This is a genomic window from Epilithonimonas sp. 33E (assembly GCF_059372615.1).
Map to the genome: position 1 here is coordinate 3,632,071 of NZ_CM182009.1, position 57,671 is coordinate 3,689,741.

Sequence of the window (57,671 nt, forward strand, 5' to 3'; positions counted from 1 at the left end):
CCCTGCAAATATGGTAAATGGAACTGTACTGAGATAGATTTTGAAACTATTTCTGAAACCCTGTTTAAAAGATTCTGATCTTGATAAAGTTCTGGGAAACAAAATGGAAGCTCCCAAAACAAGTCCGGCCATCGCTTCTACAACCATACCGAAAATCTCGAACGCACCGTGAAGCCAAATTCCTTTTGCACTTTCTAACAGAACATTCTGTGTTTTGAAAAAAAACTGAAATGCTCCTAACATAATGCTGTTCTGCATCAATGCATACAAAGTTCCGATTCCTCCGAAAATCCCGTAGATATACAGCTTTGTGCCAACCACAAGGTTATTAATGATAATCATGAGAGAGGTGCTCCAGTTAGCTCCTGTTCCATAGATAGCTGTCGGATCTCCTTTTTTGATATTTTCCAACGTCTGATTCACATAACCTTCACCCAATATAAGCGTAGCAAAATCCTTATCATAAACAGACGAAATAACACCAATTCCTACGAATAAAATAAAGAAAACAAATGCATAATACAGATAACGTCTATATTGGTAAACTGTCAGTGGCACTTCTGTAGTAAAAAAGTATTTGATCCGGTTCTCCTCTATCCTTTTAGTTTTATAGATCTTCTGAAAAATCTGCGAGGAGAGAAAATTGAGGTAAACCGTTGTTTTACTTTTCGGATAATAGGTTTGTGAGAATGAGAGATCATTAATCAGATTGATGTAAAGCGACGAAAGATCATCCGGATTTTTTTTCATTTTTCCGTTGATCACCTGCTCGATTTCCAACCATTTTGCTTTATTTTGCTTTATAAAAGCCACTTCTCTCATAATGCTAAAATAATAAAAATATGAATCAGATTGCCATTAATACTTCGCAAAATGTGAATGTTAATTTCACATTGGCCGGTGTTGGAGAAAGGATCTTAGCTTTTTTTATTGATTTGCTGATCAAGGGACTTTATGTATTTATTATATTTTGGCTGATTCGTAATCTTTTTGATTTCGCAGGTTTTGTTAATGGTATGGATGGATGGTCTATCGGCGCCATCATATTTATTATCACATTACCGGTTCACATTTATACTTTAGTTTTAGAAAGCATAATGGAAGGTCAAACCGTCGGAAAAAAATTAATGAAGATCAAGGTGGTGAAGATTGATGGTTATCAGGCTGGATTTGGTGATTACCTGATGAGATGGATTTTCCGGTTAGTTGACATCTATACCAATTCCGGAATTGTTGCCATCTTAAGTATGATTATTTCTAAAAATCATCAACGTCTTGGCGATATCGCAACAGGAACGGCAGTTATTTCCCTTAAAAACAATGTGAATATTTCGCACACTATTCTGGAGCAATTGAAAGAAGATTATGTCCCGACTTTCCCACAGGTTATTTTGTTAAGTGATAATGATGTAAGAATCATCAAAGAAAATTTCCAAAAAGCAGTCAGGGCAGATGACCGTCAAATAATTAATCGATTAACTCTTAAAATTGTAGAAATCCTCAAACTAGATCCCGATTCTATCAAGCTTACCCAAAGACAATTCATCAGCATTATCATCAAAGATTACAATTTCTATACAGGGAAAGATTTTTAGTAGATTTTGAATCCAATAAGTATATTTGCAGTAATAACCAACTTAAATTGAATCACGTGAAGAAATATCTTTTTCTCATTTTTTGCTTATGTTCCGGATTTCATTTTTCCCAGACTAAAGAACAGACTGAAACTGCACAACTAAATCAACAGGCGGAATTTCCAGGTGGTGAAAAGGCTTTCCGAGATGAGTTCATGAAAATGGTTCATGCTTATTTTGATATTACAGCTTACGCCGTCAATGGAAAATTTTCATTTATCATAACTATTGACGAAAAAGGAAAACCGAGTGATCTGCAAATCTACCCGAAAGTAAAATACGACGAAGAGTTCCGTCAGGATATGACTTTTGCAATGAAGCGAATCAAGAAAAAATGGAAACCAGCAATGAAAGATGGTGTTCCTATCAGTTCCAACCGAATTATCGAAATCAACTTTTCATCTGACCATGCAGATCATGGAGATTAATCTCATAATATGAAAAACATCTATTTATTACTATTTTTTACCAGTATACTTTCCAAAGCACAATATGAAAACTTCCCAAAAGACCAATCCCCTTACGATGGAGGAATGGAAAAATACTATGAAGATTTTCACAGGATCATCGCAGAGAAAAATCTGCAACCATGTATAAATCCGGACGAACTGTATAATTTCAAAGTTTTGATTATGCCGGATTCGTCTATAAAATTTGTAAAGGATGCGGATGAAAAAGATGTTGCTGAAAATCAATGTGCCTACAATCTAGCACGTGACGTGGCAAAATTCCAAACAGGATGGAAGTCTGCAATAATCAATGGACAAAGGACAGCTTCTATTGCGGAATTTCTTATTTATCCTGATGACCTTTTTGAAAAATACCAATCAGGGTATGACTCCTCCAGCGTCTATACTTTACCAATGTACAGTGGTGGAATTAATAAATTTAGAGAGCAAGTATCTAAAAACATTGACCTATCAAAGTTTAATTGGAACGGAAAATTTCGTGTGGTGACAAGATTTATTGTAGAAACTGACGGTTCAATTTCTGATATTACTCTGGAAGAGTCTTCTGGTCTAAGAGAGTTTGACGAGATGGTGATAAAATCAATTAAAAAGATCAAAGGTCAATGGACTCCGGGAAAAATCCATTCAAGACCTGTGAGATCTCGCATGAAATTTCCTTTGACATTTTCAATGGAATAACTCTGCCATTCTGTCACAATATTTTGTATCTTTGCAAATTAAACTCAGAAGCTTTTCTGAAAATTAAGTTTACAAAAGTGCAGGAAAAATATATAGACGAAACGAAACAAGGAGAGGCATTTGCCATTGCAGAAAAACCCGAAAACAGCAAAAAATTGTTTTTGGAAAGTTATGGTTGTCAGATGAACTTCTCCGATTCCGAAATCGTTGCATCCATTCTTAACGAACAAGGCTACAATACGACCTTGAATCAGGAAGAAGCTGATTTGATTTTGCTAAACACTTGTTCCATCCGTGAAAAAGCAGAGCAAACAGTTCGTATGCGTTTGTCTCAGTTCAAAAGTCTTAAAAAAGAAAAACCAAATCTTACCGTTGGTGTTCTTGGCTGTATGGCTGAACGTCTTAAAACCAAATTCCTGGAAGAGGAACAATTGGTTGATTTGGTTGTTGGTCCGGATGCTTACAGAGATCTTCCAAATCTCCTTAAAGAAACCGAAGACGGCAGAGACGCCATCAACGTTATTCTCTCAAAAGAAGAAACTTATGCTGACATCAATCCGGTTCGTTTAGGCGGAAATGGCGTTACAGCTTTCGTAACGATCACAAGAGGCTGTGATAACATGTGTACTTTTTGCGTGGTTCCTTTTACAAGAGGCCGTGAAAGAAGTCGCGATCCGCATTCTATTATTGATGAATGTAAAGATCTTTGGAATAACGGTTATAAAGAAATCACATTACTTGGACAGAATGTTGACTCTTACCTTTGGTATGGCGGCGGCCCGAAAAAGGATTTTGCCAAAGCTTCAGAAATGCAAAAAGCAACCGCTGTTGACTTTGCGCAATTACTAGAGCTAGTTGCCAATGCAGTTCCGGAAATGAGAATCAGATTCTCGACTTCCAATCCTCAAGATATGAACATCAATGTTTTTGAGGTGATGGCAAAGCACAAGAACATCTGTAAATATGTTCACTTGCCTGTTCAAAGCGGAAGCGACAGAATTCTTCAATTAATGAATCGTCAGCACACGCGCCAGGAATATCTGGATCTGATTAAAAAAGCTAAAGAAATTGTTCCGGACATTTCTTTTTCACAAGATATGATCATCGGATTCTGTACAGAAACGGAAGAAGATCACCAGGATACGCTTTCATTGATGAGAGAAGTGGAATATGACTACGGCTATATGTTTGCTTATTCCGAAAGACCGGGAACGCCTGCTCACAAAAAAATGGAAGACGACATACCTGCGGATGTCAAACAAAGACGTCTGGCAGAAGTCATTGCTTTACAAGGTGAACTATCCAGAAAAAGAATGGCTTCTTATGTTGGCAGAGTTCACGAAATACTAATTGAAGGGGTTTCCAAAAAGAATAAAAACCAATGGAAAGGCAGAAATTCTCAAAATGCTGTTTGCGTTTTTGATATGCTGGAAGGACAAAAAATTGGTGACATTGTTTCCGTTTTCGTTCATGGGAACACACAAGGAACGCTTTTGGGGGAAACGGTTTAATCATTCATAACCTAGAATTTTTAAACTCAAATTTCAAAAACATCAATTAAACAATGGCAGACTTACAATCTATAAAAAACCGCTTCGGAATCATCGGGAACTTTCCTGCGCTTAACCGTGCTCTGGAAAAAGCTATTCAGGTAGCGCCAACCGATATTTCCGTTCTTGTAATTGGAGAAAGTGGTGTCGGGAAAGAATTCATCCCGAAAATCATTCATTCAGAATCAAGAAGAAAACATCAGCCTTATATTGTTGTCAACTGTGGTGCAATCCCGGAAGGAACCATTGACTCCGAGTTATTTGGTCACGAAAAAGGAGCATTTACAGGCGCAACTTCTACCAGAAAAGGTTATTTTGAAGTCGCTGACGGCGGAACGATTTTCCTTGATGAAGTCGGAGAATTGCCTTTGCAGACTCAGGTTCGGCTTTTGAGAGTTTTGGAAAGCGGCGAATTTATGAAAGTTGGTTCTTCGCAGGTTCAGAAAACCAATGTAAGAATCGTAGCGGCTACCAACGTTAATATGATGAAAGCCATTCAGGATGGGCGTTTTCGTGAAGATCTGTATTACCGTTTAAACACGGTACAAATTGATATGCCTGCTTTGCGAGAAAGAAAAGGAGATATCCATTTGCTATTCAGAAAGTTTGCGATTGATTTTGCTGAGAAATACAGAATGCCTGAACTGAGACTGACTGATGATGCGGTTTCTTATCTGGAAAATTATTCATTCCCCGGAAATGTTCGTCAGTTGAGAAATCTCGTAGAACAAATGACTGTTGTTGAGCAGAATCGTGAAATCAATTCTGTGAAATTAGCAGAATATATCCCGATGAACGCCAACTTACCTGCTGTTGTCCAGAAAAATTCTGGCGGAAACTCCGGGTCAGACTTCAGTTCGGAAAGAGAGATTATGTATAAGATCCTTTTCGATATGAGGAGCGATATTAATGATTTAAAATCCTTAACTTCGGAACTAATTAAAAACAGAGGAAACAGCGATCTGAGTTCTCAGGAAAAAAATCTGATCAACAGAATCTACACACCGGAAACTCAAACGGCTAATCCTAATTCTTTGTTATATTTCGAAAATAATAACCAGAATGAAGTCCATCATCCGACAATCATTTCGGACAACGATGATCATCATTACAATGATGTAGAAGATATCGAAATTGAAGAAGCTAAACCAGAGTCCTTGTCACTTCAGAATAATGAAAAAGATTTGATTATCAAGGCCTTGGAAAAACACAAAGGCAGAAGAAATAGAGCAGCGGATGAGTTGGGAATTTCGCAAAGAACACTTTACAGAAAAATTAAACAATATAATCTTGAGGATTAATGATTCCAATATATCATCGTAATTTATTATTAAGGGCATTCAAAACTTGTATACTGTTATTTGTCTCGTCTTTCTTGATTTCCTGTTACAGTTTCTCAGGTTCTTCTTTGCGGGAAGATATGAAGACGATAAAAATCAATCCGTTTCCAAATAACGCTGCGAACAACTTGCCAAGTCTGAGCCAAGATTTTACGGTGGCTTTACAGAACCGTTTTCTACAAAGATCAGGCTTGAAAGGCGCAATAGAAAATCCGGATCTTTTGATAGAAGGAGAAATTACGGATTACAACATTACACCTACGAGTGTTGGAGCTTCTACAACCACGACAACAGGAAATATCATCCAGGCACAACAGAATAAACTGACCATTACGATAAAAGTTCATTATGAGAATATCAAAGATCCGACTTTAAATTTTGACCGAACTTACAGTGATGAAGCAGTTTTCAACAGTGATCTCGACCTGAATGCAATTGAAACGGCACAGGTTAAAATTGTAAATGAAAGAATCATCAACAAGATTTTCAATGATATTGTAGCCAACTGGTAAAATATGAATACAAGAGTTTTAGAATTAATCAAAAATCCGAAAATAATTACCGAAAACGACCTCCGGATTTTGGAATCGGAGTCGGCAAAAATGCCTTATGCACAAAGTTTAAGAGCGCTTTACCTCTACGGAATCAATCTTTATCAATCAGAAAATTATAAAGAAAATCTTTCTAAAACCGCTGCTTACACAACTGATAAAAAAATACTTTATCACTTCATTAATTCGGAAAAGAATTCGAAAAAAGAGGAAATTCCAGCTCTAATTACTCCAGAAGAAAGCACTGAAAATCCAACAGTTAATAATACGATCCCGGAAGAAATAAAACCCGCAGAGCCTGAATTAATTGCTGAAATTGAAAATGAAGAAAAGCCAGTTCTGAACAAGTTCGATGTTGAGAAAATCATTGAAGTTGAAGAAAAGAAGCAGAGTCCGGAATTTGTAGTAGTTGACGGCGAAAAGAATCGTCTTCTGTATGAAGGTGAAGAAAATTTCCTGGAAGAAAAAGCGCCAGAAGTCGATCTTGATGCAAGCAAGGAGTCGGGTCAATTAATTCTTAAGCAAGAAATTAAGGACATCAACGCTCAGATCGAAGTTGATGAAAACCGGTCAGAAGAATCGATTGCTGTACAAGAAGAACCAATTGTTGAAATCAAAACAGAACAATCTGTTGAGGAAGCTGAGTTGGAAACTTCTAACGATATCAGTTTTGGCGGCATTCAGGATTTTCTTCCAGATGTCAAATTCTCGGTCCCAAAAAACCATTTGGATTATCTCAATCCTCCTAAAAAAGAGAAAAAAGAAGAGAAACCGTTTGAAGTAAAAATCAATTCTGAATCTGAAAATAAGGAAGTTTTCGTTGATAAAATTCCGGAAAAAGAATTAGAAATTGATGATGCTAATGGAATCAGTTTTGAAAACACTCAGGCTTTTGAAATCGAAGCAAATAAAAATCAAAACATTGAGTCTGAAATTTTAGAAAAAACTCAGGAAATCAGTTTCGAAAACACACCAACTTTTGAGACAGAAGAAGCTAAAATTGAAGAAACGGAGCAACCTGAACCGGAAATAATTTCTCAAACTCAAAAAGTTAAAATTGAGGAAACAATTGAAGAACCTGTTTCTGAATGGAAACCGATGCAATTTTCCAATAATATTCCGGATGCTTTAATCGGAAAAACAGAAGAAAGAGAAATCCCGAAAATTATAGAAAAGATCGAAGTTACTGCATCAATTGAAGAGATAAAACCTCAAATTGTATCAAAGCCAATTGTTGAAGAAGAAATAGAATCAATCGTAGAACATAAAAACGAAACAGATTCGGAAAGACCTGTTTTCAATGTTTCATTTTTTGGAAACGAAGTTTCTAAAATCGAAGAGAAAAAAGAAGCTCCGGCAATAGAGGAAAAAACCGAGGAAACCACATCAAAAGAAAGTAATGTGGGAACTTTCATCAACACCTGGCAAAGCTGGCTGAAAATCGAAAGACCTGCTGAAGACACTTCAAAAGTAAAAGAAAAAATCATTGATAATTTCATCGAGAATAATCCTAAGATCTCTCAGTTAAAAGAAGAAAGCAACTATGTTGTAAAAGAGAAAAAAGACGATATTTCTCACCTGATGACAGAGACTTTGGCGAAGTTATACACAGAACAAAAACTGTATTCCAAAGCCATAAAAGCTTACGAAACACTTTCTGAGAAACATCCCGACAAGAAAAATTATTTCGAAGAAAAAATTGAAGAGATTAAAGAAATTAGAAAATCTTAAAACAAAAAGTCCCAAATTTGGGACTTTTTTATTTCAATTCGATTGGATTATTTCTGCTTTTGATTTCAGCTTCCATTTGTTTTTGTCTTTCCTGCTGCTGCTTCGGGTCAAAAGAAGGTCCACCGCCACCGCCAGCCGGCCCTCTTCCACCTCCGCCTTGGGCATTAAAAAAGCTCACAGGATCTTTCTGGAATTTTTTCTCCATATCCGCATACTTATTTTTCGGAATGTTAATAAACTGACCTCTGGTTTGTGGCTGCTGAACTTCCGCAATTTTTTTAGTCTGCATCAAGTCAAAGGAATAATCACCTTTTGCATCCTGAACTTTTACGATCAGACCTGGTAATCCGGAAAATTTATACGGTCCATCCTGCAAAGGAACTTGTTGAGTAAACCAGGCATACCAAGTCCTTCCTCCGAATTTAGTCTCGGCTTTTTGGGTTTGATAATCTCCGATTTTCACCGTTTCCGGCAAGATTTTCCAGTCAAAAGCAGGCGATTCGTTATAAGAATATTGATCTCTTCCGATTCTTGATTTATAAACCAGACTTTGATTGGTCAGGTCCTTTTCAATCGTGAATTGCATATTACTCCGCAAATTCTGCATCTGGGTTCTGTCAAAATTTTTGGTTGCTCTCATTCTTTCCATCAGAGAGTCTCTCTTCAAAGTGTTTTCTGCGTAGAAAAAAGATTTTTTTCCGTCCGTATCCAGATAGGCCTGTTCGGTTTTCTTTTCTGTGTTGGTAGAATCCGGCGTTAATGTTACCTGATAAACAAAGCGTGTGCTTTGCTGGGCCATCAGCATTGGCATTGCTAAAACACTTAGTATTTTTAATAATTTCATATCTTATTTATTACTTAATTCTATTGGGTTTGTATTTCCAAAACTCATCATATTACTATTTCCTGTAGAACTTCTTGGCATATTTCCCATTTGCATATCGGAAGTTCGCATTTCTCCATTAGGCATTCCCCCATTCATCCCCTGTCCGGGTTGGCCGCCGAATCTGCCGTTCATTTCATTTCTTTGATGCATACCCCTTCCACCGCCTGGACTGAAATTATCCAAATCGATTTCAGCATCTTTATTCTTTGCCATTTCCATTTTTACAGAAGCTTTATCACCTTGAAAATTAATTCTTGTCGATTTTCTCGCATCCGGTTTTATATCTTCAGTAAAAGAATTTGGAATTGATAATTTTTTGACGAAATTAAATTTGTAATCGCCTTTATCATCTTCCAATTTCAAAATAAGGCCTGGCAATCCTGATAATTTGTAAGGTCCGTCAGAGATTTTGATTTCCGGCGCAAACCAAGCTGTCCAGATTCTTCCTCCAAAATTGACCGTTGCCTTCTGAACTTTGTAACCATTATAATCCGAGGTTTGCGGAGAAATATTCCAATTCAATTTCCTGTCTTCCTGATAATAAATCTGCTTAGAACCAATATTTTCAACAAAATTTATCGTTTTATCAGCGTAATCTTTTGTAATAAAGTATTCAAAAAAAGTCGGCTGAATTGATTTTCCATTTGCTAGTTTTGGAAATTCCGGTTTATCCTTTTTTGATTTTTTGATTTCCGGCTTTTCCTGCTGCCTCAAAACTGTTTTCAAAGAATCCCGCAACAATTTGCTTTCACTAATGAATAATGATCGATTATTTCTCACATCAAGAAAAGTGGTTTCAACCTTCATATCGACAAGATTGATCGTATCCGGATTCACTTCCGTACGATAAACATATCTTTCGGTCTGACTCATCATTTTTCCCAAAAAGGAAAACAGCATCATCAAAATAAAAATCTTCTTCATAAACTAATGGTTTGATTAACAAATCTCAGCAAAGTTAATTATAAGAACAATCAGAATTAATAATTGTTTCTTTTTTGACAACGATTTAACATTAACAAACTGTGATTCATTATAAAACGAAATGATAAAGTCTATTTAAAAATCGTTAAAATAGATGCCGTCGATTTGAGATTGCGGAAATTAGTTCGTACTTTTGTAGACTAAAATCAGTCTAAATAAAAACAATGATACAAGTAAGCGATCAGGCAAAATCAAAAGCAGCTCAGTTGATGACTGAAGAAGGCTTCAACCCTGAGACTGACTATATAAGAGTGGGCGTAAAAAGCGGCGGTTGTTCCGGGCTGGAATACGTTCTGAAGTTTGATAATGTAAAAGGCGAAACCGACCAGATTTTTGAAGACAATGGTGTAAAGATCGTTGTTGACAAAAAGTCAATCCTTTATCTTGCAGGAACCACGCTGGAATATTCCGGAGGATTGAACGGGAAAGGTTTTGTTTTTAATAATCCAAATGCGGCAAGAACTTGCGGCTGTGGAGAATCTTTTAGTTTATAAAATATGTCTAAATACACCGAAGACGACCTGAGAGTCGATCTCGAAAATCAAAAGTATGAATTCGGATTCGAAACGGATATCGAATATGAAGATTTCCCGATAGGTCTGAATGAAGATATCATCCGTGCGATTTCTGCTAAAAAAGAAGAACCGGAATGGATGACCGACTGGCGTTTGGAATCTTTCCGAATCTGGCAAAAAATGGAAGAGCCGAATTGGGCCAACATCAAATATCAAAAACCTGATTTCCAAGCTATCCGATATTATGCTGCGCCAAAGGCAAAACCAGAATTGGCAAGTCTTGATGAAGTGGATCCGGAATTACTGAAAACTTTCGCAAAATTGGGAATCAATATTGAGGAACAAAAAAGATTAGCGAATGTTGCGGTTGATATTGTTGTAGATTCAGTGTCTGTAAAAACAACGTTTCAGGAAACTTTGAAGGAGAAAGGTATTATCTTTTGTTCTATTTCCGAAGCTATCAAAGAACATCCGGAATTGGTAAAACAATACATCGGGAAAGTCGTTCCAAGAGGCGATAATTTCTACGCCGCTTTGAACTCCGCAGTTTTCTCTGACGGAAGTTTCTGCTACATTCCAAAAGGTGTAAGATGTCCAATGGAACTGTCAACTTATTTCCGTATCAATCAGTCTGGAACAGGACAATTCGAAAGAACTTTGGTCATTGCTGACGAAGGAAGTTATGTTTCATATCTTGAAGGTTGTACAGCGCCATCGAGAGACGAGAATCAGCTACACGCTGCGGTTGTTGAATTGATTGCTCTTGACAATGCTGAAATTAAATATTCTACCGTTCAAAACTGGTATCCCGGAGATGAAGATGGAAAAGGAGGTGTTTTCAATTTCGTGACGAAAAGAGGGCTTTGTGAGAGAAATGCAAAAATCTCCTGGACTCAGGTTGAAACAGGTTCTGCTGTAACCTGGAAATATCCGAGCTGTATTTTGAAAGGTGATAATTCGGTTGGTGAATTTTATTCCATTGCGGTTACCAATATGCATCAATATGCAGATACAGGAACGAAGATGATTCATATTGGAAAGAATACCAAATCAACCATTATTTCCAAAGGTATCTCCGCAGGGAAATCCAATAACTCTTATCGTGGATTGGTAAAAGTAATGCCGACCGCAAAAGGAGCGAGAAACTTTTCTCAATGTGATTCTTTGCTAATGGGTAATGAATGTGGTGCACACACTTTCCCTTACATAGAAATCAAAGACCCGACTGCACAACTGGAACACGAGGCAACGACTTCGAAAATTGGAGAAGATCAGATTTTCTACTGCAACCAAAGAGGAATTGATACAGAAAAAGCAATTGCACTGATTGTGAATGGATTCAGTAAAGAAGTTTTGAATAAACTTCCTATGGAATTTGCCATTGAAGCTCAGAAGTTGTTGGAGATTTCTCTGGAAGGTTCAGTTGGATAGATTTTTATCGCAAGGTTAAACAAAGATTTTCTTTGATTGTTTGAAAAAATTTTAAAGAAATACAAAGCCGCTAAAGCTTAGGAAAGTAATACAAGTTTTAAATTTCTACAATTAACTTGTTTATCTTTGCGAAAAATGACACAAATGACAGAGAATGAAATTTCAAAGATTGTCTTTGAAAGTGGGTTAAAGATTCATAGAAAATTGGGCATAGGCTTATATGAAAGTATTTACGAAGAATGTCTTTTCTATGAATTGAAAAAAGCAGAAGTAAAAGTCGAAAGACAAAAACCTCTGAATATCCAATATGAAGAATTGTTGCTGGAAAATGCTTTTAGAATGGATTTATTAATTGAAAACAAGGTTGTTTTAGAAATTAAATCTGTTGAAAGTTTAAATAATTTTCACGCATCACAATTAAAAAATTATTTAAGACTAGGAAATTATAAGTTAGGAATGCTTATTAATTTTAATTCTCAACTATTTAAAAATGGTGTAATGAGAATTGCAAATGGTCTTGATTATAATACAAAATAAGAAACAATAGTATTTCATTGATAAGCGTTAGCGCCTTTGTTTCACTTAAAAAAGCAAAGGAAGATAAAAAAATCTTTGTCTAGCCTTGCGATAAATTTAAAAGTATGTTAGAGATAAAAAACTTACACGCCAAAATTGAAGACGGCGACAAAGAAATTTTAAAAGGAATCAATCTTGAAATAAAACCGGGCGAAGTTCACGCGATTATGGGACCGAACGGAGCTGGAAAATCGACTCTTTCTTCTGTGATTGCAGGAAAAGAAGATTATGAAGTAACGGATGGCGAAATTCTTTTCGAAGGAGAAGAAATCGGTGAAGATGCGCCAGAGGAAAGAGCACACAAAGGAATTTTCCTTTCGTTCCAATATCCGGTAGAAATACCTGGCGTTACTGTTACCAATTTTATCAAAGCTGCTCTTAATGAGACAAGAAAAGCCAACGGATTGGAAGAAATGGGCGCTAAAGAGATGTTGGGATTAATTCGTGAAAACTCTGAGAAATTAGGAATCAGAAAAGATTTTCTTTCCCGTTCTTTGAACGAAGGTTTCTCCGGAGGTGAAAAGAAAAGAAACGAGATTTTCCAAATGATGATGCTGAACCCGAAACTCGCAATTCTTGACGAAACCGATTCAGGATTGGATATCGATGCTTTGAGAATCGTTGCAGATGGTGTAAACCAATTCAAAAATGAGGGCAACGCTGTTTTATTAATCACGCATTATCAAAGATTGTTGAATTATATTCAGCCAGATTTCGTTCACGTTTTGGCGGATGGAAAAATCATAAAAACAGGCGATAAATCTTTAGCACTTGAATTGGAAGAAAAAGGTTACGATTGGCTTTTGAACTAATTTGAATATTAAATATAATTGTCATTTTGAATGCAGTGCAACGGAATGAAGAATCTAGATTCCTCGTTCTTCGGAATGACAAAAACCACTCAACCGATGCAAAATCAAACCATTACAATGGCTTTATTTGAACAAACAATAAATCAACATTCAGATTTTTTGGAATCGCTTCGTCATACTTTTTTGAATGAAGAGAGAAAAAATGCTCTTCAGAAATTTGAAGCAAAAGGTTTTCCGACCAAAAAAGATGAAGAATACAAATACACGAATCTGAAAGAAATCACGGAGAAAGATTACAATTTTTTCCCTTCAGAAGCGCATCACATTACCAAAGATCAATTGGACGAATTGCATTTGGGAGAAGAACATTTTGACTGGATTGTCTTCATCAACGGAAAACTTCACAAAGAATATTCTAATATTTCTATTGAAAATGCAGAATTCCTGACGCTGAATGAAGCTCTTAATGACTCAGCAAAAAGAGAAACGTTCAATCAATATTTCAATACGATTGCGAGCAAAGAATTAGCATTTACAAACTTGAATCTGGCTTATTTCAATGAAGGATTTTTCCTGAAAGTTCCGAAGAACATCGTCATCGAAAAACCGATTCACGTTTTTTATATCTCTGACAGTCAAGAAGAAAATACATTCTACAACACAAGAAATCTTCTGATTGTAGAAGCCGGCGCAAAAGTAGAAGTGATTGAAAGCCATCACAATTTTGACGATTCTTTCGTTTTCACTAATTCTGTGACGGAGATTTTCACTTACCAAAATGCAAAAGCAGACTGGCACAAATTACAGAATGACAGTGATACATCTTACCTTGTAGATCACACATTTGCGAAGCAGGAAAGAGACAGCTTAACGACTGTGAACACATTCTCTTTCGGAGGGAAATTGGTTCGTAACAATCTGGATTTTATCCACAACGGAGAAAATATCAATTCCTTTATGAACGGTATCACGATTATCGGGAAAGACCAATTGGTAGACCACCACACCGCTGTTCATCACAATACGCCAAACTGCAAATCTTACCAGAATTACAAAGGGATTTTCAAGGACAAATCGCACGGTGTTTTCAATGGAAAAGTGTTTGTGAATAAGATTGCTCAGAAAACCAACGCTTATCAGCAGAACAACAACATTTTGCTGGACGAAGGCGCAACGATTGATACAAAGCCTCAGCTAGAGATTTTCGCAGATGATGTCAAATGTTCACACGGCTGTACCGTTGGTCAGTTGAACGAAGATGCGATGTTCTACCTTAGAGCTCGTGGAATTTCCAAGAAAGAAGCAAGAGCATTATTGCTTTATGCTTTCGCCAACGATGCGATGCAGAATATTGACATTGAGCCACTCAAAGTAAAAGTTTCCAAACTTCTGGCAGAAAAACTGGAAGTACAAATGGAATTCTAAATAAAGTAAATCGCATCTCAATCAGGTGCGATTTTTTATGGGCGGACATTTCGCGCTATCCACTCATACTCCTCACTCGGCGGCTCCACTGCGTTCCGCCGCCTCGCTGCAGGGTAACCGTTACTATCACGGCCGCAGATACAACTTCTTTTGAAATATTTGTCCAAAAACAACAAATTTACTGATATTTAAGACCGCTACTTATCACGAAACAAATCAGGAATTTTATTAACTTTGAAACTATCAAATCCAAAACAAAATGGACGCAAGTGTAAAACTCAGAAAAAAAATACACGATTTCATAGACGAAGCCGATGATAGAATGTTACAGATTTTTAATGCAATTATTTCCAAGGAAAACTCTGAAGAAAAAGGTCTTACAAAAGAACATCAAGAAATATTAGATAAGCGTTTGCAAGAACATCTATCCAGTCCGGAATCAGGAAAACCTTGGACTGATTTTGTCAACGAGCTTAAAACGGAATATGGTTTATAAGCTGATAATCAAACCAAAATCGCAACAAGACATTAGAGAAGCGATGGAATGGTATAGAAATCAGAATATTAGCCTCCCTGAAAAATTTCCAGAAAAAATTGATGAGTCATTACTTAAGATTCAGAAAAGTCCACAGCATTATCAGAAACGATATAAAGAAATAAGGATTGTCTTTACGAAAATTCCCATACGGGATTTATTATACTGTTGAAGATAACACGGTTTATGTTCACGCAGTCCTACATACGAAACAAAATTCTGATATTGTTGAAAATCGTATCAAATAAAAAACACAAATGAACTACGAACAATTACACTTCAACCTAAAAGCTTACAAAGAAACAGGCGAAATCCTGGACGCCGCCAGATTTCTAATTCACGAATTCGAATTGGATGATGAAAATTTTTTAGGATTTGGTTTTCGAGAGGAATTAGAAAAAAACTCAATTCTGTTAACTGCCAATGGCGAAATCGGGGAAATGCAGGAAGTTTTGATTCCAAGAAACTTATTCGATTTTGATTTGACGTTGGTTCTTAATCTATTGGCGCACGAGATGCTGCACGTCCGCCAGAAATCACCAAAAATGATGATTATGGACAAAAACGAACGCGAGTGGCAGGCTTACTACGAAATGTTATTTCACATCAATTTTCCGCAGATTCCGGAGCTTTCCGATTATTACAAAAACTTCTTTGGCGAAAAAGCTTTGATCTATTATGAAAGAATGGGCGAAGGAAGTGAACTTCAATCAAAATATTTGGAGCAAAAACTTGAAGTTGAAAAGCTTTTGCAAGACATTAAAATAAAACCAATCAACGATGACAAAACCTGAAATATCCTGGAGTGATTTTGAGAAAATCGACATTAGAGTCGGAACCATTATTTCTGTGAATGATTTTGAAAAAGCCAGAAATCCTTCTTATCAATTGGAAATCGATTTTGGAGATTTGGGAATCAAAAAATCTTCTGCACAAATCACTGCTTTATATCAAAAAGATGATCTGATTGGAAAACAAATTCTCGCCGTGGTTAATTTCCCAAAGAAACAAATCGCCAACTTTTTTAGCGAATGTCTTATTCTGGGAGTTTATGGCGACAATAAAAGTGAAGTGACTTTGTTGAGTCCAAGTTTACCCGTGAAAAATGGGCTGGAAGTTGGATAAAATTTATTTGATATAAGTTTTTACCTCATCAAGAATTCTGAAAATCAATTCCATTGGTAAATCATCATCCATATTAAGAAGCAAGATTTTAAACTTTTTTCTGCCTTCGGATAAAAGCTCGGGACAATCTAATCTATCACCGTGATAAAAACTTAAGTAATGTTTCTGATGCTGTTTGCTGTAATAGAAATAGCAGAGCATTTTCTTTTTATATTTCAAAAAAGGAAGTCCAAAACTGAAAGTCTCGGTAATCAGTTCATCTGAATTGAGAATTTTTTCCCGGATAAACAAAAGCGTACTTCTCGCAGGTTCATCAATCCGGTAAAAATATTCCTGAATGGGATTCATTAATCAAAATTCTGCAGCTCGACAAGCTTTCTGTATGTCCCGTCTTTTTCCATCAATTCTTGGTGAGAACCTTGCTCTATGATATCGCCTTTTTCCATTACAACAATATGATCCGCTTTCTGAATGGTTGATAATCTGTGCGCAATTACCAAAGATGTTCTGTTCTCCATCATCTTTTCTAATGCATCCTGAACATATCTTTCAGATTCTGTATCCAATGCAGAAGTTGCTTCGTCCAGAATCATAATTGGTGGATTTTTGAGAACCGCTCTCGCAATAGAAACACGTTGTTTCTGTCCTCCCGAAAGCTTGTTTCCATCGTCTCCAATATTGGTATCATACCCTTCAGGAAGGCTTTCTATGAATTGATGGGCATTAGCTATTTTAGCAGCTTCGATGATTTCTTCTCTCGTTGCATTCTCTTTACCCATTGCAATGTTGTTGTAAACGGTATCATTGAAAAGAACGGATTCTTGTGTTACCATTCCCAAAAGAGAACGATAGTCCTTCAGGTTTAAGTTCTTAACATTTTCTCCATCAATCTCAATACTTCCTTCGGTTACGTCATAGAAACGTGCCAGAAGATTGGCAATGGTTGTTTTTCCACTTCCGCTTTGCCCAACCAGTGCTACAGTTTTTCCTTTTTCAATTTTTAATTCGAAATTTTTAATGATCGTTCTATCCTGATTATAATAGAATCCAACATCTTTGAAATGAATATCAGACTTCAGATCGTGGATCGGAACTGGATTTGCGATTTCATCCACACGAACATCTGCATCCAGAATCTCCATAACTCTTACCAAAGAAGCTTCGGCTTTCTGTACATTTGAAATGGAGGAAGACAAACTCTTAATTGGAGGAAGAATCTGGAAGAATACCCCTAAGAAAACCAAGAAATCTTCCGGTCTGATACTTTGATTCACAATAATTTCTTTTCCTCCATACCAAGTGATAATCAGGAAAGTAACAGCTCCAAGAAACTCACTCATTGGTGAAGCTAATTCTTTTTTTCGGCCAAGATTTATAGAGTTACTAATCCATTTTGACATAGAATTGGAAAACCTATTACTCAGTAATTTCTCTGCATTGAATATCTTGATGATTTTAGAAGACTTCAAAGTTTCATCAACAATAGAAAAAATATTTCCCAACTCGTGCTGAGCTTCATGAGAGTCTTTTTTAAGGCTTTTTCCAATTAATGAAATCATTGTTCCCATCACCGGCAAAACAATTAAACTGAATAAAGTCAATTGAGGACTGAGATAAAATAATGTGACCAATGTACTGATCAGCATAAACGGAGAATTGATAAGATCTACCAAACTTCCCAGGATATTACCTTCAACTTCTCCAACGTCATTTGACATTCTCGACATCATATCACCTTTTCTCTGTTCCGTGAAAAAAGAAACAGGCAAAGCCAAAACCTTATTATACATTGCGCTTCTCAAATCTTTGGTAACACCAACTCTGTAAAAAATCAAAAGATAAGCGCCAAAATACCGGAAGACATTCCTCAAGAAAAATGTAAATGCCGTAATGACACAAAGCCATGCCAAAACTGTTAATGCTCCTCTTTGATTAACCTCTGACTGGATAAAATAATAAGAATATTCTTTAATATACCCGAAAAAATTAGTGATATCGCCGTCATAAACAGGTTTCACCAGGTTGGCATCCATTTTTACACTTCCGAACAACATTCCCAAAACCGGCAAAATAGTTCCTAATGATGCTATTTGGAATATTGAATACAGAATATTAAAAAATAAACTGGCGTAGATATATTTTTGATGCGGTCTGGCAAATTTTAGAATTCGTCGATATAAATTCATTGAAAAAAATTGAAATGCAAAAATACGTAAAATAAATAGCTTACTTTATCAGGACGTTAGAAATCGTATTTTACCTTATTGTTATACTTTGGCTGGAAATTTTTGGTATTGAATTTCTCAATGGTCTTTGCAAAGTTGTTGATAATATTTGTCAAATTATCGGCATCAACAATATTAATATCATCATTCACAGCGTGATAATGAAACGCTTTATTCATATCAACTGTTGAAATAGAATGTGCAATGATTTTCTTTTTCACAAAATTGACATTATCAGATCTATAGAATAATTGCTGCCCTTGATATGGATCGGGATAAACTTTCAATCCATTAACTGCATTAGCATTAATCAATTCATCGAAGTCAGAAAACTCATCGCCTGTCATAAATACAGCATTTTTCCCAAATTGAGATTCGGTCGCCAGCATTTCAAAATTGAAAAGTGCTTTGATATTATTGAAAACAGGATTAAGATTTTGATTTTCGGACAAAGCTTTTGAACCCACCAATCCGATTTCTTCCGCATTGAATGCCATAAAAACCATCGAGAAATCAGTTTTTTTATCTTTAAAATAATCCGCAAGACCAATTACCGTAGAAACGCCGCTTGCATCGTCATCTGCACCGTTATAGATGTTATCACCTTCTTTATTATTGGTTCCGATATGGTCAAAATGTGCAGAAAAAGCTAAACTCTGTTCTGATTTTCCTTTCTTGATGCCACAAACATTATAACCTTTTTGTCCTTTGTATTCGAAAGGAATTAAGTAAGAATCTCCGAAGCAGTAATCCAGGTTATTTTGTTTAAATTCTTTAGCAATATACTCCGCCGCTTTATCATTTTCAGGCGTTCCGAACTTTCTGCCTTTCATCTCATCGGAAGCTAAAGTTGAAACGACAGCCACAACTTTTTCTTTGGAAATATCCTGAGCAAAAGAAAATAAAGAATTTGCCGCTAAAACAAAAAAGATTACTTTTTTCATATGTAGATTTTGTTGATTAAAGAATTATAAGTAGATTTTTTATTCTATTTGTTACGATAATCAAGCATAAAGGTAATATCGCTTATAAATAAAGAAAATCTCAAATAAAATAAAAAAGATCAAAACACCTGCATAATAGATATTCTTTTTAGATTTAATAAAAACCAAAGCCAAGCTCAACGGAATATGTGTTATTACCCGAATGCCATACAACGGCATCAATGATTCCAAATAATCCTTACCTTTATAAAGCGTATCGACCAGATCCAGGCAAAACATCACGGCGAGAAATCCGAAAAGCCATTTTCTTCGTGAGAAAAAGTAAGTTTTGTAATCGTTGTTATGGTCTTTCAAATCGGCAGGATAGAGCAGTGTACACAATACAAAAAATAAAATAATATAACCAATAATGAAAATGTACTGAGTAAAAGTCCATGATGTAATAGCACGCAATCGGTATTCCCACCACCAAAAATGAATCATCAAAATAAAAATATAAAGTACAAATAGCAGATGGATCCAGAATGGCTTGTTCCTGCTCGGATGTTGTATAAATTTGACACTGCCATTCAGCAAAGTTCCAATTCCTAAACTTAGGATAATACTGATGATTGTTTTTAAGTGATTGAATGTGTCCACGTTATAAGCTTTTAACAAATCTATTAAAATAAAAAACAGCCTCCAAAAAGGAAGCTGTTCTCACTCAAAAAAATCGTCGTAAGTCTAACGAAGTCTGTCTACAGATTTTACGAGCCTCTCATCTTTCTTGATGTAAACATTTGCCAAAAGCAAACATACTACCGAGATTAACGGGAAAATCGGCTCAATACCCTTCTCAGGAATTTGCATTCCTCCGGATAAGTTTAATAGCCAGTAAGCCAAAAGACCAATCAACAAAGCGTTTATAAAAATGCTGATACTGTTCAGCAAGATTTGTCTTTTACGGTTTTTGAAACTAAAAATACTCAGCACTCCGAATAATATTAAAATCACTGTGGAAGCATTAATTGTCAGATATTTGCCAAGGATATCAAAATCCTGCGCGGTGATGTTCAGGAAAACACTTCCTAAAACGGCTAAAAATATCCAGACTGTCTGTATTCTTTGTAACATCTTTGTTATAAATTCTTTATAAAAAAGCTTAAAATCGTCTGCAAAAATAAAATAATTTTTGCGTAATTCAAAAATTAATGTAGATTTGCACTATAATCACCTATTTAGAAATGGTAACCTCCTGGTTTTCATTCTTACATACACAAATAAAAAAATTACCCTTTACGTATTTATATGTTTAACATTGAAACGCTACGGTCAAAATCCGATGAGGAATTGGCTCAACTTTCTAAAGATTTAGGCGTTAAATTGGCAAAGAAAAGCTCTCCGGAAGATACAGTTTTTGCAATTCTGGATTATCAGGCTTCTAATCCAAAAATCATTAAAGATTATTTAAACGCCACTCAAAAGAATATGACGAAAAAAACAGAAGAGAATTCTACTGAAAAAACTTCTCCTGCCAAAAAAAGAGGCAGAAAACCTGCAGAAAAACCGCAGGAACAGATTGAAGTGTCTCCAGTTGCAGAAGTACCTGTAAAAGAAGAAACACCAGCTGAAGAAAAAAAGACACAAAGTCCTCCCAAGAAAAAGCCAAGAGCAAGAATCAATCAAAACCAGTCAGAGGAAACAACAGCTTCTGAAACCGCTCCTAAAGCTGAGGAAGTAACAGAGGAAGTCAAAGCACAACAGCAGCAACCTCAACAACAAAATAATCAGCAGCAAAAGGCAAATCACAACAAAGGCCAGCAAAAAACACAAAGACCTCAACAGCAGCAGACGAATCATCCTCAACAAAATAATTCGCAGCAAAATAATCAACCTACAGAAACACAACAACCACAGGAAGCACCGAAAAAAGAATTCAACTTTGACGGAATTGTAACCATTGAAGGTGTTTTGGAAATTCTTCCTGATAATTACGGATTCCTTCGTTCTTCAGATTTTAGTTATATCTCTTCTCCGGACGACGTTTATGTTTCTACCAATCAAATCAGAAATTATGGTTTGAAAACGGGAGACACTGTAAAAGGAATCGTAAGATTGCCGAAAGAAGGTGAAAAATATTTCTCTCTTCAGAAACCTACAGAAGTTAATGGAAGAGATTTGGCTTTTATCAAAGACAGAGTTGCTTTTGAATATCTGACACCGCTTTTCCCTCAGGAAAAATTCAATTTGGCAGGTAAAAACTCAACACTTTCTACAAGAATCGTTGACCTGTTTGCGCCAATCGGAAAAGGGCAAAGAGCAATGATTGTTGCACAACCTAAAACCGGTAAAACTATTTTACTAAAAGATATTGCTAATGCTATTTCTGCTAATCATCCGGAAGCTTATATGATGGTTCTTCTCATTGATGAAAGACCGGAAGAGGTGACGGATATGCAAAGAAGCGTGAATGCGGAAGTGATTGCTTCAACTTTTGATGAAGCAGCTGACAAACATGTAAAAGTAGCGAATCTGGTTTTATCAAAAGCACAAAGAATGGTAGAATGTGGTCACGATGTTGTGATTCTTTTGGATTCCATTACACGTCTGGCAAGAGCTTATAACACGGTAACGCCTGCTTCCGGGAAAATACTTTCCGGTGGTGTGGATGCTAATGCGCTTCACAGACCGAAACGTTTCTTTGGTGCAGCGAGAAAAATTGAAAATGGCGGTTCTTTAACCATTATCGCAACAGCTTTGATTGATACAGGTTCTAAAATGGATGAAGTGATCTTTGAAGAATTCAAAGGAACCGGAAATATGGAATTGCAATTGGATAGAAAAATCGCTAACAAGAGAATTTATCCGGCTGTAGATCTGGTTGCATCCAGTACAAGACGAGATGATCTTTTACAGGATGAGGCAACTCAGCAGCGTATGTGGATTATGAGAAAATATCTGGCTGATATGAATCCTCTGGAAGCTATGGAATTTGTTCAGAAACAAATGAAGGTGACCAGAAACAATGAAGAGTTTCTGATGTCAATGAACAAATAATCACAATATTTACAAAAAAGCTCGGCTCGCATATGCGAGCCGTAACTTTTTTACTACCAAGGTAATAAAATTTATTTTTTAAGCAACGAAAACATCTTCTACATCTGTTTTCCTGCTAAGAACTGCATGAGCATAAGAACAGTGCGCTTTGATTGACCATCCATTTTTTCTTGCAAAATCTACAGATTTCTCAACAAGCATTTTACCAAGACCTTTCCCTTCGAATTTTGGAAAAACCATAACATAGCTTACAATCAGTTTCTTGAGTTCAGGAACGATCGTGTAAGTCAGCCTGCCAATTTCTTCCTGTTGATTCTTCATTGAGATAAAACCGCCATTTCCGGACTTTTTATTTTCGAAGAGAAGCTCCATAAAATTTATTTTCAAAATTATTAGCTAAAATTATTCCAAAAAACCAGATTATTAGCAATGAATTACAAATTAAATTATAATTCTATCAAATAATCATCTCACCGGTGTCCTAAACTCTCCATAGCCAATCAATCCATCGAAATTTCTTCCAAAAGGTGTGTAGTATAAAAATGCCTGATAAAGATTCTCTGTCTGCCAAAAGTTTCCATTAACTTCACCATAATTTAGTTTGCCATCAGAATCTTTTGTAGCAATGATATAATTATAAAATCCTTGTTTCAGGTAGATTTTGGCGATATACTTCTGGGCTTTCTCATCATATTGCATTTGGCTGATTTTATCGGCTTTATAATCATTGAACATCCCAAGAACATAGAATTCGTTATCTGATTTTTGACTGTCTAGTGCAAAATAAACCCAGGAATAATCGCCCTCTCTGTCTGCGTTTCTTTCGATTCCAAGATCATTCCTTCGGAAATAGAAGGCTCCATTCACGTCCGGCTGATATTGGTAATCACCAGGATAAGCCCACACCGGATAGAGGTAAGTATAGTTTCTCCCATCAATGTTTTCTGTATTGGCGACCATGTCCATCGGCTGATTCATAATCTTGTTGTCAAAATAATAGAACTCATTATTTCCGGGAAAAGCTAAACTTAACTGCTGAAATAAAATCTGATTGCCGATCGTTGTACTTGGGCGGATATTATTGAGCGAAATTCCCCAGTTATTATTCTGAATCACACTCAAAGTCAAAGAAGAAAGATTATTGGTAATACCTGCGCCATTTCCGGTGCCTTGAATTTCAATCCTTTGTTTTGCAGCGGGATTTTTAGCATCAATAAATCTTGTTACATTAATCCCAAGATTAGCGCCGTCCTCATAGATTGAAAATCTTTTAGTAAAGAGAGGTTTTTCCTGAGAATCTTTATAAACAATGATTTCATAATTCCCGGAAATCTTTGGCTGAATTTTCTCATTAGGAAACACCAATTCGTAATGCGTGTATTTTTGATACGTGTTGAATGAATATTGAAAATTCTCAATCAAAGCGTTCATGCTTCCATTGGCATATTCGGTGAAAAACAAACCGTCTTCTTCCCAGTTTCTATTATAATGTTTATATGTGTAACGATATAATTGACTACTATTGGAAAGGTCATCGAACCTCAAAATCAACTGCTCATCCTTCCCAATCACAGGCGTTTCGTCATTGGTCTTAGGATTGAAAACCTGAATACTTCTGATCTCCTGAGCAAAAGAAATAATACTTAAAAAAACGAAAAGTAGTCTAGTTAGCTTCATCTGCTGATGTTGATTTTTATATTGGTGAGACGGAACGTTCAGAACATTTCTAGTTTTACCGAAAATTTGTCAAAAACGTTTCATAATGCTAAGTTAATGTTTTATATTTTTACATCTAAATTAAAAAGAATGTTGCACGTAAAATCCTTTGCATTTAATCCATTTTCTGAGAATACATACATCATTTATAACGATGAAAAGGAGGCTTTTCTTATAGACCCCGGAAATATGCCCGAAGCCGAGACCGAAACTTTGCATAATTTCATCAAAACCAATGAGCTTAGTATCAAAAATATTCTGCTGACGCACGCACACATCGACCATATTCTTGGTTTGCAATGGGCTTTTGACACGTTTGCCATTCCCGTTCTGATGCATTCTGATGAAAAGGAAATCCTTGACAGCGCTTCTTTCACGGCGAAGAATTACGGCTTTTTCTTTCCTGCATTCAAAGGAGAAATCCAATATATCAAAGAAGGCGATAAATTAAATTTAGGCACTGAAATCTTTGAGATATATGATGTTCCGGGACATTCGCCGGGAAGCGTAGCTTTTTATAATGAAAATAATGGATTTGTGATTTCCGGCGATGCATTGTTTATGATGAGTATTGGAAGAACCGACCTTTACAAAGGTGATTACGAACAATTGATTTCAAGCATTAAAAATAAATTATTGACTTTACCAGAAAATACAAAAGTCTACAGCGGACACGGAGAACCAACATCGATTGGTTTTGAAAAAGAGTATAATCCTTTTCTTAAATAAAATTGATTCGTAATGAAATACAAGATTTTATTTTTCTTTTTACTGATTTCTAACAGTATATTTTCTCAAAACGAAAAGCTGGATAAAACTAAGACTGAAAATATTCAAAAAGTAATTAAGTTATTTCAGACTAAAAATATTGACGGAATTACTAATATCGTTAATTATCCTCTAAGAAGAGAATATCCAATTCCTGATGTCAAAAACGAGGCTGAATTCAAGAAGAGATTTAATCAGATTTTTGATGCGAAAATCATTAATAAAATTTCAAATTCCAAAATTGAGCAATGGTCAGAAGTCGGCTGGCGAGGAATAATGCTTGATAATGGAGATTTGTGGATTGATACAGATGGAAGAATTATAGCACTGAATTATCAAAGTCCATTTGAAACAAATCAAAAAAACATCATTATTGTTAACGAAAAGAAAAATCTATTTTCCACTTTGAGACAATATAAATCGCCAGTTTATAAATTGACAACTAAAAGTTATTTGATTAGAATTGATGAACTGAGCAATGGAAAATACCGTTATGCTTCTTGGAAATCAGGCAAAAAAGAATCTACAAAACCCGATTTGATTTTGACTAATGGCGAAATCAGAATGGAAGGAAGCGGCGGTAATCATACCATCACTTTCAAAAAAGGCGAGTTCAGTTACATTATTTACAGAGGAATTATTGGCGAAAAAGATGCACCGGAAATCGATTTGACCGTTGAACAAAACAATAAAGTTATCCTACAACAAGACGGAAAATTAATACAATAAAAAAACGCTTCCAAAATTGGAAGCGTTTCTATTTTTAATCCTGATGAACTTCTGACAATATCGGTCCCGAAGAAACCAATTCCAGAGCTTCTTCATTATCTGTAAACTGCTCAAAATATTTGATATATCTCGCAGCCAAATCTTTAGCTTTAGCTTCCCAATCAGAGCTATTCTCATAAGTATCTCTCGGATCCAGGATATTTTCGGAAACATTCGGCAATGCAACAGGGAATTCCAGATTCATTACAGGAACTTTGTTGGTTTTGGCTTTATCAATACTTCCGTCAATGATCGCATCGATAATTGCTCTCGTGTCTTTGAGAGAAATTCTCTTTCCGGTTCCGTTCCAGCCTGTATTTACCAAATAAGCTTTTGCGCCGTGTTCTTTCATTTTTCCAATCAACGTTTTGGAATACATTGTTGGATGAAGTGTCAAAAATGCTTCTCCAAATGCGGGAGAAAAAGAAGGTGTCGGTTCTGTGATACCGCGTTCTGTTCCTGCTAATTTTGATGTATAGCCGCAAAGGAAATGATATTGCGCCTGTTGGTCTGTCAGGATAGAAACCGGGGGCAAAACCCCGAATGCGTCAGCCGACAAATAAATGATTTTACTCGCATGACCAGCTTTGGAAGGCAGAACAATTTTGCTGATATGATAAATTGGATAGGAAACTCTTGTATTTTCCGTAATCGAGCCGTCAGTGTAATCTACATTTCCTTCGTCATCCGTAACCACATTTTCCAATAATGCATCTCTTCTGATTGCACCATAGATATCTGGTTCTTTTTCTTTACTAAGGTCAATCACTTTGGCGTAGCAACCTCCTTCATAATTGAAAACACCATTATTATCCCAACCGTGCTCATCATCACCAATCAGATAACGTTTCGGGTCAGCAGAAAGTGTAGTTTTCCCCGTCCCGGAAAGTCCGAAGAAAACAGCAACATCGCCGTCCTCGCCTACATTGGCAGAACAATGCATAGAAGCCATTCCTTTCAGAGGAAGGTAATAATTCATTATCGCGAACATTCCTTTCTTCATTTCTCCGCCGTACCAAGTTCCACCGATAATCTGCATTTTCTTGGTCAAATCGAACATTACAAACACTTCAGAATTAAGTCCGTGTTGTTCCCAGTTCGGATTGACAGATTCGGAAGAATTGATTACCACAAAATCCGGTTCTCCATAATTCTGAAGGTCATAGTGAGAAGGACGAATGAACATATTCATCACAAAATGAGCCTGCCAAGCCACTTTTGTGACAAATCTCACTTTCAATCTTGTATCCTCATTAGAACCACAAAATGTATCGATAACGTAGATTCTGTCGCCAGAAAGGTCTTTGGTTACGATATCTTTTAACTCATCAAAAACTTCGACTGTAGTTGGGCGATTGATGTTTCCGTCCCACCAAATCGTATCCTGAGTGATATTGTCTTTTACAATATATCTGTCTTTTGGAGACCTCCCGGTAAAAATTCCCGTTTTTACAGCCACAGCTCCCGACTTTGTCAAAACGCCTTTAGCAAATCCGGAATTATTCGGATCCATTTCCGCCTGGAAAATTTCTTCGTAAGTTGGATTGTGGATAATTTCTTTCGGATTGAAAATACCTTGACGTTCAAGATAAGATTTTAACTTGTCCATTTTTAATTTTTTTTGAAGATTAAAGGTGTTGCGACAAATGTAAAAATATCGGCGAATTATCAAAGTTTTTATAAACTGACTTTCATCAGTTCAAATAAAATTTATAATTAATTAATAATCAATTAATTAAATCTGACCAAGAAAATATTCTGGAGAAACCTTGCTTTTTGAAATAGCTTTCATAATCTCCAAATTTGGACGCAAGAACGAAATCTCCGCCCCAAGCTCCCAAACTTTTGACAAAGCCCGGGCAATTTTGGAAATATTTTTCTTTTACAGTTGGGATTCCGAGAAAATCGGACAGTTTTTGCTCGTGAATGGTCATTAATTCTGAAAATTCTTCCAAATTCTGACTCTTTACAATCATTTTGGTTAATTCAGAATATTGATTGATTAATTCCGTTGAAGTTGGCTTAGACTTGTAAAGAGAAATTCCCTCTCTTGTATCTTGCTTTTGATTGAGATGAATGAAAATCAACTCATCTTTGAAATTTGGGTTGAAATTTATTTTATAATAAACTCTTTCAGGAAAACGACTGTATAGAACGGCAGATTTTTCTTTGGCAACAGCAACATCGTAACCACTTCCACCAAGAGTTATTTCATTAAGAATAAAAGCGTCAATATCCGCCCATTCTGCAAGATTGGCCATCAATGTAGAACTACTTCCTAATCCGAAGTCTGAAGGAAACTGAAGATTGGTTTTGATGTGATACGAAATGTCACTTTTTAGTTTGATTTCAGAAAGATTCTGAACATTTTTGAGTGTTTTAAGAATGAATTCAGCCGCTTTGGAATCATTGGTTTCAAGGATTTCCCAATTTTTATAATCGATGACAGCTTTGAGCCATAATTGATTCTGATGATAGGCTTCCCAAACAATTACTGACTTCTGGTTGTCATTCTCTGTATAAAAAAGCTCTTGTCCCAGCTTCGTTGGAATAGCTAGAACAAGAGCGCCATCAACAGCAACATATTCTGAGGTAAGCATTAACTTGCCTGGTGAAAATATCCTGCTCATTGTTGATTGTTTTATTTTTTAATAATCGTTTTTTTGAACGTTGAATCGCAGCAGCCCGACTTGAGCGGAAATCCTTTTTGCTTTTTTGCTAAGAAGTAAAAAGATTGGGAGCCCTTTGACTTCGCTCAGGATAAACTACAGGCGGATTAAGCTGCCCTAAAAATTCTATTCTTAGATTGCAGAAGCAACTGTTACTTCCGGATTGATTTTCTTAATCAAACCTTGAAGTGTCTTTCCGGGACCAACTTCTACGAAGTTACTTGCGCCATCTTTTATCATATTTTGCACACTTTGCGTCCATTTTACAGGACCTGTCAATTGGGCAATAAGGTTTTTCTTGATTTCTTCCGGGTCGGAAACAGCTGTTGTCGTGATGTTCTGATAAACCGGAATCGTTGCTTTTCTGAACTTTGTATTTTCAATCGCCTCAGCCAATCTCTCCTGAGCAGGCATCATCAAAGGTGAATGGAAAGCACCATTTACAGGCAACAGTAAAGCTCTTTTTGCACCAGCCGCTTTCAAAGCTTCGCAGGCTTTTTCCACAGATGCAGTTTCACCGGAAATTACCAATTGTCCGGGACAGTTGTAATTGGCAGGAACTACAATACCTTCGATTTCTGTACAGATTTCTTCAACTTTCGCATCTTCCAGACCAAGAATTGCAGCCATAGAACTAGGATTAATATCACAAGCCATTTGCATTGCCTGTGCTCTTTCGGAAACTAATTTCAGTCCGTCTTCGAAAGACAAAACACCGTTAGCAACCAAAGCAGAAAACTCGCCTAAAGAATGTCCGGCAACCATCTGAGCGCCTAAACCGTTCGCTACTTTTACAGCAGCAACCGAGTGCAGGAAAATAGCCGGTTGAGTTACGCTGGTTTTTTTAAGGTCATCGTCTGTCCCATTGAACATTACTGAGACAATATCAAAACCAAGAATATCATTGGCAGAATCCATCAGGTCTTTCACATCCTTTCGGGAATCGTAAAGTTCTTTTCCCATCCCGACAAACTGTGAACCCTGCCCAGGAAATACAAGTGCTTTCATATATTTATAAATGATAATTGATGAATTATAAATGATTGATTCATCAATGTTTAAAAATTTTTATTCTATTTTTCTGAACACAAAGTCCACAAAGATTTTTAACTACTAAATGTTTTAAGTTCACAAAGGTATTTCGACAAGCTGAGTATAAACTTAATAAGATTGGATGATGATCGTTCATCGCTTATCAATTATTATATCTTACTGCATCAATCTCACAACTCTGTAGCCGTTGTTGATGTAAGCGCCGTTTGGTTTTGCCTTTACAAACTCGAATTTTGTAGCTAGTTGTGTTTGAGATTTTCCGATTTGCTTGAAAATTTCTCCTTTTTTGTTTTCTCTGGTCAGCATATCGTTCATCACATCAAAACCGATTACTGCATATTTTGAAGGTGTTTTGCAGTATTTTGCTTTGTAAGCCGCCAAAATTTCTTTTTCGAAATCACCGTCATAATTGATTTTTCTGTCCATCAGATAAACCAGACTTGCTCTGGAAAGGTCATCCACATTTTTCTCAAAACTTGGACTGTAGAACATACTGAATGCTTTTACACCTTCTGTTTGTTTTCCAAGATTAATGATTTTGGAAGCAAAAGCCGCACCTGCAGACTCGTCATCGTCCGCCAGAATGGCAATCACAGGAACCGATTGTCCAGTCATCATATTATTTTCCAGCTGAATTTCTGATGAGGAATTAACAATAACTACATTCGGTTTTGACAATGATTTTTCCAACCCGGCTTTAATTGCATTAGCATTCGCTTTGGAATTGTCTGCAACGATATAGATTTTCTGGTCCTGATAAACCTGACCAACTTCTTTTACGATTCTGTCAGAATAAACCGAATTTTCAGTTTCGACGATAATCAGATTGCTGTAATCAAAAAGGTCTTCGGAGTTAGCAAATGGTGCAACCACAGGAATCTTTTTGTCATTAACAAACCTTAGAACTTCCAGAACACTTGATTTGAAAAAAGGCCCAACAATCAAATCTGTATTATCCGGATTGATTTGGGAAAGGCTATTTTTGAAAGTTGTTTCGTTTCCGGCATCTACCACTTTGATGTCCAGTTTTTGTCCGTTGGTTGCGTTTCTTTCCGCAGCTAATTTCGCACCCGTCAGGAAATCCATAGACATTGTTCTGTACTTCGCATCGTTGGCATCAAACCCAAAAGGCAACATCAACACAACACTCAAAACATCTCCACTTTTCTTGGAATACATCGGGTCTTGCTTCTTGATTTTCAAAGTCATTCCGGCTTTCAAACCATCAGAAAGATTTGGATTAAGGCTAATCAACTGGTCCAGCGTCACATTGAATCTGTTCATAATACTGAACATTGTATCGCCACTTTGAACTGTGTAAGTTACATAATCATCTTCTGAAGAAGCTGTGTTTGACGAGTTTTTCACAGATTCGGAAACCGTAGTCTGTCTTGTCGTTTCCGTCACCGGAGCCGAAGTTGTATTGCTTTGAGAATTATCTTCAACCTTGATAGAATTATTAGAAGAAGTTGCAATAGAATCAGAACCCGAAACTCTGATTGCTTCACCTGGCTTCAAACCAGAAGATTCCAATCCCGGATTCAATGCGAATAACTGCTTCTGAGTCAGGTTGAACTGTCTCGATATTTTATAATAATTGTCTTTTGCCTGAACAACATATAAACCTTTGTCAGAAGAAGTCGTTTCAGTTTTCGTTACCGTTTTTACTTCCGCAGGTTTTTCTGTATTTGTCTGAACAACTGCTGTTGCTGCAGGCGCAGAACCACCAAATTTCTGAATATTATCTAAAGGCAAAGTAATCTTATCCCCTATTTTCATATGAGAATCCAGTTCAGGATTCAGTTTTCTAAGATCAGCCTCAGAAATTTGATATTGTTTTGTAATGCCGTAAATGGTTTGCTTTGGCTGCAACGTAATGGTTCCTGTTTTTCCTGTTTTAGCTATAGAATTTGTAGAAGCAGGCGTGGATGCTACATTTTTTGTACCGCTACTACCTTTTGAAACGACAATAACATCGCCGATTTTCAGCCCATTATCTTTTGCGGAAGGATTCATCCGATACAATTCATCTACCGTCAAACCATATTGTTTGGAAATCCCGTAAGGCGTTTCCTTAGCTAAAACGGTGTGGGTTTTCTGCGCAGAAAGCCCTAAAAAGCTGATAAGTCCCGATAAAATGAAAATCTTTTTAATCATCCCTTTTTTTATATTGTTACAAAAATAATGCTTTCAATTTAAATGGGCGAAATAATCAATTCCGATTTTTGAACATCCATTTGTTGATAAGTTTCGGCAATCCATTCTTTTCCTAAATCTGCGTAGAACACGCTGAAATTGAGCACTCTTTCCTGCCAGGTTCCACCCGGATGGACTTTCAGAAACAAATTTTGCATCTGGTCCAATTTCTCCGATTGTTTTATCTTTTCGGCTTTCAGAAGACGTTTTTGCATTCTTTTGAATGATTTTAATTGCCTGTTTTCTTCTGCATTCACAAGATTAGCAAAGGTTTTATCTGTCTGTTCCGCTTTTGTTTTTATTTCCGAAAACGAATGAATCAAATCCTGTTCTTTCTGTTCAAGAAGTGACTTGATTTCGTTGTTGTCTAATATTTTTTTGTTGATGGCCTCCGCAAAGTTCCCGAAGAAATCTTCAATCTTCAATCCTGAATTTTCAATTTTTCTGAAGGTTTTTTCTTCCAGAAACAACATCGAGTTTCTCGGAATCAAAATAGGAAAAGGAAGATTGATGGATTCGAAATAATCTTTCAACTCTATCCAATACATAATCTCAGCGTTTCCGCCAACATAAGCCAGATTTGGCATAATCGTTTCCTGGTAAGCCGGACGAAGAACTGCGTTGGGACTGAATTTTTCGGGATGATTTTCCAGTTCGTTGAGAATCTCTTCTTCTGAAAATTTCAAATCCGTATCAAGAATGAAATAATCATCGTTGATTTTCTCAATCCGGTTTCTGGTTTCTGTCAGGTAAAAGAGATTGATTTCTCTTGGATTGACCTGAACTTTGTGATATTCTTTCTCGAGGAATTCTCTTTGATTTTTAGTTGTTTCGAAAAGCTGATTGGATAATAATTCTTTTCGGAAGATATTTTTAACCTGACTTTTCAGCTCTTTTTCGTTTCCGTCAATCGTCAGTAACCCATAATCTGCAAATAATTGATTGACCAGATATCTGATGGCTTGCGTGTGGGTTTTCCCTTGTTGATAGGCTTTTTTAATCCAAAGAATCAATTCGGTTCCATAAACATTATCTTTGAATTCTTTCTCAAATTCCTGAACAAAAAAGTTCTCATCGATTGTAATCCTACCAACATCGCCACCAGCATTACCTTTGATTTCGTAGTAATGGTCACGTGTTTTGAAGTGGTTGATTTCTTCAAAATCGTGGTCTTCTGTCGCCATCCAAAAAACAGGAACAAAATCATACTCCGGAAAATTGGATTTCAGAAATTCTGCAGTTTTGATGGTCTGCAAAATCTTATAAACAAAGAAAACCGGACCTGTAAACAGATTGAGCTGATGACCTGTTGTAATGGTGAACGTATTGTTATCTTTCAAAGAAAACAGATGTTCCAATTGTTTAGGTGATAATTGCTCTTCCTGATTCTGAGAAAAGACTGCATTGTAAAGCAATTCTCTTTTGTCATCAGAATACGAATTTTGTTTCTCAGAAATTTGATTTTTGAAGTTGTCTAAATCGAATGTTTTATTCTGAAATCCGTCCAGTTTTTTTCCTAAGAAATCTTTTACAAGCTGTGGAATACTGTGTATGTGTTCGAAACCGATGGTCATTTGGTTGTCAGTTGTTGGTTGATCGTTGCTGGCTTGCAGCCCGACTTGAGCGGAAATCCTTTTTGCTTTTTTGCTAAAAAGTAAAAAGATTGGGAGCGGAAGGCGGAAATAGCTGCCATAATTATTCTAACAAAATTAATGGAAAAGATACCAAACCACACCTAAATTAAGACGAAAATCGTAAATCGGGTAATCTGGAGCCGTGAAAGATTTATTCTGCATAAAAGTCTGGTTGATGTGCTGTCCTTCCACATAGAAAAACATTCTCTTTACTTTCATATTAATGTAAACATCAGCAATCGGCTGACCTCCAATAGAATAAGAATTAGCCCCCGGCAGAATATACTCGTTAAGAATTGGCGAAAATTCCCGTGACGCAAATTTGGTAAAGTAGTACAATTTCACTCCAGCCTGGATTTCTGCTGCTTTTTTGAATGCAGGGGTCTGATAATAAATATTTAATCTTCCGATAAAATCGGGCATTGGCAAAAGATTATCGTTGGTCAAAGCTTTTTGAAACAGTACTCTTCCGTTCAAGTGAAATCTCTTATAATTGGCTGTTGCATCTCCTCCAATCTGAGAAATATTAAGTGAAGACGAACTTTGTTGTGGTTTTGCCGAATTATCAAAATAGGTATAATTGTCAATTCTGTAATAATCTACAAAAAGCTGCGTGTTGAACCATTTTGCTAATCTCAGAGTTCCGCCGATTTGAGTAACAGCTTCGTTGTTAGGGTTTTGCAGATAATAGTTGTAGTTGAGATAATGTGAAGAATTGACCAAATAATTAAAACTCGGATAAGCGGACTGGAAGTTAATTCTGCCTTCTATCAAATAGTCTTTAATCGGTTCAAAAACCAGTTCGTTGGTGGTTTTGATGTAATTTTCGAACCCTGAACCTTTGGAAATTTCTAAGAAAGACTTCAGTTGAATCTTATCTAGCAATTTGATTTGTAAATTCCCCACTGCTCCAAATCTCTGTTCTTTGAAATAACCCGGAATTTGTAACAATGGAAAAGCATTTTTGTTCCCGAATGTGATGTACTGATGTCGGAATCCTGCATCCAACTTGAATTTCTCATTATCCCAAACCAAGCTGAAAGTGTTGCTAAGATTGTTGGAGAACTTTTTATTAGTTAATGGAAATCCTGAAATATCTATTCCACCAAAAAAATCTACATCCGAAGCCGTTTCTGAGAAATAATATTTATTACCCTGATGATAAATCGTATGTCTTAGCTTGAATGGATATTTTGTTGGATCAAAAGGTGCGAACTCCTGACTGAAATAATATCTTCTGTAAGAATATCGGGATTCGGCGCCCGATAAATTGGTTTCGAGGTTCTGACGGTTATTAAATCTGGAATCCCCACTTAAAAACACGTTCAAATCTGCAACTCCCCCATTTTCCTGATTGTTCACATTCTGATGGATGTAATGGGCATAGGCTTCATATTTGTTATTCTTAGAAATATAATGCCCACTAAAAATGGTATTATTACTCGAAGCCAAACTATTCCGGTAAAGTCCCTGAGACCTTAATCCCATATACTCTATGGCAAAATTGAAATTCTTTCCTATATTCTGAGTATAAGTTGTATGCAACTGTCCTCCGTTTTTCATTGCGTTGTTATAGAAAAATGTGGTTGTCGGTGTTTTTACGTCATAATAGTTGATATCATTTTCCCCTAAAAGATAAAACGATTTGTTTTCAGGAAGGAGTGTCAGATTCTGTTCCGAGTTTTTTTCATAGGCTAAATTCTGAAATCCCGAACCGATATTGGCATACTGAATTTTTCCGAAATTATCCTTTTTGTTATACTGGGTTACAACATAAGATTTCTGAATCGCAAAAGTGGTGTCAAAAATTTTCTTTTCTGAAAATCTTTTCTTGACCTGATAATCGTATATGGTCGGCTTGTATATCTCTAATGAATCTTTCTCCCCAGAGTCTATTTTCAATGTATCTGAAGGCAGCTTATTAGAGTCGGTTTTGTTGACTTGTTGTGCATTAATCAAAACACAAAAAACAAGGAACAGTATTGATAAATATTTCATCAAGAAAATTTGAGTACAAAAGTAGTAGTTATTTTTTTATTGCAATCAAGATTTTAACAACTGCACTTTTGCAATATTAAAAGAAAAAGCAAACATTAGTTCATCAAAATAAATATATTTGTATTTAACAATCAAAAATCATTAAAATGAAAAAAATAATAGTATTTGTGGCTATAATAAGTAATCTTAAAGTATATTCCCAGTCACAGCCAGCAATTATGAGAATGTTAGATTCTGATCCTAGAATATCCACAGCATTAAGAAATAATAATGTATATGACCCTAACAAAAGCAATAATACTATTACCGGTAATCCTTATAGTACTACTGAATTTTTAGCTGGAAACATCAAAAGCTTAAATACGAATATTACGTTTAAATATAATGCTTATAAAGATGTAATTGAATTTAAGGATGGTAACAACATTTATGAATTACCCAAAGATGTCATCTATTCCCCTATAGTTTTAAATGACAACACAAAATTTATTTTAGAAAATAACAACGATGGAAATTTTAGTTACTATTTAGAATTATATAATAATAATAATGTCGCACTTTTAAAGAAGTATAAAGTAAATTTAATATCTGCGAAGCCAACAGATGGATATAGAGAAGCTACAGCTCCAAAATTCTCATCTCTTAAATTTGATTATTATTTGAAGATAAATAATAAAATATCTGAATTTCCAAAAAACAAAAAAGATTTACTCTCAAATAACTATCCAAACAATAGTTCATTAGAACAATTTGTGAAAAAAAACAACTCTTATATTAAAGACGAAGATGCATTAAAAGAAATAGTAAAAATAATTTCTGAATAAATATAAGTAACAAAAAAAATCCGAAGGATATCTTCGGATTTTTTTACTATTCTAAAACTGCTATGGCGTAGTTTTATAACCTGGGTTTTGTTGTATTAATTGATTAGCTTGTAATTCTGTTCTTGGAATTGGTAAAGTAAATCTATAATCATCTGTTGGTATTGAGGTAGGAGCATCTTTAGTAAAATCATCAACAATGCTTCTATCTATTGCCATTCCTGTTGTTAGACCTAATCTTTTTAAATCCACATATCTATGTCCTTCAAAGCAAAGTTCTGCTCTTCTTTCTAATAATATATCAATCAGAGCATCTTTTGCAGATGCATAAACCGGTAAAGTTGTTATCCCTTTATAGCTTCTTGCATCTCTTACTGACTTTATATATCCTGCGGCAACTGGAAGATTATTTTCGGCTACAGCACATTCAGCAAGAATAAAGTACATCTCGGATAATCTAAAAACTTTCACATCATTTCTAAGTATAAATCCAGTTTTCCCCGGGTATTTATCAATCACCAAAGCATCATCTCTTCTATAATCTGTTATAGTCAAATAATTCGCATTAATTCTTGAAGTTGGATCAATATAGGCATACTTTCTTATATCCCCAAATTTATTGTCTAAAATATTGAATAAATTTCTACCCATATCATAATTGGAACCACTAACAGTCGATGAATTAGTAGCGAATAGCGCAGCTATATTTTCCCATGTCCCTACTGTAGGCCTACTTAAAGAAAATATTACTTCTCCCCTATCTGTATCTTGTAACATCCTTGTATAAGGATTTGTAGTACTATATGAGTTTATGCTTCTATGCCAATTATTACCATAAGTACTCTCTGGCTGTGTAGCTGTTGGTGTAGGTACTGGAGTAGCAAGCGTTAATTTCAAACCAGATTCTGAAATAACTTTTTGGGCATATTGTTTTGCCAAATCATATTTTTTTGTATAAAGATAATATCTCGCTTTTGTTGCATAGACCATTGATTTGGTAACAAAATAGCGAGAGTTATATCTGTCACCATTTGTTAGAAGATTATTTTCAGCAAAATTAAGATCAGATTCGATTACATTATAAATCTCCAAATTATTACTTCTTGTTAATTGTTCTGAAAAATCAGGAATATGATCTAGTAATATAACTCCTAAGGCATTTGGATTAGAAATATCTGTAGAATAATAAGATAATAATTGTAAATAAGCAAAAGCTCTAAGAGCTCTACCTTCTGCTAAATATGAATTATATGCTGGTAACTCTGCTGACGAAGGAGTTATCTTTTTAGCACCTTCTAAAAGTCTCACAACTCTATTTATAATATAATAATTGTTTCCCCAAATACCAGAAGCTTCCGGCGTTGTAGTATCTAAATAAAACTGATGAATCCCTGTTCCAAAAGAAGAGTTAGATGGTCCAATTCCCACTTCATCCGTAAACAATGAAGTAAAACTAATTTGATCGGTGATAGATAGACCATTATAAATATCTCCATCTAATACTCTTTGTAAATCAGAAGTTGTTTTATATACATTTTCATTTGATAATTCCCCTTCTTGAATAATATCCAATGCATCACTACATGATGTAATAGAATTTATTGTTAATGAGAATAAAAATAATTTTATAAAATATTTTTTCATTTTTTTTTTTTTAAAATTCAAAGCTTGTTCCAACTGAAATAGTTCTTGGATTAGGATAACTTCCAAGAGGAAAAGTTCCTAAACCTTCTGGATCATATCCATTATATTCTTTCCTCCATAGATACAAGTTCTCACCTTGTACGAAAATTTTAAGATTTTTAACAAATGCTTTATCTGAAAATCTCTTGGGTAAAGAATAGCCTAATGTTAATGATTTAAATCTTATAAAAGATGCATCTCTCAAAAATCTATCAGATGTCGAACTATTATCTGATCCTTTTAGAACATCCCAACTTGGTATATCTGTGTATTTATTCTCTGGTGTCCAAGCATTTAGTAAGTGGCTAGAAACATTAAATCCATCCATCGCATAACCTTGTCCTAAATATGCCCAATATTCCTGATTATCTGTTCTATAATAATCGGCTTGAAATGAGAATAATGTATCCAAGAAGAAACCTTTATAATCTACATTGAAACCAAAACCACCGATATAGGCTGGAAAATAATTTTTTCCAGTTGCTCTCCTATCAGCTTCTGTAGGATTGTTAGTGGTAATATTTCCATTAATATCCATATATCGCATTTTCCCAGTTTCAGGATCTATTCCCATATAAGGGACAACATTCCATTGATAAACAGTACCTCCTACCTGATTAATTAGTGAACCCGTTAACAAAGGAATTTGAAGATCTGTAATAGTATTTTTATTATATGATCCATTTGCAAAAACAGATAAGTTAAAATTTTCTTTATTAAAAACTTTATACCTTAATAATAGTTCTATACCCCTATTTCTTATTCCTCCTAAATTACCATTATATTCATACAAACCATTTACAGCAGAAACTTGTATATCTGTAAATAATTTTGATGTTTGTTTATTATAAATATCAATATTACCTTCTAACCTCCCTTTTAATGTTCTAAAATCGATTCCAATATTTGCTTGTGCAATTTCTTCCCATTGTAATTCCGAATTACCAAGTTGTGAAAGATAGAAACCTGAAGCTCCATTATTATAAACTGGATTAGTAGTACTATTTACAGACATTACATCTCTAATAAGATTTGGAGCAACTAATAATGCATTAGCCCCATATGTGGGTGCTACAACATTCTGATTCCCTTGTGTTCCGTAAGATGCTCTTAATTTAAGCATTTGAAATGGTGAGTTTCGCATGAAATTCTCTTGATCAATATTCCATCTAGCTCCTACAGACCAAAATGTACCCCATCTATAGTCTGAAGAAAATCTATATGTGCCATCTCTTCTTATAACACCACTTAAACCGTACTTACCGGCATAATCATAATCCAATGTTGCAAAATACGCTAATGATCCAGCATTTACTTTTTGTGCACTTACTGTGTTTTGATATCTTATAGTTGTACCATCTATCATTGTTGCGACATATCCTTTACCTGTACCCCTGCTCCATACACGCGGATCTAGACCGTCATGATTCTGAGAATTATACAAATAATGAACTTTAGTGTATTCTAGATATCCTCCAAGATCTAAAGAATGATTATCCCCGAATTCAATAGAATAATTTGTGCTTGTAACAGAATTAAAATTAAGCTCTCTACTATTATATAATTGTTCATTACCGCCAAAAGGCATATTACCATTAGAGAGCTTATTATTATAAGCCACAATTAAAGCTAAAAATCCATTAGGATCTCTTCCAGCATTTCCATTGGTAATTTTATAGTCTAATCCTGATCTGTTTGTCACACTCCACTTATCCGTCAGTTTATAAGAAACTGTTGTTCCTGTGAAAATATTAGTGTCTTGAATCTGATGAAAAACACTCCTGTTTTTAAGAATATCTTGAAGGACATATACAAAATCACCTCTATTATAATTTGGATTAATTGTTTGATTTTGAGTTAGAATATTAAATAGTTCTTGTCCAGTATTGGCTATACTAGATGGAGTTGAAGGATTACCCATAAGGCCACCTAGTAGAGGATTTTGTAAAATAAAATTACTAATATCCTGAGTTTCTTCATTTAATTGATTACGTTTAGAATATGCCAAACCTAATTGTACACTATAATTAAATTTATTATTACTAGATTTACCCGTAATATTATTTCTGAAGGTCATTCTTTGAAAATTTGTAGACGGAACCATACCTCCTTGATTTAAATAACCCAAAGAAGAATATACACTTACATTCTCTCCTCCAAAAGTTGCATTCAGATTATGCTGTTGAACCAAATCAGGTCTAAAAAACTCTTTGTTCCAATTAGTATTAATCGGATAATTAGCTATTTCATCATCAGTCATAGCTACAGCTTCGGTAACTCCTAATTTTTTTTGAATAGTTAAAAACTCTTTTGCATTAGCTAAATGATATCTATTCGAAGGAAGTACGCTTATTCCAGTTGTAGCATTATAACTAAATGAAAGTGGCGAGTTAAATTTACCCCCTTTTGTTTTAACAATTATAACCCCATTAGCACCCCTATTTCCATAAATTGATGTTGCAGCAGCATCTCTAAGTATACTAACTGTATCAATATCTTCAGGATTTAAATTTCTAAATTGGTTTGCATTTGTAGGCACTCCATCAATAACGATAAGTGGATCTGTACTTGCATTAAGCGAGGATACTCCTCTGATGACAACATCTATTTTAGCAGAACCTGGAGATCCTGAACTGGAAGCAATTGTTACCCCTGGTGCTGAACCTTGTATAGAATTTAAAAAAGATGCATTTGGTCTATTTTCCAACACTTCAGAAGAAATTGTTGTATTAGCTGTAACATCTTTAGGTTTAGTAGTAACTTTACTATACCCAAGCACCACCACTTCTTCTATATCCGTTTTAGTCGAAGCAGTATCATTTTTTGTTTTTTGAGCTATTAGATCATGTCCAGTAAAGAACATAACACCAATTGTCAACAATCGTAATTTTACATTCATATTAACACTATTTTATTTTAGGCAACAAATATGTTAAAAATTACTAATATTTGCAAATTTTTATTTTAAATATTGAAAAAAATATATTTTTTTAATAAAGTAAGCGTTCGTTTTAGTGTTAATAAAAAAAAACACCTTCAATATTGAAGGTGTTTTTTTTATATTATTTTTAAATTATTTTTAAATTATTTTTAAATTATTTTTTAATTATTTTTTTAGTCTCAGATTTTTGTCCATCAGTAATAGTAACCACATATGTTCCTTTTACAAAATTAGATAAATCATATGAATCTTGAGATTTAAAAGACTTTATTAATTTTCCAGAAGCATCGGATATGTTAACATTTATTTTTGATGCATCATATCCTTTAGCGTCAATTTTAAGATAATTAACTACTGGATTAGGATAAAGTGTCACTAAATTTTTGACATTAGATAAATTATCTACACCTAAAGACTGTGAAGATTTAAAAATGCCTGTCCCTTGAGCAGCATTAGAGAATCCACCAGAAAAACAAGTAACATCATCAAAGCATTTAACCCCTACATGCTGTACTCCTGTATCTATCTGAGTCCATGTTGTCCCATTATCTAAACTTTTCCAAGATCCAGCGGTAGTAGAGTTTGCTGTTGTTGCAATAAGTATATTAGTATTTGGAATATAACTAATCGCAGTAATATTACTAGCAGCAGTAATTCCAGAATATGTAACCTGAGACCAATTTGTCCCATCGGTTGTTCTGTATAATGCTAAAGCTGTAGGTGTTGTTCCACTAAATGTTTTTCTAAAAACAAGCCCTTTAGTGGGAGAACTAAAAGTCATCAATCCATTATTTGCTGCAGAACCAAAATCAGTTACAAATCCTGCTGGCAAAGCAACACTCCAAGTAAGCCCCTTATCTGTTGATTTAAGAATTCTACCTTTATTAGTATAGAAAAAAACGGTATCACCTACATAAGTATAACCTCCAGTATAGCCATACTCCGAAGATAGTGGAGCCGGTATGTTAGAGGAAGGCACTCTTGTCCAGTTTGATCCACCATCAGATGTAGTGAATATCTCAAAATAACCCGAAGAAGGATCACTCATAAAGACCCCATTGTTAGCATCAAAAAAATGAGTCCAATTATTCCAAGATTCTGCAGATGTAGCAGCAACCTGAAAATCCCAAGATTCACCACCATCGGTAGTTTTATAAACTCCTCCAGTTCCATCAGCCTCCCTAGATGTCATAACCCAAGCAGTATTAGAATCAACCCCTACAATGTTTTGAATAACTAAGCTTGGATCTCCCAATTCAATTAATCCAGGAGTCCATAATGCCCCGCCATTACTTGTTTTTGTAAACTCCTGAAGATCAGCAATCTGCCCTGTACCATCATATGCAAAAGCCCAAACAGTATTCCTATCTTTAATATGAATCCCTGAAATCCCTCTACTATCTTCAGTAAAACCAGTATATTGAGGAGACCAATATTGTGCCGCAACACTGCTTGCTAACATTAAAGTAGCGCATGAAAGTAAAATTTTTTTCATAATATTTCTTTTTATGTAATTACTATTAGACAAAGATGTTAAAAAAAATTAATATTACAAAAAATTTAAACATCAAGGTGTTAACATTAAGACCATTATTTTAGAAAAAAAACAATGTTTGTCAATAAAATTTTGCGATTTTAAAAATATAAAATTAAAATTTTATATTTTTAACAGTAATAGCACATGTCATGACTCACCATAATCACAACAGTTAAATATCTATTTGGAATTATTATAAATAGTAAAAACCAACAAGTTGGTTTCTACTATTTTGTCTTATTTCAACTTTTTCTTAACAGCTACTTCTTCGTAGACTTCAAGAATATCGCCGACTTCTATGTCGTTATAGCCTTTGATATTAAGACCACATTCATAACCTTTGGTTACTTCTTTAACATCGTCTTTGAAACGCTTCAAACTTTCCAGTTCACCATCGAATTTCACAATGCCATCTCTTAAAAGTCTAATCTTAGAATTTCTGGTTACTTTTCCTGTAAGAACCATACAACCAGCAATTGATCCAACCTTAGAAATCTTGAACACCTCTCTGATCTCAACATTACCAATAACTTGTTCTTGTATCTCCGGAGAAAGTAATCCTTCCATCGCTTCCTTAACCTCATCAATTGCTTTATAGATAATAGAGTAAGTTCTGATTTCAACTTCTTCTTTATCAGCAATATCTTTTGCATTAACACTAGCTCTTACATTAAATCCGATAACAATCGCATCCGATGCTGCAGCTAATAGAATATCACTTTCTGTAATCTGTCCAACACCTTTGTGAAGGATGTTAACCTGAATTTCCTCAGTTGACAATCTCTGTAACTGATCAGACAATGCCTCTACAGATCCGTCCACGTCACCTTTAAGAATAATATTCAATTCTTTGAAATCTCCTAAAGCGATACGACGTCCAATCTCATCCAACGTAAGATGTTTCTTAGTTCTGATAGATTGTTCACGTTGAAGTTGTTCTCTCTTATTAGCAATAGTCTTCGCTTCTCTTTCGTCAGCAAAAACCCTGAATTTATCACCCGCAGTTGGCGCTCCGTCCAAACCAAGAATGGTAACAGGAATTGATGGTCCTGCTTTTTCCATTGGTTTACCTCTTTCGTCCAACATAGCTTTCACTTTACCGTGATTTTTCCCAGCAAGTACATAATCACCAACAGTTAAAGTTCCATTTTGAACTAACATTGTAGCAACATATCCACGACCTTTATCCAAAGCTGCTTCAATGACTACTCCACTTGCTTGTTTGTTTGGATTGGATTTCAATTCCAAAAGTTCAGCTTGTAAAAGAACCTTTTCTAATAACAACTCAACATTGTTACCAAATTTAGCTGAAATTTCTTGCGCTTGAACATTTCCACCCCATTCTTCAACCAATACATTCATAGCAGAAAGCTGCTCTCTGATTTTATCAGGATTAGCATTTGGCTTATCCACTTTGTTGATGGCGATAATCATAGGAACGCCAGCAGCCTGTGCGTGCGCAATAGCTTCCTTGGTTTGTGGCATTACGTCATCATCGGCAGCCACTACAATAATCGCAATATCGGTAACTTGCGCACCTCTCGCTCTCATCGCTGTAAAGGCTTCGTGACCTGGTGTATCTAAGAATGTAATTCTTTGTCCATTTTCCAGCTTCACATTATATGCACCAATGTGCTGAGTAATTCCTCCGGATTCACCGGCAATAACATTTGTTTTTCTAACATAATCCAGCAATGATGTTTTACCGTGGTCAACGTGTCCCATCACTGTTACGATAGGTGCTCTTGGCAACAAATCTTCTTCTGCATCCGGTTCTTCTTCGGCTGCAGCCTCTTCGATGTCAGCATCCGAGAATTCGATTTTATAACCAAATTCGTCAGCTACCAATGTTAAGGTATCAGCTTCCAAACGCTGGTTCATTGTTACCATCACGCCTAATGAGAAACAAGCAGAAATAACTTCTGTTGCACTTACATTCATTAATGAAGCCAATTCACTTACTGTAATGAATTCTGTAACTTTTAAAGTTCTGTCTTGTGCGTCGATCTCTTGTTGAAGCTCGTCTTGCTCTCTTCTCCAGGTTCTCTTTTCTTTTCTATGTTTGGAACCTTTAGACTTACCTCCTTTGTTAGTCAGTTTTTCTAAAGTTTCTTTAATTTGATTTTTAACCTGCTCATCCGTAAGTTCAACCGGCATTACACGAGCTTGGCCTCTGTTGTTTCCACCACGGTTGTTGTTATTGCCTCGGTTGTTATTATTTCCGCCACGGTTTCCGCCTTGGTTATTGCTACCTTGGACCTGCGGACGGTTTTGACCGCCTTGGCCTGGTCTGTTTCCTCCTCCTTGCTGATTGTTACCTTGACCCGCATTATTCTGTCCTGGAACATCCTTAGTAATACGCTTTCTTTTCTTTTTGGCCGCGTTATTATTAGAATTACCAGAAGGTTTTGGTTTGTTAAACTGAGAAAGATCTACAGTTTGTTTCAAAATTTTTGGTCCGTCTAATTTTTGATAAACCGTTTCAATTTTTTGAGGTTCATCTGATTCTGGAGCAGAAGTTGCAACAGGTTCAGGTGCTTTTTCAACTTTCGCTTCAGGTTTTTTTTCTTCCTGAACGGCTGGAGCTGGCGTTTCTTTAACTTCTTCTTTTTCTTTAGAAGCTTTTGGTTTGTTGCTTTCAAGTTTTGATAAATCAATTTTATCCAAAACTTTGAACTCTTGCTTCTCCTCCTTCTTTATAATTTCCGGCTTTTCCTCATGAACCTTTTCCTGTACTGGTTCTACTGGAGCTACCTCTTCAGACGGTTTTGCAGGATTAAGATCTATTTTTCCTAGAACCTTGGTTTCAGGTTTTAGATTTGCTTTGGCTCTTATTACCTCAGGAGCTTTTTCTTCAATTGCTAATTTTTCATCAGGAACTTTAGAAATCACTACCTCATGAGAAGCTTTTCTTTGTTCTCCATCTTTTCGGAACTCAGCTTCCAATGCAGAAAATGCCTGGTCTTCTAATAGAGCGTTAGGATTACTGTCCACAGCTATGCCTTTGCTCTGGAGATATTCCACAGCTCTGGGTATAGATATGTTAAGTTCTTTAACGGCTTTATTTAATCTTATTTTTGGCATAAATATTAATTTGCTTTTGGCTTTTAGCGTTTTAAGCTTTTAAGCTTCTATTTTTCTTTTTATTAAGTTATTTGATTCTCAGAATTAATTCTGAAATAAATTTCAATCTTATTCTAATTCTTCTCTTAGAATATTTTTCACTTCTTCAATTGTTTCCTCTTCCAGGTCAACAATATTCAGCAACGCTTCTGTATCTTTATCAAGAACACTTCTTGCCGTATTCAATCCGACTTTTTTGAACTCATCGATAATCCAAGATTCGATCTCGTCATTGAATTCTACCAATTCAACATCATCATCTTCCGAAGTTTCTCTGTAAACATCGATCTCATATCCTGACAACCATGATGCCAATTTGATATTCTGACCTTGTTTACCTATCACTTTAGAAATCTCGTCAACCGGTGTATAAACCAAAGCATAATTAGTTTCCGGATTAACCTCAATCTTGTTAATTGTAATGTTTCCTAAAGCTCTTTTCACAAGAATCTCAGGATTCTTAGACCATTGGATCACATCGATATTTTCGTTTCTTAATTCTCTTACAACCCCGTGGATTCTTGAACCTTTCACACCCACACAAGCTCCAACCGGATCAATTCTGTCATCATAAGCATCTACGGCAATCTTCGCTTTTTCACCTGGGATTCTAACTACTTTTTTCAAGATAATTGTTCCATCCTGGATTTCTGGAATCTCAAGTTCCAATAATTCTTCAAGGAATTTAGGCGCTGTTCTGGAAACCATAATCTGAGGTTTTGATCCTCTGAAATCCACACTTTCCACAATCGCTCTTACATTATCACCTTTTTTGAAAAAATCAGAAGGGATTTGATTTTCTTTTGGAAGAATGAATTCATTCCCTTCATCATCCAACAAAATCACATGCTTGTGACGGATATGGTGAACCTCTCCAACTACCAATTCTCCAATCTTGTCACGGAACTGATCATATAAAGCAGCATTAAAATGCTCCTGGATTTTTGTAGCCAAGATCTGTTTAAGTGTTAAGATATTTCTTCTTCCTAATTTGGATACAGGAATCTCTTGCGTATATTCTTCACCTACTTCAAAAGTCGGGTCAATTTTTCTAACTTCAGAAATCTCGATTTCCAGGTCATCATCCTCAGACATCTCATCTTCAACAATCACTTTGTTCAAAAAGATCTGAAAATCTCCTTTATCAGGATTCACAATCACATCAAAATGGTCATCAGAATCATATCTTTTTCTAAGAAGAGTCTTAAGAGAATCTTCGATAATAGCCATTAAATCTATTTTGCTGATATTTTTTATTTCTTTAAAATCACCAAAGGCTTCTATTAAAGCTAAATTATCCATATTTATATTTATAAATGATAATTGATGATTGATAATTGATCGTATAACAAGTCAATATCTTTCATCATATTGTTAAAATTTTATTACTACTAATGCTTTTTTGATTTCGGAATAAGGAATCTCTTTATCTTCAACCACATCTTCTTTTCCTTTTCCAATTAATTTAGGTCTTCTGTATTCTAGTCGGATTACAATTTTTTCTTCATCCACATTCACCAATTCTCCTTCAACTTTGGAATCATCACTTAACAATATATCAATTGATCTTCCAATATTCTTTCTGAATTGTCTTGGAAATTCCAATGGCTCACTCAATCCAGCAGACATTACCTGCAAACTAAAATCGTGCTCTTCACGATCCATATTAAATTCAATTGCCCTGCTTGCATCCAAACAATCCTGAAGCGTAACACCATTGTCACCATCCAAAATCACTGTAATATCCGAAGATGCAGAAATTTTAAGATCTACTAAAAAAAGATCCGGTCTTGTTAAAAGAAACTCGTTGAGTAAACGATGTATTTCCGTTTTAAAATCCATAATTATCACCAGCTAATTATATCTACGAAAAAAGGCATTCTTGCGAAAGCCTTCCCATTTTTCCCGTAAATCTTTTGCAAAGATAATTATTTTTTCTTTAATATACAAGAAACCAATTATTTCAATTATACATACTGCAAGTAATTTTTTCTTATTTTTGCCAGAATTTTAAAACTTATTCTTTGTGAATATTACAATTGTTGGAACCGGATATGTTGGGCTGTCTAATGCTGTTTTGCTAGCACAACATCATAATGTGATTGCCCTGGACATTATTCCGGAAAAAGTTGAAATGCTCAATAATAAGCAATCTCCAATTGATGACCCCGAAATTACGGAATTTCTAAAAACCAAAAATCTGAATCTAAAGGCAAGTCTTGATAAAGACGAGGCCTATAAAAGTGCGGACTTTATTATAGTAGCCACCCCAACAGATTACGATCCTTCTACCAATTACTTCGACACCAGTAGTGTTGAAAATGTGATAAAAGAGGTTAAAACCAATAACCCAAAAGCAGTTGTCATTGTAAAATCTACTGTACCTGTTGGCTTTACAGAAAATCTGAAAAAAGATTTAGAGTTTGACAATATTATATTTTCTCCGGAATTTTTGAGGGAAGGAAAAGCACTTTACGATAATCTCTACCCATCGAGAATTATTATTGGTGAACAAAGTGAGCGGGCAGCGGTTTTTGCGGATCTTTTGAAAGAAGGCGCTATAAAAAAAGATATCCCCACTCTTTTTACCAATGCAACAGAAGCAGAAGCTATCAAATTATTCTCGAATACCTATTTGGCAATGCGTGTAGCTTACTTCAATGAGCTGGACAGTTATTCCCAAATCCATAGATTGGACAGCCGTCAGATTATAGAAGGTGTAGGACTGGATCCAAGAATCGGTTCTCATTATAATAATCCATCTTTTGGTTATGGCGGTTATTGTCTTCCAAAAGACACTAAGCAATTACTTGCTAATTATAATTCGGTTCCCAATAATCTTATCCAGGCTATTGTAGATGCTAATCGCACAAGAAAAGATTTTATTGCGGACTCTATTTTGGAAAAAAAACCAAAGAAAGTCGGTGTTTATCGATTAATAATGAAATCCGGATCAGACAATTTCCGGGCATCCGCAATACAAGGTATTATGAAAAGAATCAAAGCAAAAGGCGTGGAAGTAGTTGTTTATGAACCTGTTCTGAAAGAAGAAACTTTTTTCGGTTCGAAGGTTACTCGGGATTTAGATGCTTTTAAACTAGAATGTGACATTATCATATCCAACCGAAATACACCAGAATTGGAGGATGTAAAAGAAAAAGTATACACTAGAGATTTATTCGGAAACGATTAAAATTAAAAGTTATTTTTATAAAAACATTTATGAAGAATATTATCATAACAGGAGGAGCCGGTTTTATCGGGTCACACGTTGTAAGAGAGTTTGTAAAAAACAATCCTGAAACAACGATCATCAATCTTGACGCTCTTACCTACGCAGGAAATCTTGAAAACCTTAAGGACATTGAAAATGAGCCTAATTATGTTTTCGAAAAAGCCGACATCACCAAACCTGAAGAATTAAGAAAAGTTTTTGAAAAATATAACCCGGATGCGGTTGTGCATTTAGCCGCAGAAAGTCATGTGGACAGAAGCATTACCGATCCGATGGCATTTATCAACACAAATGTAAACGGAACCGCGAATCTTTTGAATCTTTGTAAAGAATTCTGGACATTAAATCCTGATCATACCCACGGAAGATTTCCGGACGAAAAAAGAACAAATCTTTTCTATCACGTTTCTACAGATGAAGTTTACGGAAGCTTAGGAGAGACAGGATTCTTTTTAGAAACAACAGCTTATGATCCGCAATCGCCATATTCAGCTTCGAAAGCAGCTTCCGATCATTTGGTAAGAGCTTATGGAAATACGTACGGAATGCCGTTTATTATTTCAAATTGCTCTAACAATTACGGTCCGAATCATTTCCCTGAAAAACTGATTCCTCTTTGCATTTCAAATATCATCAATGAAAGACCTCTGCCTATTTATGGTGACGGAAAATATACAAGAGACTGGTTATTCGTAATCGACCACGCAAAAGGAATCCACCAAATTTTCAATGAAGCTAAAACCGGCGAAACCTATAATATCGGAGGCTTCAACGAATGGCAGAATATTGATCTTGTAAAAGAACTGATCAAACAAATGGATGCAAAATTAGGAAGACCGGAAGGCTATTCTGAAAAGCTGATCACCTTTGTAAAAGACAGACCGGGTCACGACAAACGTTACGCAATCGATGCTACAAAACTTAATTCTGATCTTGGATGGAAACCGTCTGTAACGTTCGAAGAAGGTTTGGCAAAAACCATCGACTGGTATCTTGAAAATAAAGAATGGCTGGAGAATGTAACAAGCGGAGATTACCAGAAATATTACGAAAAGCAATACAATTAAATAACACAAGATGAAAGGTATAATTTTAGCCGGAGGTTCCGGAACAAGACTTTACCCTCTTACCATTGCCGTGAGTAAGCAATTGATGCCTGTTTACGACAAACCCATGATCTATTATCCGCTATCCACTTTATTATTAGCAGGAATTAAAGATATTTTGATAATTACAACTCCACATGATCAGGCAGGATTCGTTAAACTTTTAGGTGACGGTTCTCAAATCGGCTGTAATATTGAATATGTGGTACAACCAAGTCCTGATGGTCTTGCGCAGGCATTTATTTTAGGAGATCAATTTATCGGAGACGATGCGGCAGCATTGGTTTTAGGCGACAATATCTTCTACGGTTCCGAAATGGGAACTTTGCTTAAAAATAAGACAAATCCTGATGGAGGTGTAGTTTTCGCTTACCACGTTTCGGATCCGGAAAGATATGGTGTTGTGGAATTTGATGATGAATTTAAGGCCGTTTCTATTGAAGAAAAGCCTTTACAGCCAAAATCAAATTACGCTGTTCCCGGATTATATTTTTACGACAACGATGTTGTGGAAATTGCCAAAAACATTAAACCTTCTGCAAGAGGAGAACTTGAGATCACTGATGTGAACAATGTTTATCTTCAAAATGGAAAACTGGAAGTAGGAGTATTAGACAGAGGTACTGCTTGGCTCGATACGGGAACTTTCGATTCTCTAAATGATGCTTCCGAATTTGTAAGTGTGATTGAAAAAAGACAAGGCTTCAAAATTGGATGTATAGAAGAGATTGCTTTCAGGAACAAATTCATTAATGAAGAAAAACTTCTGGAAACAGCCGCAAAATATGGTAAAAGCGGATATGGTGAATATCTGAAAAACCTTATAAAATAAAACTAAATACAAGCACAAATGAGTGATTCTCATAAACATCAATGGACAGAAACGATAGAATCCAGTCATTCTCTTTTCGATCTTAATCTGAAAGAAGTTTGGCGCTACAAGGATTTGGTTTACATGTTCGTTAAAAGAGATTTTGTCTCCAGCTTTAAGCAGACTATTCTGGGACCAATTTGGTTTTTTATCAATCCCATTTTTACAACTATTGTTTATCTAATTGTATTTGGGAATATTGCTAAATTATCAACAGACGGAGCTCCTAAAATTTTGTTTTATCTCGCTGGAATTACTTTATGGAATTACTTCTCCAATTGTTTATCATCAACATCCAATGTTTTTACTGCTAATGCTGGAATATTTGGTAAAGTATATTTTCCTCGCTTGGTAATGCCAATTTCAATTGTTTTCTCAAATCTGATGAGATTAGGTGTTCAAATGTTACTATTCTTAGCAGTATTCATTTATTACCTATTTATTGGAGAAGTGCAACCTAATTGGTGGATAATTGCAACGCCTTTTTTAATTGCTCTGATGGCAATCTTCGCATTGGGATTAGGAATGATATTCTCTTCTTTAACAACCAAATATCGGGATCTTCAAATGCTTCTAAGCTTCGGGATCAGTTTGTATATGTATGCAACTCCGGTAATCTATCCTGCCTCCAGTTTGAAAGGAATTTTCAAGACGATAGCATTTTACAATCCATTAACAGGGATTTTTGAATGTTTCAAATATGCGTGGTTGGGAGTTGGAGATTTCAGTCCAATGATGTTATTAATAAGTACCATCATTATTTTTGCTGTTTTGGCAATCGGAACCGTAATTTTCAATAAGGTTGAAAAAGATTTTATGGACACCGTATAATTTAATCTATTTTTGTTCTTATAATCTTGAAACACAAAATGAAATCTATCGCAATAAAAGCAGAAGATATTTCTAAACAATATCGCCTTGGCCAAGTTGGAACAGGTACTTTATCTCATGACCTCAATCGTTTTTGGCATAAGGTAAGAGGAAAAGAAGATCCGTACTTAAGAATTGGGGAAGTCAATGACAGAACAGTAAAAGGGACAAGTGATTATGTATGGTCTCTAAAAGATATTAATTTTGAAATAGAACAAGGAGATGCTGTTGGTATTATTGGTAAAAATGGTGCCGGAAAATCGACTCTATTAAAATTGTTGAGTAAGGTCACTAAACCCACGACTGGGAAAATATATACCAATGGAAGAATTGCTTCATTATTAGAAGTGGGAACGGGCTTTCATCCTGAAATGACGGGCCGCGAAAATGTTTTCCTGAATGGCGCAATTCTCGGAATGACGAGAAAAGAAATCACGAGAAAATTCGATGAAATAGTAGATTTCTCAGGCGTAGAAAAATATATAGACACACCGGTAAAAAGGTATAGTTCGGGAATGTACGTGCGTCTCGCATTTGCTGTTGCGGCACATTTGGAATCAGAGATTTTGATTGTTGACGAGGTTTTGGCTGTTGGAGATATTGAATTCCAAAAAAAATGTCTTGGCAAGATGGATCAAGTAAATTCGGGAGAAGGCAGAACCGTCCTTTTTGTAAGTCATAATATGGGTGTTGTTAATTCTCTCTGCAGAAATTCTATATTACTAAAAAGTGGCCAAATAAATAGCATAGGGCCAACGTCCAAGGTTATACAAGATTACCTTAAGGTAAACGAAAGTGGTGTAGGGGAAGTTACAGATTATAGCATAGTTACAAATAAAATTGCAAAAATAAGAGCTCTGAGAATTCTCAATCAAAATAAAGAGATAGCGTCAGATATAGAAAATAGCAAACAAAATTTTATGGAAATTGAGTTTGAAATTTTTGAACCAAGTAAGGGATATGATGTAAGCTTTATGATTGAACATTTGGAATACGGGCCAATTTTCAGAAGTTGTTTTAAAGACATATTTCCACAAGAGCATCATAATCATCTATTTGAAAAAGGCCTCCACAAATATAGAATTCCATTACCTATGGATTATTTGAGAGAAGGAACCTACATCGCAAATGCAACAATTGTAATTCCTAAGATTAAGGGTTTAGATGATACTCAAAAAGATTTACAATTCACAATACTTGATACATGCAGCCCTGTATTAATTACCGGAGAGGGTAGAGTTGGTTCTATAATGCCTATTTTAGAATGGTCAAAAATTGAATAAGATGAAAAAATTCCTTAAAAGATTACGCCGTTCTTACGCAACGAGAAATGGAATTCCTTTGGATGAGAATCTTTTTTCTCCTCCACCAGTTGATTTTTCAGGGCAAGAAGCTTCTGACTTAGTATATGAACATCTTGTTTCTAATAAACCTGTTATGATTGCAAGATATGGCGGTACTGAGTTAGGTACTCTCAGCAATTATTTAGATATGCAAACACTTGTCATAATAAGACCAATTTTATATATTATCAATAAAATAGATCGTTTTTCTTGGGATGAACAATACAGAATATGGATGTCAGTTTATTCCGGATTTTATCCGAATGACAGAAAAAACATTATCAAATTTTGCAAGCTGTTTCTAAATGACATTAAAGAACTGGATGTTTTAGGTGCATGGCAGACTCGGGAAAGAAGGATTAAAAAACCTAAAAATGTAAAAACTATTCCTCTTTTGGATTTAGAACCTTATTATCATAAAAATCCTTGGAGCAGAGCATTAAAAGGAAAAAAGGTTTTAGTAATTCATCCTTTTGAAGAAAGTATAATAAACCAATATAAAAATCGGGAAAAACTATTTGAAAATCCCGATGTTCTACCAGAGTTCGAGCTTAAAACTATCAAAGCTGTACAAACTGTTGCTGGCAATAATCATGATACTTTCAATGATTGGTTTGAGGCTTTGGAGTATATGAAGAATGAAATCAATAAAACAGATTTTGATATAGCCATCATTGGATGTGGTGCTTATGGGTTTTCATTAGCCGCACATGTAAAAAGAATAGGAAAAAAAGCAGTACATTTAGGGGGGGCAACACAACTTTTATTTGGTATTATTGGTAAGAGATGGGAATCAGCTGATATATATAAAAAAAATTTCACTTTCAAAAATGATTATTGGGTTCGTCCTCTGGAGTCAGAAAAACCAAATAATTCAGAAAAAGTTGAAGGTTCTACGTATTGGTGATGTATGAAAAAAAAATTCATAACATATGGAAGCAATGCTTTTGTCCATTCTGCCAAAAGAATTATTGAAGAAGCTAAATCGTTAAATATATTCGATGAGACACAGCGCTATGATTTCGAAGACTTACCCTTATCCATACAATCTTCGCCTTTATTTTTAGATAAAAAAAAAGGTGGCTACTGGTTATGGAAAGCTTATGTTATATATGACAGTCTTTCAAAATTGAATGAAGGAGATATTTTAGTTTATTCAGATTCTGGAAATGAATTAAAAAACCCGGAGGGCTGGAAGATAGAATTCGAAATCCTGAATCATACGGATGCCATCTTCTACCAATATAGTGAAAACAAGGACTATGCTTTTAGCAAATTTAATCCTATTTTTAACGACAGTCCCAAACTTAAATATTGGATTAAAAAAAGTCTTAAAGAAGCATTTCTTCCAATTTTTGATAACAATGCATGGTTGGAAAAAAACAAATTAATGGCGGGATTCATTATTGTAAAGAAAACACCTGATACAATGATGCTAATAAAACAATGGTTAGATGTCATGGTCTTTCGTCCAGATTTAGTAGCAGACCCATTACTTTGTGAAAAACAAGAATCCGACTTTTCATCTCATCGTCACGATCAATCAGTTCTATCAATAATTGTTCGATTTTACGAGGATAAAATAAATATTAGGGTCAAAGATGAAATGAGCGAAGGTGATTATCCAAATCAAATCCTAAAAGCAAGTAGAAGATTGGACAAAGTTTCCGAAAGTGATTTTAAAACACAATTAAAAAAACTTTATTACAGAATAAAAAAATAATGGAAAAGAATTCCAAAATATACGTAGCTGGTCATCGTGGACTTGTAGGAAGCGCCATTTTAAGAGCATTGGAAAAACAGGGCTTTACCAATCTTATTACAAGGACTTCCAATGAGGTTGATTTGAGAGATTATAACCAGACTGCAGATTTTTTCGCACAGGAAAAACCAGAATATGTATTCCTGGCAGCAGCAAAAGTTGGCGGAATTCAGGCTAATAATACTTACAGAGCAGAGTTTCTCTATGACAATATGATGATCCAGAATAATGTGATTCATCAGGCTCATGTCAATAATGTGAAAAAATTACTGTTCTTAGGATCAAGTTGTATTTACCCAAAAATGGCACCTCAACCTTTGAAAGAAGACTCTCTTCTTACAGGAACTTTGGAACCGACAAACGAACCTTATGCGATTGCTAAAATTGCAGGAATCAAAATGTGCGATGCCTACAGGAGCCAATACAATTCTAATTTCATTTCGGCGATGCCAACCAATATGTATGGACCGAATGATAATTATGATTTGAATAACTCTCACGTTTTACCGGCTTTGTTGAGAAAATTCCACGAAGCGAAAGAACAGAATCATCCCGAGGTTGTTGTTTGGGGAACAGGAACTCCACTTCGCGAATTTTTACACTCCGATGATCTTGCAGAAGCTTGTATCTTTCTGATGCAGAATTATGATGATTTCGGACACGTGAACGTGGGAATTGGAGAAGACATCAGCATCAAGGATTTAGCTTTATTGGTAAAGAAAATTGTCGGTTACGAAGGTAATCTTGTTTGGGATACTTCAAAACCGGACGGAACACCACGAAAGTTGATGGATGTTTCCAAAATCAATGCAATGGGTTGGAAAGCAAAAATAGGTTTGGAAGAAGGTATCAGAGACGTTTATGAAAAAAAATTCAAAAACTACTAAATGAAAACGGCATTAATAACAGGAGTAACAGGACAGGACGGTTCTTATTTGGCAGAACTGCTTTTAGAAAAAGGCTATAAAGTTCACGGGATCAAAAGAAGAGCTTCTTCATTTAATACGCAAAGGATTGATCACCTGTATGTAGATCAGCATGAGAGCCACGTTAATTTTAAACTGCATTACGGCGACCTGACAGATTCTACCAATATTATCAGAATCATCCAGGAAGTTCAGCCAGATGAGATCTACAATCTTGGTGCAATGTCACATGTGAAAGTTTCATTTGACTCTCCGGAATATGTAGCCAATGTTGACGGAATCGGAACGTTGAGAATTCTGGAAGCTGTAAGAATTCTGGGTTTGGAAAAGAAAACCAGAATCTATCAGGCGTCGACTTCAGAACTCTATGGCGGTTTGGAGGAAAATAAAAATTCTGCCGGTTTTTATGATGAGAATTCTCCTTTCTATCCGCGTTCGCCTTATGGTGTTGCAAAGATCTACGGATTCTGGATCACCAAGAATTACCGCGAAGCTTATAATATGTATGCCTGCAACGGCATTCTTTTCAACCACGAATCCCCGAGAAGAGGCGAAACATTCGTAACCAGAAAAATTACAATGGCAGCGGCTGCAATTGCAAAAGGAAAACAGGAGGTTTTATATCTTGGTAACCTTGATGCTCAAAGAGACTGGGGACACGCCAAAGACTATGTAGAAGCCATGTGGAGAATTCTGCAGCAGGATGTAGCGGAAGATTATGTCATTGCAACCGGAAAAACGACTTATGTAAGAGATTTTGTAAGAATGGCTTTTGCAGAGGCTGGTATCGAATTGACATTTGAAGGTAAAAATGAAAACGAAGTGGCAAAAGTGGCCAAATGCAATCATCCGGATTATCAATTGGAGGCCGGAAAGGTTGTTGTGAAAATCGATCCTCAATATTACCGTCCGACAGAAGTTGATCTTTTAATTGGAGATCCTACAAAATCAAAAACAAAACTCGGTTGGGAACCAAAATATGATCTTGCAGGCCTCGTGAAAGAAATGATGCAGGAAGATCTGAAAATAATGTAGATCAAAGCTCTCGTTTTAAACAGTTTTAATAATTTTATGGAAAATCGTCCTTTGATTTCTGTCATTACAGTTGCTTACAACAACCGATTTGGTTTGGAGGAAACAATAAAAAGCGTTATTAATCAAACTTTTAAAAATTTTGAGTTCATAATTATTGATGGAAATTCCACTGATGGCAGTAAAGAATTATTAGAATCCTATTCTTCGCAAATCAATTTCTGGATCAGTGAGCCCGACAAAGGGATCTACAACGCCATGAATAAAGGGATTGCAAATGCTAAAGGAGAATACTTGATTTTTATGAATAGCGGGGACAGGTTTTCTTCTTCAGAAATTCTGGAAAGCATTGCACCTCATTTTAATAATGAAGATATCGTTTACGGAAATGCATATTATGAACTGGAAAACCGTAAAAAATATGAATATAGAATCCCATCCAGAATAACTATCGGAAGTCTTTTAAAAGAACCGATTTGTCATCAGTCAGCGTTTTTTAAAAAAGAACTTTTCGATAAGTACGGCATGTATGATGAAAACAATAGAATTGCTTCTGACTGGACTTTTATGATGGATTTGTTCATTCATCATAATATTTCTCAGAAGTATGTTAACGAATTTATCAGCATCTTCGAAAAAACCGGCATCAGTAACACCAATACGGATTTGAGTTTCTCTGAACAAAAAAAATATCTGGCGGAAAACGTTTCCGAAGAAATCCAAAATATGGCAAAATATTTTGATGAATATTCCAAATTCTACAATGGGAAACCAGGAACAATGCTGAGACAATTCAAGGACAAAATCTATGGCTTAATTTATAGAAAAAGAAATTACGAAAGAAAATATATCGATTAGATTTTCAAAAGCGGGTTTACATACTTTGGAAACTTGCCGTACAAGAAAAAATCTTTATCAAACTTTACTCTATAAAGAATGTAGGCTAGTAAAGGGTGCAAATTGAACTCATCATCTTTAGGAAAATCTTTATCAAAATCATTTTTCAAATCCTTATAGAAGTTTTTAAAAATCTTATATCCAAAACTTACAGCTCTAGACAACAAAATCTTTTTTGCAAAAAATCTGATATATAGTTCTGTTCTGTCATTAATATCATATAATTTTTTTTCTTTAGAAAATTTCAATTTTTCTTTTAGAATTTCCTTATTGT

General features: G+C 35.4%; 52 protein-coding genes (2 of these 52 only partly in view). 29 read left to right on the plus strand and 23 right to left on the minus strand.

The window, feature by feature from the left end; all coding sequences use genetic code 11:
- Positions 1-822: the 5' portion of a stage II sporulation protein M gene (locus AC5P2S_RS16700; protein WP_120212242.1), read on the minus strand. Its footprint begins 168 nt before the window's first position; 822 of the gene's 990 nt are visible here — the first part of the coding sequence; the start codon lies at positions 820-822; the stop codon falls past the left edge of the window.
- 20 nt (positions 823-842) lie between these two features.
- Here AC5P2S_RS16700 and AC5P2S_RS16705 point away from each other — a divergent pair, with 20 nt between their 5' ends.
- The 7 genes from AC5P2S_RS16705 to AC5P2S_RS16735 all read left to right on the plus strand — a co-directional run bounded on the left by AC5P2S_RS16705 (position 843) and on the right by AC5P2S_RS16735 (position 7,954).
- A complete protein-coding gene (locus AC5P2S_RS16705; RefSeq protein WP_494555671.1) occupies positions 843-1,595 on the plus strand; it encodes an RDD family protein in 753 nt (250 codons plus the stop codon).
- A 56-nt stretch (positions 1,596-1,651) separates the two neighbouring features.
- A complete protein-coding gene (locus AC5P2S_RS16710; protein ID WP_494555672.1) occupies positions 1,652-2,062 on the plus strand; it encodes an energy transducer TonB in 411 nt (136 codons plus the stop codon).
- A 9-nt stretch (positions 2,063-2,071) separates the two neighbouring features.
- Positions 2,072-2,782, plus strand: a complete 711-nt coding sequence (locus tag AC5P2S_RS16715; RefSeq protein ID WP_494555673.1) for an energy transducer TonB — start codon at positions 2,072-2,074, stop codon at positions 2,780-2,782.
- Positions 2,783-2,859: 77 nt separating this feature from the next.
- Entirely contained in the window at positions 2,860-4,293 is a 1,434-nt protein-coding gene (gene miaB, locus AC5P2S_RS16720; RefSeq protein ID WP_494555674.1) for a tRNA (N6-isopentenyl adenosine(37)-C2)-methylthiotransferase MiaB, read from the plus strand.
- A gap of 53 nt (positions 4,294-4,346) precedes the next feature.
- Positions 4,347-5,633, plus strand: a complete 1,287-nt coding sequence (locus AC5P2S_RS16725) for a sigma-54 interaction domain-containing protein (protein WP_120212238.1) — start codon at positions 4,347-4,349, stop codon at positions 5,631-5,633.
- The gene (gene lptE, locus AC5P2S_RS16730; RefSeq protein WP_283416020.1) at positions 5,633-6,184 is read left to right on the plus strand and encodes an LPS assembly lipoprotein LptE; all 552 of its coding nucleotides are present in this window, start codon (positions 5,633-5,635) and stop codon (positions 6,182-6,184) included. The genes AC5P2S_RS16725 and lptE overlap by 1 nt, the downstream gene beginning before the upstream one ends.
- 3 nt (positions 6,185-6,187) lie before the next feature.
- Entirely contained in the window at positions 6,188-7,954 is a 1,767-nt protein-coding gene (locus AC5P2S_RS16735) for a DUF8458 domain-containing protein (protein WP_494555675.1), read from the plus strand.
- 28 nt (positions 7,955-7,982) lie between these two features.
- Here the strand turns inward: AC5P2S_RS16735 and AC5P2S_RS16740 are convergent, their stop codons facing one another.
- Complete coding sequence (locus tag AC5P2S_RS16740) at positions 7,983-8,798, minus strand: GLPGLI family protein (protein ID WP_283416018.1); 816 nt, start codon at positions 8,796-8,798, stop codon at positions 7,983-7,985.
- Between the two features lie 3 nt (positions 8,799-8,801).
- Complete coding sequence (locus tag AC5P2S_RS16745) at positions 8,802-9,764, minus strand: GLPGLI family protein (protein WP_494555676.1); 963 nt, start codon at positions 9,762-9,764, stop codon at positions 8,802-8,804.
- A gap of 224 nt (positions 9,765-9,988) precedes the next feature.
- On the opposite strand from AC5P2S_RS16745, the gene AC5P2S_RS16750 reads away from it, so the two are divergent.
- The 8 genes from AC5P2S_RS16750 (at position 9,989) to AC5P2S_RS16785 (ending at position 16,243) form a co-directional block, all read left to right on the plus strand.
- Positions 9,989-10,318, plus strand: a complete 330-nt coding sequence (locus AC5P2S_RS16750; protein WP_120212233.1) for a HesB/IscA family protein — start codon at positions 9,989-9,991, stop codon at positions 10,316-10,318.
- A 3-nt stretch (positions 10,319-10,321) separates the two neighbouring features.
- Positions 10,322-11,770 carry a Fe-S cluster assembly protein SufB gene (gene sufB, locus AC5P2S_RS16755; RefSeq protein WP_494555677.1) on the plus strand — a complete coding sequence of 483 codons (1,449 nt, stop codon included), beginning with the start codon at positions 10,322-10,324 and terminating at the stop codon, positions 11,768-11,770.
- Between the two features lie 144 nt (positions 11,771-11,914).
- Positions 11,915-12,307, plus strand: coding sequence for a GxxExxY protein (locus AC5P2S_RS16760; RefSeq protein WP_283416015.1), 393 nt, complete (start codon positions 11,915-11,917; stop codon positions 12,305-12,307).
- 104 nt (positions 12,308-12,411) lie between these two features.
- On the plus strand, positions 12,412-13,158 hold the full coding sequence (gene sufC, locus AC5P2S_RS16765) for a Fe-S cluster assembly ATPase SufC (RefSeq protein ID WP_283416014.1): 747 nt from the start codon (positions 12,412-12,414) through the stop codon (positions 13,156-13,158).
- Positions 13,159-13,275: 117 nt separating this feature from the next.
- Entirely contained in the window at positions 13,276-14,583 is a 1,308-nt protein-coding gene (sufD, locus tag AC5P2S_RS16770) for a Fe-S cluster assembly protein SufD (protein WP_494557045.1), read from the plus strand.
- A 259-nt stretch (positions 14,584-14,842) separates the two neighbouring features.
- The gene (locus tag AC5P2S_RS16775; RefSeq protein WP_494555678.1) at positions 14,843-15,079 is read left to right on the plus strand and encodes an addiction module protein; all 237 of its coding nucleotides are present in this window, start codon (positions 14,843-14,845) and stop codon (positions 15,077-15,079) included.
- Positions 15,080-15,375: 296 nt separating this feature from the next.
- Positions 15,376-15,912 carry a hypothetical protein gene (locus AC5P2S_RS16780; protein ID WP_494555679.1) on the plus strand — a complete coding sequence of 179 codons (537 nt, stop codon included), beginning with the start codon at positions 15,376-15,378 and terminating at the stop codon, positions 15,910-15,912.
- Positions 15,899-16,243 carry a tRNA-binding protein gene (locus AC5P2S_RS16785; protein ID WP_494555680.1) on the plus strand — a complete coding sequence of 115 codons (345 nt, stop codon included), beginning with the start codon at positions 15,899-15,901 and terminating at the stop codon, positions 16,241-16,243. The genes AC5P2S_RS16780 and AC5P2S_RS16785 overlap by 14 nt, the downstream gene beginning before the upstream one ends.
- Positions 16,244-16,246: 3 nt before the next feature.
- Here AC5P2S_RS16785 and AC5P2S_RS16790 read toward each other — a convergent pair whose 3' ends face one another.
- From AC5P2S_RS16790 to AC5P2S_RS16810, 5 genes are all read right to left on the minus strand, one after another.
- Positions 16,247-16,591 carry a DUF1801 domain-containing protein gene (locus tag AC5P2S_RS16790; protein ID WP_494555681.1) on the minus strand — a complete coding sequence of 115 codons (345 nt, stop codon included), beginning with the start codon at positions 16,589-16,591 and terminating at the stop codon, positions 16,247-16,249.
- Positions 16,591-18,429 carry an ABC transporter ATP-binding protein gene (locus tag AC5P2S_RS16795; RefSeq protein WP_494555682.1) on the minus strand — a complete coding sequence of 613 codons (1,839 nt, stop codon included), beginning with the start codon at positions 18,427-18,429 and terminating at the stop codon, positions 16,591-16,593. The genes AC5P2S_RS16790 and AC5P2S_RS16795 overlap by 1 nt, the downstream gene beginning before the upstream one ends.
- A 56-nt stretch (positions 18,430-18,485) precedes the next feature.
- Positions 18,486-19,412 carry a M28 family peptidase gene (locus AC5P2S_RS16800; RefSeq protein WP_283416009.1) on the minus strand — a complete coding sequence of 309 codons (927 nt, stop codon included), beginning with the start codon at positions 19,410-19,412 and terminating at the stop codon, positions 18,486-18,488.
- 60 nt (positions 19,413-19,472) lie between these two features.
- On the minus strand, positions 19,473-20,051 hold the full coding sequence (locus AC5P2S_RS16805; RefSeq protein WP_494555683.1) for a hypothetical protein: 579 nt from the start codon (positions 20,049-20,051) through the stop codon (positions 19,473-19,475).
- A gap of 84 nt (positions 20,052-20,135) precedes the next feature.
- A complete protein-coding gene (locus tag AC5P2S_RS16810) occupies positions 20,136-20,525 on the minus strand; it encodes a DUF4293 family protein (protein ID WP_283416007.1) in 390 nt (129 codons plus the stop codon).
- Positions 20,526-20,699: 174 nt separating this feature from the next.
- Here AC5P2S_RS16810 and rho point away from each other — a divergent pair, with 174 nt between their 5' ends.
- Positions 20,700-22,448, plus strand: coding sequence for a transcription termination factor Rho (gene rho / locus AC5P2S_RS16815; protein ID WP_494555684.1), 1,749 nt, complete (start codon positions 20,700-20,702; stop codon positions 22,446-22,448).
- Positions 22,449-22,526: 78 nt separating this feature from the next.
- Here rho and AC5P2S_RS16820 read toward each other — a convergent pair whose 3' ends face one another.
- Positions 22,527-22,820: a GNAT family N-acetyltransferase gene (locus AC5P2S_RS16820; protein WP_283416005.1), complete on the minus strand. Its 294-nt coding sequence runs from the start codon at positions 22,818-22,820 to the stop codon at positions 22,527-22,529.
- A 93-nt stretch (positions 22,821-22,913) separates the two neighbouring features.
- Positions 22,914-24,125: a type IX secretion system plug protein gene (locus AC5P2S_RS16825; protein ID WP_494555685.1), complete on the minus strand. Its 1,212-nt coding sequence runs from the start codon at positions 24,123-24,125 to the stop codon at positions 22,914-22,916.
- A 129-nt stretch (positions 24,126-24,254) separates the two neighbouring features.
- Here AC5P2S_RS16825 and AC5P2S_RS16830 point away from each other — a divergent pair, with 129 nt between their 5' ends.
- Together AC5P2S_RS16830 and AC5P2S_RS16835 are read left to right on the plus strand one after the other, a co-directional pair.
- Positions 24,255-24,893 carry an MBL fold metallo-hydrolase gene (locus AC5P2S_RS16830; RefSeq protein WP_494555686.1) on the plus strand — a complete coding sequence of 213 codons (639 nt, stop codon included), beginning with the start codon at positions 24,255-24,257 and terminating at the stop codon, positions 24,891-24,893.
- A gap of 12 nt (positions 24,894-24,905) precedes the next feature.
- Positions 24,906-25,661, plus strand: coding sequence for a hypothetical protein (locus AC5P2S_RS16835; RefSeq protein ID WP_494555687.1), 756 nt, complete (start codon positions 24,906-24,908; stop codon positions 25,659-25,661).
- Between the two features lie 34 nt (positions 25,662-25,695).
- Here the strand turns inward: AC5P2S_RS16835 and pckA are convergent, their stop codons facing one another.
- The 6 genes from pckA to AC5P2S_RS16865 all read right to left on the minus strand — a co-directional run bounded on the left by pckA (position 25,696) and on the right by AC5P2S_RS16865 (position 35,250).
- The gene (pckA, locus tag AC5P2S_RS16840) at positions 25,696-27,309 is read right to left on the minus strand and encodes a phosphoenolpyruvate carboxykinase (ATP) (RefSeq protein WP_494555688.1); all 1,614 of its coding nucleotides are present in this window, start codon (positions 27,307-27,309) and stop codon (positions 25,696-25,698) included.
- Between the two features lie 118 nt (positions 27,310-27,427).
- Positions 27,428-28,330 carry a GYDIA family GHMP kinase gene (locus tag AC5P2S_RS16845; protein ID WP_494555689.1) on the minus strand — a complete coding sequence of 301 codons (903 nt, stop codon included), beginning with the start codon at positions 28,328-28,330 and terminating at the stop codon, positions 27,428-27,430.
- A 171-nt stretch (positions 28,331-28,501) separates the two neighbouring features.
- A complete protein-coding gene (gene fabD / locus AC5P2S_RS16850) occupies positions 28,502-29,377 on the minus strand; it encodes an ACP S-malonyltransferase (protein WP_494555690.1) in 876 nt (291 codons plus the stop codon).
- A gap of 201 nt (positions 29,378-29,578) precedes the next feature.
- On the minus strand, positions 29,579-31,579 hold the full coding sequence (locus AC5P2S_RS16855) for a LysM peptidoglycan-binding domain-containing protein (RefSeq protein ID WP_494555691.1): 2,001 nt from the start codon (positions 31,577-31,579) through the stop codon (positions 29,579-29,581).
- Between the two features lie 38 nt (positions 31,580-31,617).
- On the minus strand, positions 31,618-33,192 hold the full coding sequence (bshC, locus tag AC5P2S_RS16860) for a bacillithiol biosynthesis cysteine-adding enzyme BshC (protein WP_494555692.1): 1,575 nt from the start codon (positions 33,190-33,192) through the stop codon (positions 31,618-31,620).
- Positions 33,193-33,327: 135 nt separating this feature from the next.
- A complete protein-coding gene (locus AC5P2S_RS16865) occupies positions 33,328-35,250 on the minus strand; it encodes a putative porin (RefSeq protein ID WP_494555693.1) in 1,923 nt (640 codons plus the stop codon).
- 146 nt (positions 35,251-35,396) lie between these two features.
- Here AC5P2S_RS16865 and AC5P2S_RS16870 point away from each other — a divergent pair, with 146 nt between their 5' ends.
- Positions 35,397-36,074: a hypothetical protein gene (locus AC5P2S_RS16870; protein ID WP_494555694.1), complete on the plus strand. Its 678-nt coding sequence runs from the start codon at positions 35,397-35,399 to the stop codon at positions 36,072-36,074.
- Positions 36,075-36,134: 60 nt separating this feature from the next.
- Here AC5P2S_RS16870 and AC5P2S_RS16875 read toward each other — a convergent pair whose 3' ends face one another.
- The 6 genes from AC5P2S_RS16875 to rimP form a co-directional block, all read right to left on the minus strand.
- Positions 36,135-37,715 (minus strand): RagB/SusD family nutrient uptake outer membrane protein, encoded by a 1,581-nt coding sequence (locus AC5P2S_RS16875; RefSeq protein ID WP_494555695.1) that lies wholly within the window; start codon positions 37,713-37,715, stop codon positions 36,135-36,137.
- Between the two features lie 10 nt (positions 37,716-37,725).
- Entirely contained in the window at positions 37,726-40,653 is a 2,928-nt protein-coding gene (locus AC5P2S_RS16880) for a SusC/RagA family TonB-linked outer membrane protein (protein ID WP_494555696.1), read from the minus strand.
- Positions 40,654-40,849: 196 nt separating this feature from the next.
- Complete coding sequence (locus AC5P2S_RS16885; RefSeq protein WP_494555697.1) at positions 40,850-42,190, minus strand: T9SS type A sorting domain-containing protein; 1,341 nt, start codon at positions 42,188-42,190, stop codon at positions 40,850-40,852.
- A gap of 279 nt (positions 42,191-42,469) precedes the next feature.
- Positions 42,470-45,316 (minus strand): translation initiation factor IF-2, encoded by a 2,847-nt coding sequence (gene infB / locus AC5P2S_RS16890; RefSeq protein ID WP_494555698.1) that lies wholly within the window; start codon positions 45,314-45,316, stop codon positions 42,470-42,472.
- 108 nt (positions 45,317-45,424) lie between these two features.
- Positions 45,425-46,657, minus strand: coding sequence for a transcription termination factor NusA (gene nusA / locus AC5P2S_RS16895; RefSeq protein WP_120212209.1), 1,233 nt, complete (start codon positions 46,655-46,657; stop codon positions 45,425-45,427).
- Positions 46,658-46,729: 72 nt separating this feature from the next.
- A complete protein-coding gene (gene rimP / locus AC5P2S_RS16900) occupies positions 46,730-47,197 on the minus strand; it encodes a ribosome assembly cofactor RimP (protein ID WP_283415991.1) in 468 nt (155 codons plus the stop codon).
- 184 nt (positions 47,198-47,381) lie between these two features.
- Between rimP and AC5P2S_RS16905 the strand changes: the two genes are divergently transcribed.
- Genes AC5P2S_RS16905 through AC5P2S_RS16950 form a run of 10 tightly spaced genes read left to right on the plus strand, consistent with a single transcriptional unit; the run spans position 47,382 to position 57,358 of the window.
- Positions 47,382-48,548 (plus strand): nucleotide sugar dehydrogenase, encoded by a 1,167-nt coding sequence (locus AC5P2S_RS16905; protein ID WP_494555699.1) that lies wholly within the window; start codon positions 47,382-47,384, stop codon positions 48,546-48,548.
- A gap of 29 nt (positions 48,549-48,577) precedes the next feature.
- A complete protein-coding gene (gene rfbB, locus AC5P2S_RS16910; RefSeq protein ID WP_494555700.1) occupies positions 48,578-49,657 on the plus strand; it encodes a dTDP-glucose 4,6-dehydratase in 1,080 nt (359 codons plus the stop codon).
- 10 nt (positions 49,658-49,667) lie between these two features.
- Positions 49,668-50,528: a glucose-1-phosphate thymidylyltransferase RfbA gene (gene rfbA / locus AC5P2S_RS16915; RefSeq protein WP_283415988.1), complete on the plus strand. Its 861-nt coding sequence runs from the start codon at positions 49,668-49,670 to the stop codon at positions 50,526-50,528.
- 18 nt (positions 50,529-50,546) lie between these two features.
- Positions 50,547-51,398: an ABC transporter permease gene (locus AC5P2S_RS16920; RefSeq protein WP_494555701.1), complete on the plus strand. Its 852-nt coding sequence runs from the start codon at positions 50,547-50,549 to the stop codon at positions 51,396-51,398.
- A 38-nt stretch (positions 51,399-51,436) separates the two neighbouring features.
- Positions 51,437-52,720, plus strand: a complete 1,284-nt coding sequence (locus AC5P2S_RS16925) for an ABC transporter ATP-binding protein (RefSeq protein WP_494555702.1) — start codon at positions 51,437-51,439, stop codon at positions 52,718-52,720.
- Between the two features lies 1 nt (position 52,721).
- Entirely contained in the window at positions 52,722-53,687 is a 966-nt protein-coding gene (locus AC5P2S_RS16930) for a hypothetical protein (protein ID WP_494555703.1), read from the plus strand.
- 3 nt (positions 53,688-53,690) lie between these two features.
- The gene (locus AC5P2S_RS16935) at positions 53,691-54,503 is read left to right on the plus strand and encodes a hypothetical protein (protein WP_494555704.1); all 813 of its coding nucleotides are present in this window, start codon (positions 53,691-53,693) and stop codon (positions 54,501-54,503) included.
- Entirely contained in the window at positions 54,503-55,429 is a 927-nt protein-coding gene (gene fcl / locus AC5P2S_RS16940; RefSeq protein WP_494555705.1) for a GDP-L-fucose synthase, read from the plus strand. The genes AC5P2S_RS16935 and fcl overlap by 1 nt, the downstream gene beginning before the upstream one ends.
- Positions 55,430-56,503: a GDP-mannose 4,6-dehydratase gene (gene gmd, locus AC5P2S_RS16945; RefSeq protein WP_494555706.1), complete on the plus strand. Its 1,074-nt coding sequence runs from the start codon at positions 55,430-55,432 to the stop codon at positions 56,501-56,503.
- Between the two features lie 36 nt (positions 56,504-56,539).
- Entirely contained in the window at positions 56,540-57,358 is an 819-nt protein-coding gene (locus AC5P2S_RS16950; RefSeq protein WP_494555707.1) for a glycosyltransferase family 2 protein, read from the plus strand.
- Here the strand turns inward: AC5P2S_RS16950 and AC5P2S_RS16955 are convergent.
- Positions 57,355-57,671 carry the 3' end of a glycosyltransferase family 2 protein gene (locus AC5P2S_RS16955; RefSeq protein ID WP_494555708.1) on the minus strand. 688 nt of this gene lie beyond the right edge of the window, so 317 of the gene's 1,005 nt are visible here — the last part of the coding sequence; its start codon lies beyond the right edge, outside the window; its stop codon occupies positions 57,355-57,357. The genes AC5P2S_RS16950 and AC5P2S_RS16955 overlap by 4 nt on opposite strands.

Coding starts and splice junctions, on each gene's coding strand:
- rfbA (WP_283415988.1), top strand. CDS start 49,668: ATGAAAGGTATAATTTTAGCCGGAGGTTCCGGAACAAGACTTTACCCT.
- gmd (WP_494555706.1), top strand. CDS start 55,430: ATGAAAACGGCATTAATAACAGGAGTAACAGGACAGGACGGTTCTTAT.
- rimP (WP_283415991.1), bottom strand. CDS start 47,197: ATGGATTTTAAAACGGAAATACATCGTTTACTCAACGAGTTTCTTTTA.
- AC5P2S_RS16795 (WP_494555682.1), bottom strand. CDS start 18,429: ATGAATTTATATCGACGAATTCTAAAATTTGCCAGACCGCATCAAAAA.
- AC5P2S_RS16830 (WP_494555686.1), top strand. CDS start 24,255: ATGTTGCACGTAAAATCCTTTGCATTTAATCCATTTTCTGAGAATACA.
- AC5P2S_RS16800 (WP_283416009.1), bottom strand. CDS start 19,412: ATGAAAAAAGTAATCTTTTTTGTTTTAGCGGCAAATTCTTTATTTTCT.
- fcl (WP_494555705.1), top strand. CDS start 54,503: ATGGAAAAGAATTCCAAAATATACGTAGCTGGTCATCGTGGACTTGTA.
- AC5P2S_RS16780 (WP_494555679.1), top strand. CDS start 15,376: ATGAACTACGAACAATTACACTTCAACCTAAAAGCTTACAAAGAAACA.
- sufB (WP_494555677.1), top strand. CDS start 10,322: ATGTCTAAATACACCGAAGACGACCTGAGAGTCGATCTCGAAAATCAA.
- AC5P2S_RS16935 (WP_494555704.1), top strand. CDS start 53,691: ATGAAAAAAAAATTCATAACATATGGAAGCAATGCTTTTGTCCATTCT.
- AC5P2S_RS16930 (WP_494555703.1), top strand. CDS start 52,722: ATGAAAAAATTCCTTAAAAGATTACGCCGTTCTTACGCAACGAGAAAT.
- fabD (WP_494555690.1), bottom strand. CDS start 29,377: ATGAAAGCACTTGTATTTCCTGGGCAGGGTTCACAGTTTGTCGGGATG.
- AC5P2S_RS16845 (WP_494555689.1), bottom strand. CDS start 28,330: ATGAGCAGGATATTTTCACCAGGCAAGTTAATGCTTACCTCAGAATAT.
- AC5P2S_RS16705 (WP_494555671.1), top strand. CDS start 843: ATGAATCAGATTGCCATTAATACTTCGCAAAATGTGAATGTTAATTTC.
- AC5P2S_RS16950 (WP_494555707.1), top strand. CDS start 56,540: ATGGAAAATCGTCCTTTGATTTCTGTCATTACAGTTGCTTACAACAAC.
- AC5P2S_RS16760 (WP_283416015.1), top strand. CDS start 11,915: ATGACAGAGAATGAAATTTCAAAGATTGTCTTTGAAAGTGGGTTAAAG.
- infB (WP_494555698.1), bottom strand. CDS start 45,316: ATGCCAAAAATAAGATTAAATAAAGCCGTTAAAGAACTTAACATATCT.
- AC5P2S_RS16865 (WP_494555693.1), bottom strand. CDS start 35,250: ATGAAATATTTATCAATACTGTTCCTTGTTTTTTGTGTTTTGATTAAT.
- sufD (WP_494557045.1), top strand. CDS start 13,276: ATGGCTTTATTTGAACAAACAATAAATCAACATTCAGATTTTTTGGAA.
- AC5P2S_RS16785 (WP_494555680.1), top strand. CDS start 15,899: ATGACAAAACCTGAAATATCCTGGAGTGATTTTGAGAAAATCGACATT.
- AC5P2S_RS16810 (WP_283416007.1), bottom strand. CDS start 20,525: ATGTTACAAAGAATACAGACAGTCTGGATATTTTTAGCCGTTTTAGGA.
- AC5P2S_RS16885 (WP_494555697.1), bottom strand. CDS start 42,190: ATGAAAAAAATTTTACTTTCATGCGCTACTTTAATGTTAGCAAGCAGT.
- sufC (WP_283416014.1), top strand. CDS start 12,412: ATGTTAGAGATAAAAAACTTACACGCCAAAATTGAAGACGGCGACAAA.
- AC5P2S_RS16820 (WP_283416005.1), bottom strand. CDS start 22,820: ATGGAGCTTCTCTTCGAAAATAAAAAGTCCGGAAATGGCGGTTTTATC.
- AC5P2S_RS16775 (WP_494555678.1), top strand. CDS start 14,843: ATGGACGCAAGTGTAAAACTCAGAAAAAAAATACACGATTTCATAGAC.
- AC5P2S_RS16835 (WP_494555687.1), top strand. CDS start 24,906: ATGAAATACAAGATTTTATTTTTCTTTTTACTGATTTCTAACAGTATA.
- AC5P2S_RS16870 (WP_494555694.1), top strand. CDS start 35,397: ATGAAAAAAATAATAGTATTTGTGGCTATAATAAGTAATCTTAAAGTA.
- AC5P2S_RS16745 (WP_494555676.1), bottom strand. CDS start 9,764: ATGAAGAAGATTTTTATTTTGATGATGCTGTTTTCCTTTTTGGGAAAA.
- AC5P2S_RS16735 (WP_494555675.1), top strand. CDS start 6,188: ATGAATACAAGAGTTTTAGAATTAATCAAAAATCCGAAAATAATTACC.
- AC5P2S_RS16715 (WP_494555673.1), top strand. CDS start 2,072: ATGAAAAACATCTATTTATTACTATTTTTTACCAGTATACTTTCCAAA.
- lptE (WP_283416020.1), top strand. CDS start 5,633: ATGATTCCAATATATCATCGTAATTTATTATTAAGGGCATTCAAAACT.
- AC5P2S_RS16725 (WP_120212238.1), top strand. CDS start 4,347: ATGGCAGACTTACAATCTATAAAAAACCGCTTCGGAATCATCGGGAAC.
- nusA (WP_120212209.1), bottom strand. CDS start 46,657: ATGGATAATTTAGCTTTAATAGAAGCCTTTGGTGATTTTAAAGAAATA.
- bshC (WP_494555692.1), bottom strand. CDS start 33,192: ATGACCATCGGTTTCGAACACATACACAGTATTCCACAGCTTGTAAAA.
- rfbB (WP_494555700.1), top strand. CDS start 48,578: ATGAAGAATATTATCATAACAGGAGGAGCCGGTTTTATCGGGTCACAC.
- AC5P2S_RS16750 (WP_120212233.1), top strand. CDS start 9,989: ATGATACAAGTAAGCGATCAGGCAAAATCAAAAGCAGCTCAGTTGATG.
- pckA (WP_494555688.1), bottom strand. CDS start 27,309: ATGGACAAGTTAAAATCTTATCTTGAACGTCAAGGTATTTTCAATCCG.
- AC5P2S_RS16825 (WP_494555685.1), bottom strand. CDS start 24,125: ATGAAGCTAACTAGACTACTTTTCGTTTTTTTAAGTATTATTTCTTTT.
- AC5P2S_RS16740 (WP_283416018.1), bottom strand. CDS start 8,798: ATGAAATTATTAAAAATACTAAGTGTTTTAGCAATGCCAATGCTGATG.
- rho (WP_494555684.1), top strand. CDS start 20,700: ATGTTTAACATTGAAACGCTACGGTCAAAATCCGATGAGGAATTGGCT.
- AC5P2S_RS16880 (WP_494555696.1), bottom strand. CDS start 40,653: ATGAATGTAAAATTACGATTGTTGACAATTGGTGTTATGTTCTTTACT.
- AC5P2S_RS16875 (WP_494555695.1), bottom strand. CDS start 37,715: ATGAAAAAATATTTTATAAAATTATTTTTATTCTCATTAACAATAAAT.
- AC5P2S_RS16790 (WP_494555681.1), bottom strand. CDS start 16,591: ATGAATCCCATTCAGGAATATTTTTACCGGATTGATGAACCTGCGAGA.
- AC5P2S_RS16920 (WP_494555701.1), top strand. CDS start 50,547: ATGAGTGATTCTCATAAACATCAATGGACAGAAACGATAGAATCCAGT.
- AC5P2S_RS16855 (WP_494555691.1), bottom strand. CDS start 31,579: ATGATTAAAAAGATTTTCATTTTATCGGGACTTATCAGCTTTTTAGGG.
- AC5P2S_RS16925 (WP_494555702.1), top strand. CDS start 51,437: ATGAAATCTATCGCAATAAAAGCAGAAGATATTTCTAAACAATATCGC.